Raw genomic sequence first — 48635 nt, forward strand, 5'->3', positions numbered from 1 at the left:
AAATTCGAATGGTTATCACTGGAATCTATCTTGATTTTCGGCAGCACCATTGTCTTCATTGTCCTATTCATCATTTTTGAAAGAAGAGCGGTCGAACCGATCCTTGATTTATCCCTTTTTAAAAATAGAGTTTTTTCCACCACGAATATTTTAGGATTCCTGCTTGGCCTTGGCATGTTTGGGGCAATCATGTTCGTCCCGCTGTTCATGCAAGGCGTTTTGGGAGTTTCACCAACAAAAGCGGGATCGACCATGACTCCGATGATGATTGGTATGATTCTTTCCAGCATCATTGGCGGGCGGTTACTTTTGAAATTCCGTTTTCGTACCGTGCTTACCTTTGGAATGGCCTTTGCGACGCTTGGCTTTTTCCTAATGAGTATGATGGACGGCAGTACGACTATATTCACTGCGTACTCATTCATGGCCATCCTTGGGATAGGTATGGGGCTTGTCATGCCGACATTGATGATTGCCGTTCAAAACGAATTTCCAAAATCGCAGCTAGGGTCGGTTACAGCGGCTTCAACCTTCTTCCGCTCAATAGGTGGAACGATGGGCATCACGATTTTGAATGCTGTCATGAATCACAATCTCCAGCAAAATATGGATGATGCGGTCGTAAGTCAAAAGAACCCTATATTGCATGAGGCACTGAAAGCATTAGCCGATAAAACGGATACGTTATTCAACATCATGCTTTATCCCGAAAACCTAAAAATGCCCGCAGAAGTCAGCAATGTCCTTGTTAAAACGATAGAAAATGCTTGGATCGATGCATTCTCCAGTGTTTTCATCACCGGTATCTTTTTCGTTTCCGCAGGGATATTAGTGGCACTTTCCGTGGGTTCGGGCCGAATCAAAAGAGATCAAGAAACGGAAAAAGAATTAAGCTAAAACAGGCTCGGGACCGGCTGATATAATCAGCCGGCCTTTTTCATCCCTTCAATCCATGTTTCTTTTTCATTTGATAAGGGCATTTTACCTATATGAGACTAAATGGGGTGATACTATGGACAAGATAAACGATTCAATTTTGCCTGCTGATTTTTATCAGCAGCCCACGCTTGAACTGGCGAAATCGCTTCTTGGCTGCCTGATCGTAAAAGAAACAGTGGAAGGAACCGCTTCTGGATTCATTGTTGAAACAGAGGCCTACATGGGACCTGGGGACAGGGCCGCACATAGTTTTGGAAATAGACGGACAAAACGGACGGAAGTGATGTTCGGAAATTCCGGTTTGATCTATACATACGTCATGCACACACATACACTGGTCAATGTCGTAAGCGGCGGACCTGAAAATCCGGAAGCCATATTAATTCGCGCGATTGAACCGTATTCAGGGCTCGAGTTAATGCATGAAAGACGCGGAATTGCCGATATTCGTAAATGGACCGATGGACCAGGGAAGCTAACAAAGGCACTAGGCATCACCATGGATGATTATGGCCGATCTTTTACCGATCCCCCGCTATATCTGGCTGCCGGAGAAAAGCCTGGCCACATATCCAGCGGTCCCCGCGTCGGAATCGACAACTCCGGGGAAGCAAAGGATTACCCTTGGCGTTTCTGGGTTACCGACAATCCATTTATATCCCGTAAGAACTTAATTAATAAAAGGGGACCAAAATAGTCTCCATGATGTTATTCCCCTCTAAGCGAACATTGTAATTCTGTGTATGTTACACAACTTAGAGGGGATTTTGCTTTGTCGGTAAGCATCCCGAAATCCATATCAAGTATCGTATATGAAAGTATTATGAATATAGCTAATGACAGCCCTAGCCTCAAAAGGAACAAGACTTTAATTGAAGTTTAATTTCTGCCAAACTTATACATTAGATTATTCAAGTCCCCTCAATATCCCATAATTCAATTCCCATAATTTCCTTACCCATTCATCTTCCAGCCTATTTCCCCAGTAATAATAAATTGACTTCCTTCTATTACGAACCTAATATAGTTAAGTCAGCAATATGGAAGGTGGTTTATGATGAACGTTCAGGCCCTTTTGCAAATGAATACAATTTTTATTAGTATCCTAATTGAATCCCTTCCCTTCATTTTACTGGGAGTCCTTATATCTGGAATCATCCAAATTTTTGTGTCGGAAGAGATGATTGCAAAAATCATTCCGAAAAATCCGATCTTATCTGTTCTATCCGCAATAGGTGCAGGAGTCTTTTTTCTTGCCTGCGAGTGCGGAATCGTCCCGATCACCCGCCGTTTGATCGCTAAAGGGGTTCCTCTTTCAGCGGCCATTGCCTTTATGCTTTCTGCACCCATTCTCAATCCGATCGTCCTGTTTTCCACCTATATAGCGTTTGGCAATAGCTGGAGCATGGTTTTCTATCGTGGCGGAATTGCATTCGCGGTCGTCCTGATCATTGCATTCATCCTGTCTTTTCAATTTAAGACAAATCAGCTTAAACAGGAACATATCGAACATATACATCACCATAAACTTACATTTAATGACAAAATAACGGGGATGTTCAAACATTCGATTGAAGAGTTCTTTTCTGTTGGAAAATACTTAATCATTGGTGCATTGCTGGCGGCTGCCATTCAAACCTTTTTGAAAACATCCCTATTGCTTGAAATCGGTCAAGGAAAACTATCAGGGAATGCAGTCATGATGGCTTTATCCTATGTCATGTCCTTGTGTTCCCAAGCGGACGCCTTTGTTGCAAGTTCTTTTAGAAGTACCTTCTCTCCCTCTTCACTAGTTGCTTTTCTTGTATTTGGGGCCATGTTTGATATTAAAAATACGATCATGCTTTTAGGTACCTTCAAAACAAAATTCGTTTTATGTTTGATGGCCTATATATTTATTTCCGTCTTAGGCCTAACTTTATTGTTTATTTCTTAAAGAGGGTGTTTTATATGGGAAGATTATTCATATTACTTGGACTTACTTTTTTATTCATGCATTTACACGCCTCAGGGAATATATCGAAATACATTAATATGGAATATTCATATGTTTCACAGATTGCTATCTATATACTGGCAATATTCACTTTAATGGGATCTTACTTATATTTTAAGGAAGGTAATCAAGAAGAAGGTGTTGATTGTCAGTGCGGACATGATCACTCCCGGGAAAATAAGAAATGGAAAAGGAACCTTACTTACTTCCTATACTTCATTCCCATTTTAACCGGTCTCTTTTTGCCTGTTGCCACTATGGACTCCAATATTGTAGAAAAAAAAGGTTTTCATTTCCCTGTATATGAAGACTCGGATGAATATAGCCAGCATCAATTCCTGCAGCCGGATACGAGTCTTTATTATGGCAAGGATGACTATTTAACTTTAATGGATAACTCTCTCAAAGGACTGGTCGATCGTGATAGTCTCCAATTAACAGATGAAAACTATCTAAACGATTTAGAAGCCATCTATTACTCTCCTGGAAAGTTCACTGGCAAACAAATAACGTTAACCGGATTTTCGTACAATTCAGATGAGCTAGCCAAAAACCAGGTATTCCTGTTTCGTTTTGGGGTCATTCACTGTGTCGCTGACTCTGGGGTATTCGGTATGTTAATCGAATTTCCTGAAGGAATGCATCCTAAAAATGATGAGTGGTATTCCGTGACAGGTGAATTGGAATCCATTTATTATCAGCCATTCAAGAAAACCATTCCCCTGCTCAAAGTATCATCACATAGTAAAATCGCTGAACCGGATGATCCCTACGTTTATAGACAATATTAAAAAAATGAATCATGGAAAGGTAAGGATATGCCATCCTTACCTTTCTTTTTAATCACCTAAAACCTCCATTTTTATGAAATGCCCTTTTTATCCAGTTATGCGAAATTACAGTATGGCCCTCTTACACTCCACCTAAATCCCATAAATGCCCATTTACCTGTAGCAAGATTACCCGAAAAATGACGAAAAAGTTGAATTTTATTTATATGGGTCATGTTTTTTATATTCCATACCTTTATAATATAAATGCTAGATATTTTTTTACCACTTCAGGAGGAACTTTCCTAAATGAACAATTCTAAAAACTCTTTCATTCTTGCGGGGACCATTATAGGTACCCTAATCGCCGGCACTTCTGCTTATGCTGGTTCTTATCAAGTTAAATCAGGGGACACCCTGGATAAAATCTCTAAAGCCAATAATACAACTGTCCAGCACTTAAAATCTCAAAACCATTTGACTAGTAACCTTATTTTTCCCGGCCAAGTCTTGAAATTTAATACCCTTAACAACCATACAGATAAAAGTAAAGATAAAACCGAAAAATATGTGGTTAAACTTGGGGATTCTTTATCTAAAATTGCCAATAAATATAATGTATCCGTTAGTGCCCTGCTTAAATTAAACCCTAATATTTCTAGTTCGGACCGGATATATATTGGCCAAACCATCCGGGTTTCCGGACAAACGTCCGGATCCAGCTCTACGGCTAAAAATAGTTCAAATGCTACATATAAAGTCAAATCCGGGGATACCCTGGGCAAAATTGCCAGAGTCAATAATATGACTGTCCAACAATTAAAGTCTATGAATCATTTGACTAGCACTCTCATTTTTCCAGGTCAGGTCTTGAAGGTTAATGCCATTACCAGCAATCCGGATAAAGGTAAAAATACAACAGGCGTTTATGTCGTTAAATTAGGGGATTCCTTATCAACAATCGCTAAAAGATATAACCTTTCCCTTAGTGCCTTACTTAAAATAAACCCTAACATTTCCAATTCAGATCGTATTCGTATCGGCCAAACCATCCGGGTTTCAGGGAAGGCCTCGGTATCTGCAATTAATAAACCGTCCAAATCCAACAAGGCAGATCAAGTTTTGGCAGCTGGCGCTAAATACTTGGGAGCCAAGTATGTTTACGGTGCGAGCACTTCACGCACTGATGTATTTGATTGCTCTTCATTCACATTAAGAGCATTCCAAAGTGCAGGTATTTCCTTGCCTCGAAATTCAGTGGCCCAATCACACGTTGGTAAAGCTGTATCCTCAAAGGCCCTGCAAAAAGGGGATTTAGTATTTTTCGATACCAATAACGATGGAGTAATCAATCATGTAGGAATTTATGCCGGTAACGGTCAAATGCTGAATGCTTCGACATCTAAAGGTGTATCCTACGCTAACATTAACAATTCCTACTGGGGACCAAGCTTTGTGAAGGCAGTCCGAGTCCTAAACTAAATGATGGTGGCAGTATACGATAAAAAGCAAAAAAGCGTGTTTCGATAAATGATCATACACGCTTTTTTGCTTATGATAATGTTAACTAGCCGCCAACTGGTGTTATGGCTTATACCCCTTCTTTTTGAAGCCATCCTAACTCTCGCATTAAAATATGCTTATAATTCGTTAAAGTATTAAGTCTTTTTTTATAATTGATTTTACGATTAAAAATACTCAAAACACATTAAAATATACAAAATAAACTAAACCTTCACTAGTAAACCCAAATGTATAATAGATACTCGCAGCAATGATAAACACACCCGTTAAAAATATTTTATAATACCAATACTTACTCTTTATCAATAGGTAGAATAAAATATAAAGTTAAGCTAACCTTTTTTATCCTCTCTTTCCTCATACCTGGCGCATTAACCTTGCATTTCCACAATCGCCTAATTCAGTTGATTACTGATACGGAATCCTTCAAAGCTTGATAATTCCTTTCGTTGGCCTATTTCATCCTTCCTTGTCTTTCCTGCATTTCAACCTGCTTTCTATGGACTTTTTCTTCTATAAGCTCTATGAACATCTGATTATTGTTGAGATTTTCTTTATTAGACTCTATTAACCGCGCTAATGATACATTTTTACGCATTTTTTGGACCTCCTTCTCTACAGAAATTGCTAGCAGGAAAAAGAATGGTTTTCTCTGCTAAGGAAGAATACTTTTCCTATTACTTCATGATATTTTCATAATACTCTTAGTTTAAAAATTCTTGGTTTCAATTTTGAAATGACCGTTACCAATATTGGTATTGTCATTCTGGGTATATCCTGTTCACTTTTTCAACTTGCATTCTTGTCCATGATCGGGCCGTGCAGATATAAGTAAGTACATTATCTACATTTCCAACAAAAAAAGGCCTTCATCACAGAAGACCTTTTCAGAAAGTATACTAATAAGAAGAGTAAGTTTGCCTGAGCTTTTTTATTTCAAAAAAGTTCCAGTCGATTCCAGAAATCCGCTCCCTTTCCGCCGACTGTCTGCCAAGCCTCCTCGACGTAAACGTCTCCGGGGTCTCGGCTAGCCAGTTATTCGGCAGGAGTGTCGCAAATTTCTTCCATCCTTTAAGGATTAATGTAAAAAAAACTCAAGGATCACCTCGTCTTAAACTTGGTTCGGAATGAGCCTAGACTACGGTTTTTTCTTAAATTTGATTCCAGTCGATTCCAGAAATCCGCTCCCTTTCCGCCGACTGTCTGCCAAGCCTCCTCGACGTAAACGTCTCCGGGGTCTCGGCTAGCCAGTTACTCGGCAGGAGTGTCGCAAATTTCTTCCATCCTTTAAGGATTAATGTAAAAAAACTCAAGAATCACCGCGTCTTAAACTTTGTTCGGGATGAGCCTAGACTACGGTTTTTCTTAAATTTGATTTCAGTCGATTCCAGAAATCCGCTCCCTTTCCGCCGGCTTTCTGCCAAGCCTCCTCGACGTAAACGTCTCCGGGGTCTCGGCTAGCCAGTTATTCGGCAGGAGTGTCGCAAATTTCTTCCATCCTTTAAGGATTAATGTAAAAAAAACTCAAGGATCACCTCGTCTTAAACTTGGTTCGGGATGAGCCTAGACTACTACGGTTTTTCTTAAATTTGATTTCAGTCGATTCCAGAAATCCGCTCCCTTTCCGCCGGCTTTCTGCCAAGCCACCTCAAAGCAAGCGCCTGTGGCGTCTCGGCAAGCCAGTTATTCGGCATGAGTGTCGCAAATTTCTTCCATCCTTTAAGGATTAATGTAAAAAATCTCAAGGATTAATTACTTTAGTTTCTCTTGCTCTTCAAGGTACTGCCTTATTTTTTTCAAATAATCCGGTGCATCCATCTGATCTTTCACGACCAGTTCTATAAGGCAAAGTTTATCGGCGTTCATATCTTGGGCATTTGTAATGGCTTCATCCAGTTCACCATTCGTCTCGACTCTTGCTGTGAATGCCTCTTGACCAAATGCTTCAGCCAGTTTTGTATAATTCCACTCTGGTATCTCGTTGTATTTCTGTTTTTCTATATCGACTTTTACGTTTAAGAATTTTTCTATCGTATAGCCGTTATTGTTGAGGATAAACACGATGGGCTTACAGCCGTTCTCTAGCATCGAGCTTATTTCCTGTGCTGTCAGCTGTATCGATCCGTCCCCGGTAAACAAAAGGACACGCCGGTTTCTATCCGCTATACAAGCACCGAAAGCTGCAGGCGTCGCATAACCAATGCTTTGCCAGCCTCCCTGGGCTATGTAGGTCGCCCCTTTCGGCAATCTGACCTGTGACATGCCATAAGAGAAGGTTCCTGTTTCCGTGACCACAATGTCATTTTCCTTCAACATTCGCTGAATTCGAGGATAATAGGAAGTCGCTTTCAGTGGTGCAGATGGGTCTTCCACCATTGTGTCAAACGGAAACGAGATGTTTCCGACAGATTCGTTCTGACGGTAGCCAATGTCCTGGAGCGCTTTTAGTATTTCCTCCGCCTTGACATTCATATAGCTGGCTTCCCCCACTTTTAATGTGTCAGGTTGAATTTCCACCATTTTCAACGGGTTTAGCTTTGCTGTACCTTTGGAAGTATTGACGTCTGACCAAACAGTACCAACGGCTATGATCAAATCCGCTTCTTCAACAGTCTCAGTTACATCCTTACTTCCGAAAGCTCCGCCGTATACACCAATATACTGGGGATGACTCTCATCAAACCCGCTTTTCCCCTGCATCAATGAAGCAACTGGAACATTTAACCTCTCAGCGAGCTGCAGTACAGGTTTCTGCAAGTTATAACGAAGTGTTTTCACGTCGACAAGCAGAACGGCTTTATTTACATGTTCTAACATGCCTTTTATATGCTTCACTGCTGACTGCAAAGCATCGACATTCGTTTTTGTCATGTTTTCTGATGTCTTACCGAGAGAAAGCAATGGTTTTTCAACGAGATCGATAGCCACTACCAAATAAACGGGCTTTTTCTTTTCTTTCGCGATTTTGATTGCAGCCGGTATCTCCCTAGCCGCGTTTTCTGGTGTAAGTATTGCTGTATAACCGGTAATATGTTCATAAACCTTACGGAAAACATCAAAATCTCCATCCATTAACGTATGGTGGGCAAGCTCCTTTTCCTGCTGCATCATGGTCTTTGGCGAGCCGACAATATGGATGAGCGGCACATTTTCACTGTACGCTCCAGCGATTGCATTACATGCGCTCATTTCACCGACACCAAAGGTGGTTATCAGTGCCGACATGCCCTTCACCCGGGCATATGCGTCCGCTGCGTAACCAGCATTGAGTTCATTTCGTCCATTAATAAACTCAATCCCATCGTAATCTTCCAAAGTATCTAGCAATGAGAAATTATAGTCTCCAGGCACACCAAAAATCTCTGTAATGCCTTCTGCTTTTAAGCAGTCGTATAAATATTGTCCCAAGGTTGTGTTTTCAGCCAAGTCAATCACTCCTTCAATCGATTACTCTCTACTTTATTTATACCCAAACATAAGTAGGTTAACCGTATAAGTATCCATTTGCTTTAATGTGGGTGGCGTCTCTATTACTCTAGTTTTAGCTTGATGAATGAAGTGAGTGAGACTATCTCAGGCATGATTCTTATAAAAAATGATTCAATTCCAAATCGAAATATCTGAAAATTCTTGATTTCGCTTCTGTTTTTGATTTATATTTGAATCACCGGCACAGTGATAAGGGGGAAAATGATGAGTGATAACAACGTCAAAAGAGTTTTGGAATGCATTATCAACACATCCAATAATAATATTACCGTGACCGATGAAAAAGGATTCATTTTATTCACGAATCCTAACCATTGGTGGATATATGGAATCGAACCAGAACATTACCTTGGAAAATCCGTTTACCAGCTCGAAACGGAAGGAATCCTTTCACCTTCGATTTCCGCCATGGTATTGAAAGAGAAAACGCCTATCCAGATCATGCAGCAAACGAAGACGGGAAAAATCGTCATGTCGACTGCCTATCCCATCTTTGATGATGATGGTGAATTGATTCGTGTCGTCAGCTATGCCCAAGATCAAACTGAAATCAGGAACCTCCAGGATCAGTACGGTCAATTGGAGAAAAAGATTCAAGAATACCAATCGGAGGTCGAGGAACTAAGGGAACAGGAGGAGTTGATCTATCGCAGCAAGGAAATGCGGCAAATCGCCAAAACGATACACCGTGTTTCCAAAACGGATGCGACAGTCATGCTACTTGGGGAATCCGGTGTGGGAAAGAGCGTATTCGCCCGCCGGCTGCACAATCAGAGTTACCGCAGCAAAGAGCCATTCATCGAAGTCAACTGCAGTACCATCCCAGAAAGTCTCTTTGAATCCGAAATGTTTGGATATGAAGCGGGATCCTTCACCGGAGCGCAGAAGCAGGGGAAGCAAGGGCTGATCGAACAAGCAGATAACGGAACCTTATTTCTGGATGAAATCGGGGAGCTTCCCCTCGATATGCAAGTGAAGTTATTAAATGTCCTGCAAGAGAAGACCTTTAAAAGAGTGGGAGGAAAAAAAGAGCATAAAATTGATTTCCGGCTTGTGACGGCAACCAATCAAAACCTTGAGGAAATGGTGGAGAAGGGAACATTCAGGCTCGATTTGTATTATCGCTTAAATGTGATTCCCATCCAAATACCGCCGTTACGAGAAAGAAAAGAAGACATTGCCATCTTAATCAATCATAATCTCGAAATCATCAATAAGAAATACAAGTCGGATAAGAAATTGCACCCTTCCACTTACGAAATACTGATTCAGCATAAATGGTCAGGAAACGTGCGTGAATTGGAAAACCTGATTGAACGGCTCATTTTGACCTCGGAAGACTCCATCATTTTCCCAGGCTTTCTCCCCTCCCATTTCCATGGACAAGAATCTTTGGAGAAAATAGATGATACCCTAATGATCGACAATATGATGGTTGATGATAGTGATCTCAATACTGCTCTCGAACAAGTCGAAAAATGGATGTTGATGAAAGCGAGTAAACAATGCAAGTCCACATATGAAATGGCTAAATTCTTAGGTATCAGCCAGCCTTCCGTCGTCAGGAAAATGAAGAAATATAAAGATCATCTGCCTATTAAATAACAGCGGAATAGAAGAATGTTTCAATGCAGTATCCAATTTTTCACCTGTATAAAAAGGAGACCAGCGTTATCGAGGTCTCCTTTTTCTTACTTATTTGACACGCCCGCAGATTCAAATGTTGCCATTTCTTTAATGACCAATGTCGCCGCCTTGAGAATGGGGTATGATAGGGCAGCCCCTGTTCCTTCCCCGATTCTCATTCCCAGGTCGAGGATCGGTTCCTTGCCAAGCAGTTCTATGGCCGCTCTATGACCAGGTTCTGCAGATCGATGTCCAACAAACATATAATCGGCTGCACGTCCGGAAATCAGGTTTGCCAAAACAGCAGCCGTTGTTGTAATGAAACCATCAACAAGAATGGGTATACGGTTATTCGCTGCAGCAAGCATGGCCCCTGCCATACCTGCAATTTCGAATCCACCGATATTCATCAAAATGTTGATTGGATCATCAGGATTAGGATTTCTTAATGAAATCGCTTCTTCAATTATTCTTCGCTTATGTAAAATGCCTTCTGACTTCAATCCTGTTCCCTGCCCCACTAGTGATTCGACGCTTTTCCCGCTTATGATGGAGATGATTGCGGTACTGGATGTCGTATTTCCGATTCCCATTTCACCAAGAATCAGGCAGTTCACCCCACGGGCAATCATTTTCTCTGCACGGTCATACCCAATGTCAAGCGCTTGATTTACTTCTTCCTTTGTCATAGCCTCTTCCTTATAAAAGTTTCTAGTTCCATTACGGACTTTTCTGGAAGTTAACCCCGGTGCTTCGATATCTGCATCGATCCCTATATCGACAATGTCCAAGTAAGCATCTATCGCACGGCTTAATACATTGATGGCAGCACCGTCATTCAGGAAATTAAGTGCCATTTGTTCCGTCACTTCTTTTGGATACGCGGAAATGCCTTCTTCCGTAATTCCATGGTCGGCTGCAAACACGATCACCCCCGGTTTCGAAATGTCCGGAAATGCCTCCCCTGTCATCTTGGCCAGTTCAATTATCCATTCTTCCAGCCGTCCTAAGCTTCCCTGAGGAACCGTCAGCGAATCGACATGTCCTTTAACCTGACGTCCCATTTCTTCATCCAGCATCGGGATGGAAATGGCAGATAAACCATTCTTCATATTAATCCCCCACAATCCAAAATAAAAACCTTAACCATAGGAAAAGGTTCTTATCCATCATCTGCTATAAATACAACTTAGTCCATATCATTATCATCCAAACTTTCACTTATATTCACTGTGGTCGTTTCACTTCGGCACTCCCATTTCATTTAAAGGGTAGATGCGAAATTTCACCTTGCCCACAAGTGATTTTTCAGAAATAAAACCAAATCTTCTTCCATCCCAACTATTCCTTCGATTATCCCCCATGACAAACAAATGACCGACAGGTACCTTGGATTTCCCGAGTAAATCACTTAGGGTGAAATTCTCCGTCAGATTCTCTTCAGGTGGAATTTCTCCTTTTTTTGTATTCAAATATGGTTCTGTATACTTTTTCCCATTGATATATAAGACATCATCTTTCATTTCGACGCTGTCCCCTGGTAAACCGATCACCCTTTTTATATAATTCTCTTCCGCGTCCGGAGCATAAAATACGACCATATCGAAACGCTCCGGCTTTCCGATTTTAGCTACCACGATCCGGTCATCATTTTCATAAGTCGGCTCCATTGATTCACCTTTTACCGTGACTGGCGTAAATAAAAACTGTTGGCAAATGAACACGATCATTAAAGCGAATAAGATAGCTTTCAACCACGAAAACACTTCACTTTTCATATTCTTCACACGGACTCCCTCCCATCCATTGTCAACGGCTAAACCCACGATAATTGCTGTATTTTGGCTAGCAGCGCCAAAAAGAATTCATTAGCTTAATTTGCCGGTCGGTGATTTTTAGAGGAAACATTCCAAAGAAATATCTGGAAAAATTGTAACACATTCATTTATTGCTCGCGAGAATAAATGATTTTTCAGAGTCAATCTCAAACCATGAGAAAAAGGATAGCGATTTTAGCTATCCTTTTTCTTAGTTTGTTCCTCAGAATTTATTCCAAGTCAATATATCATCGAGTGGCAAACGGACTTTTTCAAAGCCTGCTTTAGTTCCTTTTCCAAGGGAAATCAACATGACAGGTTTGAAGTTTTCCGGTACATTGAACGCATCCACAAATTTGGCTTCATCGAACCCTCCCATTGGGACTGTATCGTATCCTTTTGCTTTTGCAGCCAACATGATCTGCATGGAAACCAAGCCACCGTCAATCATGGCTACGCTTAAAGCCTTCTCAGCGGAAAAGTTTCCGTAATTATGCAGAATAGAGGCTACATATGGCTCTTTGATTTCATTCTTCATGATCCCTTTATTGACTAATTCACCATAAATCCGTTCTGCACTTTTGTAACCTTCTATATCAGCTAAAACGGCAATGACAGCAGATGCATCGACGATTTGTTGTTGGTTATTTGCGATGGGTAGCAATTCTTGTTGGGTTTGCTTATCTTGAATCACAAGGAATCTCCATGGCTGTAAGTTGGAAGAAGACGGCGCTTGAATCGCAATCTCCAAGATTTCACGAATTTCCTCTTCAGTCATCACGTATTCAGCATCGTACTGACGAACAGATCTCCGTTCTTTTGCTACCGTAATGAAATCCGTATCATTAAGGACTTTCGGCTTTTCAAGCGGTACATTCAATTCTTTAGCTTTATTCAGGTACTCTTCTTTACTCATTATATTTTTTGTCATTGATAATGACCTCCATTTAACTGTAATTATTACAGGAACAGTATATAACGCATACTGTTCTTTTGTCAAATACAGTTTAAGAAAAACGAAACCCTGGCAGTTTCGTTTTTCAAATCAAGATTTTGAAAGTAAATCAGCAATCGTCTTTTGTTCCAAGCCTTGTATAATCCAGCTCTCCATCTCGTTTTTCAAGCCGCATAAAGCTTCGCGGGAAGATGGTTGAAAGCATTTTTTAGCATTCACATCAAGAAAGCCTTTTGAAAAAGGTTCGGATTTAATTGCAGAGTATATATCTGCAAGAATGATTTGTTCGGGATTTTTGGCAAGTGAATATCCCCCATCTCTTCCTTCCTTCGCTTGAATCAGCCCTGCCTTCACTAAATTACTTAATATTTTTCTAAGAAAACCTGACTCCGAATCAAGCTTAACGGCCAATTTATTACTATTGCATAATCCATCATGATCAGCAAGAACAAGCAGGGCTTGTACTGCAAGACTAAACCACATTATACTGGAAACCTTTTCTGCCATTTCTTTCACCTCTCTCCTCTACTTTAAACTATTTTTCATTGAATATACAACGTTACATCGAACAATCCTGCCTAAAAACCTCCTTATAAAACCATCCATCAGGGAAAGCTTGCAGCCCTTTTTGTTTCATAGCAGCGAAAGTAATGGAGAACACAAAAAGAATGGATATATTAGCATCCCACTTGGCCTATTTTATATAGTCTTACATTAAATGCATTTCACCATCTTCAAAAATAAATTGACAAAATTCTTGTCTTACAAATTATATGTTTTGGAATATGGTAAACTTACTTAATAGAATGGATGAGGAAGTGGATGAATGATGCTTAAAACAATAAATGAACAACTCGATAAAGTCATGCCTCTCATCACGCCGATAAGCGTGATTATTGGGGTATTATTGTCCGAACATCTAATGGATTACACCTTTCTTGTTCCATGGATATTTGCCTTCATTACATTTTCCGGGAGTTTAGGCTCTAACTTTAAATCTGTGCAACAGGCAGTCACCCACCCTTTACCCGTTTTCATCGTATTGATCATCCTTCATATGCTTATGCCAATTTGGGCTTTTGGCCTCGGTCATTTAGTGTTTCATGGTGATGCTTTCACAATTACCGGCCTAGTCCTCGCAGTAGTGATTCCAACCGGTGTCACCAGTATGATCTGGGTATCCATTTATAAGGGTAATGCCATACTTGCCCTAACCATCATCTTAATCGACACCCTACTCTCGCCATTCATCGTCCCTTACAGCATTTCCTTTTTAGGAGGCGGTTCGATCGAAATGGATTTGGGGTCGATAGTGAAAGGATTAATCGGAATGGTCGTTCTGCCCTCCATGCTTGCCATGTTCTTGAATCAGGCTACAAAAGGAAAGATACAATATTCACTATCTCCCCGATTAGCTCCATTCTCCAAGATAAGCGTTGGAATCGTAGTCATATTGAACAGTTCAAAAATAGCGCCTTTCTTAACCCATTTCGATAAGAAAATAATGATCATGGCCTTATTGGTTTTGTTCATAGCCGCTTCAGGTTATGCCCTTTCTTGGATGGTCGGTGCATGTTTAAGATGGGAAAAGGCGGATATCATCACCTTGACATTTACAGGCGGTATGCGAAACATCAGTGCTGGAGCCGTTCTTGCAACCACCTATTTCCCTGCTGCCGTTGCGGTACCCGTTGTACTTGGCATGCTGTTTCAACAAATGCTTGCCTCCTTTTTTGGGTATGTCATGGAAAGACATTTTCATCGTGATGTGATTGAAGAGCCATCCGCCGAATGATTATTTCCCAAGCATCCTTTTTCCCTTTCAATTACATTCCAATTATAATAGGGAAGTGGAACATATTTACATGATTATCCATTATAAAATCATTGGGGGTATTGGAGATGAAAGTTGTTGCCATAGTGGGAAGTATCCGTAAAGAGTCATACAACCTTAAGCTAGCCAAATATATTCAAACTAAATATCAAGATCGTTTTGATCTCGAAATCTTGAACATTCGGGATTTACCTTTTTATGATCAAGATATTGAAAATGATCCTCCATTGGTTGTAAAAGAATTTAAAAGCAAAGTGGCCGAAGCAGATGCAGTCTTGTGGGTAACACCTGAATACAACGGGACGATTCCAGGTGTATTGGGCAATGCAATTGATTGGTTATCACGTGTCGATAAAGTCTTGATCGGCAAACCATCATGGATCATGGGTGCGTCAATGGGGCAATTAGGGACGGTAAAAGCTCAATTGCATTTGCGTGAAATCTTATTCGCAATAGGCATCTCCTCCCCACTCCTTCCTGGGAATGAAGTATATGTTGGTGCAGTGCATGACAAAATCGATAACGAAGGCAGGCTTACACATGAGTCAACTGTCCAGTTTATCGATACGGTCGTCGATAATTTCATTAGCTGGTATAATCATCATACTCGTTAATGCTTTACACAAGTATCCCAGCAGGAATGATCCTGCTGGGATTCTTGTTGCATCATAAAAGAGGAATTAAACTCATTTCATCCTCTTCCCGCTTGGAATGCAGGGTATTTTGTCATTCCTCCGTCAGCGAATAGAGTGATGCCCGTTACATAACTGGATTCTGAAGATGCCAGCCATGCAGCAACCGCGGCAATTTCTTCAGGCTTTCCGATATAACCCATCGGAATCATGCTTTCAAGGTCCTTTTTCTTTTCGGGGTCTTCAAGCTTGTCGACATTTATTGGCGTGGCAATGGCTCCGGGACCAATGCTGTTCACGCGGATCCCTTTTGGTGCATATTCAAGAGCCAGGGTTTCCGTAAGCAGCTTCACCCCGCCCTTGCTAGCTGCATAGTGAACGAATAAAGGCCAGGGAATCATCTCATGTACACTGGACATGTTAATAACATTCCCTTTAATATCGTTCTCGACAAAATACTTGATAGCTTCGCGGCATCCTAAGAAATTCCCGGTTAAGTTAGTATTGATTACCCTATTCCAGTCGCTTAACGGCATCTCGTGAGATGGAACCGGATTTTCAATCCCTGCATTATTGATGAATATGTCGAGTTTCCCGAAGTTCTTTATCGCTGATTGAACAAGGTTAATAACATCTTCTTCAACGGTGACATCGCCTTTTACTGCAATGGCTTCCCCGCCATTTGTTTTGATTTCTTCCATTACACTATCCGCTTCCTCTGATTTAGTGCGATAATTAACCACGACCTTTGCCTTTTCCTTAGCAAAGCGAATGGCCATCGCTTTTCCTAAACCAGTGGATGATCCGGTAATAACAACTACCTTACCTTCTAAATCTGTATACATGTAATCACCCTCCAATTAACTTTTTGCCAATCCCAGCATAATCCCAGCTATGATGATCAAGATAATCCCAATTACAATTCCAATTAGTTGGCGCTTCGTTTTCTTTTCACGTAAAATGAAGATCCCGCCAAGGGTTGAGATGACTATGCCCATCTGCGAAAGTGAAAAACTAGTGGCCACTCCCACACGTGGCTGGGAAATGAATAAAAACATGTTCCCTGCAGCCCATATCAATCCCGGAATGATATTACGAATCGTATATTTGTTAAACGGTTTATGCTTAAAAGTCAATAACAGACCGCCTATTACCATCCCAATCGCTTGAGGGAACAACGCTGACCACCCGTCAACATCAAAAAGACGGGCCACGACCACATAAACCAAATAACCGAATGTCGAGATGAGGAGAATAACAATTCCTTTCTTCAAGTTTCCCGACTTGCCCTCTTTCGATTCTTTATCTTCCAAGGAGGTCAAGATGATTCCTATAATAATGAAGATCAATGCCAATACGCCTAAAATAATCGCCTTCATTGTAGACCATTCGTTAAAAACTATGACCCCGAATAAAGTGGTTGAAATGAGCTGCAATCCTGTTGAAATCGGCATTGTTTTAGAAACTCCCATTAAATCAATGCTCTTAAGCTGATTAGCTTGTCCAACGGCCCAAAACAATCCAGATACGACTCCGACACCAAACACCAAAAGTGACAGCTTAATATCGGCAAAAATATAAACACCAATTGAAAAAATCAAGGCTCCAATCGTTGTACCTAGTGTTTGACTATAGGGTCCACCCCCGAGTTTCACATTAAATAAAACGATGCTTCCCCAGAATAATGCCGGCAAGAGAGCTAATAGTATATCCATTTTCAACCCCCATATATGTAAGTACAAAACTAAGCAGGAAATTTCATTTTGTCTTCTTAATATGTTCGCATTATTTGAATTGACCCTTGGTAATTTTATGAAGTGTTTCCCTAAAAGAATTGTTCAACACAAAAAGAGCTGCAGAAGCAGCCCTTTTTAATGATACTGATTGATGCTATCCACCGTTGATGATGTCGCATGTCCATTTCCGAATCATCAGCGACTTTGAAATAATAACTTTCCCAAACAGCAGTCAATCGGATAATGATGATGGAGAAGGTTTTATATTAACATTAATTAAAGCTTTAAAAGAGGAAGTATCCCCACATCTTACTGCAAATCCTTTTTATTGTACGGGCTTCATAGTTACTGTGAGTAATGAATGTTCATACTCACATATCGGAAGCGTAAGTTATTGCTGAATTTTTTATAAAGATAAGAAAAAAAGCAAACCTTATGTAGGTCTGCTTCTTTTCTTAGTTAATGGAACTTACTTCTTCAAATGATAGGGCACTGTCGTAACAACCACATTTCTTCTATAAAGCAAGTAGGCCTTAATCAGTAAACTTGATTGGTTATGAAGTATATTGTGCCAGCCCTTCTTCGGAATGAATTGGGGGATGATCACCGTAACTTTATAGTTGGATTCACTAGCCTTATGTTCTACTGTGTCCACAAATTTAGTTAGTGGCTGTATGATACTCCTGTAATAAGAGTTTAGAGTCACAAGTCTAACATCTGGTTGCCACTTCTTCCATTTTTCTTCGAATTTCTTTTCATCTTCTCTTTCAAAAGCGACATAAACGGCAATGACCTGATGTGCAGATAGAGATTTTGCATAATTTAAAGAGTTCTCAACCACATGAGTTATACCCGCAACAGGTACAATGATGATATTTCCTTCGATTGGTAAGATCGGCTCACATGTTGTAATCCTTAGTTGGTCTCCAACTGCTTCATAATGCTTTCTGATTCGATGAAAAATTAAAATGATGATAGGTAAAAAAATCAAAACAGGCCAAACCTGAATAAATTTGGTTAAAAAGAATATCATCGTGACGATAAAGCTAATTATGGCACCAATTGAATTAATGGTTAATTTCATCATCCAGCCTTTTGGCTTTTCGCGAATCCATTTAACAATCATCCCGGTCTGGGATAACGTAAATGGGATGAATACACCAACCGCATAAAGCGGAATGAGATTTTCCGTATGTCCTTCAACTGCGACTATCAAGATGATGGATGCAAGTCCAAGTATGATAATTCCATTGGAATACCCTAAACGGTCCCCTCTGATCGTAAACGCCCTTGGTATGAATTTATCCTTCGCCAGATTTACCGCAAGCAAAGGGAAAGCCGAATATCCAGTATTTGCCGCAAGTATCAAGATCAATGCAGTTGTACCTTGAATGAAGAAATACATGAAATTCCGTCCAAAGATCTCTTCAGCAATCTGGGAGACGACCGTTACCTCTGCGCTAGGAACAATGCTTAAATAATAGGCTAAATATACGATTCCCGAAAACAAAACAGCTAGTAAGGAACCCATCGCTATTAATGTTTTCGCAGCATTATTCGGTGCTGGATCTTTAAAGTTCGGGATTGCATTGGAAATCGCTTCGACTCCTGTCAATGCGGAGCTTCCTGATGCAAATGCTCTTAGCAGTATAAATAAACTGATGCCGGCTACCGGAGTCCCGATTGACGCATGCAATTCCGGTGAGACTCCTCCCGTCAGAATTTTGTAAATTCCAACCCCAATCAAGATGAACAAGGCTAAAACGAATAGGTACACCGGATAGGCCAAGACAGATGCCGATTCCGTAACCCCCCTAAGGTTCAAGATAGTAAGTAGGATGACGAAAATAATGGCTATGAGGACATTATAATCATGCAGGCCGGGAAAAGCGGACGTGATGGCATCCGTACCAGCGGAAACACTTACCGCGACAGTTAATATATAATCGACCAATAAGGATCCTCCAGCTATCAACCCTGGATTGACACCTAAATTGTTTTTTGAAACCACATAGGCTCCCCCGCCATGTGGATAAGCGAAAATGATTTGTCTGTAGGACAAAATCAAAGCGGTTAACAGGATCAATACTCCAATCGCGATAGGGATTGAATACCAGAATGCCGCAGCACCGACCGTGATCAGGACAATCAATATTTGCTCCGGCCCATATGCAACCGAAGACAATGCATCTGAAGATAATATCGCCAACGCCTTTGTTTTATTAAGCTTTTGTTCACCAAGTGCATTTGATTTTAAAGGTCTCCCGATCAAGAACCTCTTTATAGAAGATAACATCAAGAATTCACCACCATGTAATTTATAAGTTTATATTTCCCAGCTGTCGCAAAAAAACGAGACGAAACACAAAAATGCCTACAAGTCATAGCTAAATAGACCTGTAGACATCAATTTTTTTGTCTAACAAGCTCCACCTTCCTTCTCATATAACGCTTACGAGGTTAGCTGACGGATTCGGACCTAAGAGTAGCCCTACCTTTTAAAGGATTCACCCCTTGGATTGTTAAAGACAATCCCAATAACGGGTCCCCCGCACCATAAGGCTTAAGCGATTTAGAAATATGAAACTGTTGATTATCATACTCCCGTGAAATGGAAAAGTAAATGAAAATTTTGCACAGAAATAGAATTATTATTTATAAGCGAGGTTTTATTCTTGACTTATATAACAAAAGTCATGCAAACACATGATTCGATGGTAGGAAAGAAGGAAAGTAAACGTCTGAAAGGAGGATATTCAAGAAGACAATGAACAAAAGATAGATTCCCCAAAAGGAAAAATGAAGTAACGTGGTGGATTAAGTAAAACAGATCTGCCCCAGCTTGGATAGTCATAAAATCAGAATTTCGCTTTCCGATTCCATTTTTAATTCCCGTCCATTCGGGGGCATTATTCCACTGATCTACGCCAATTAGTTCCTTCCTTCTTGAATTGGCCTCAAATTGCTTTTTTTAAAGACAAAGTATTTCTGGCCAAGATAGTTAAGCACTGTATAAAAGATTGTTCCTATCAGAACAGCCAAATTTTGTTGTATGGATAAATGAACGGTTCCTTCCAGTGATTCTGCAATGGCTTGGCCTATAGAATAAGCGGCGGAATAACAAATCAGGATGACGCAAAAGAAACGGGCAACTCCTCGCCGCCATTCTATATCGCTTTTAAAGGTAAAAGTCCTGTTCAAAAGAAAACTCGTTACAGCTCCCGTACCATTGCCGATAAAGGTGGAGATCCAGTAAGATAATTCAAGAGCATTCATGAGAAAAAGCATGATGGAAAGTCCAACCGCTGTATTGACTATTCCAACCAATAAAAAGCGGATAAAGGAGTTAGTTTGTTTTAGATAGTTTTTCAATACTGTTCCGTTCATTGTCTAGTTGCTCCCGTTTTTTTAAATCGAGCGGATTAAATAGATCAAGATCAACAATATATTTAGGCCGGCGTTTGGATTCATTATAGATTTTTCCGATATACTCCCCAATCAACCCTACAGCAATCAACTGTAGTCCACCGATCAACCATATGGAGGTGATCAATGAGGTCCAGCCAGTTTCGGTCTGCCCATAAAATTTCAACCATAAAAAGTAAGACCCAAAGAGTAAGCTAATGAAAAAGGAAAGACATCCTAGCCATAATACAAGCCGGATCGGTGTAACTGAAAAGGAAGTAATGCCATCAAGTGCAAAAGCAACCATCTTCTTAAATGGATATTTCGTTTCCCCGGCCAATCTTTCTTTACGGTCATAATAAACAGAGTCCGTCTTAAACCCAATGAGCGGGACAATCCCCCGTAAAAAAAGATTCGTTTCATCAAAGCGTTCCAACTCCATGATCGCCCTCTTGCTCATTAGCCGGAAATCGGCATGATTATAGACAAGGTTAACCCCCATCTTGTTCATCAATTTATAAAAACCTGTTGCAGATGTTCGTTTAAAGAATGAATCAAGGTCTCTTTTCTGGCGGACACCATATACGATTTCACATCCTTCATTGAATTTACGAATGAATTCCGGGATGACTTGAATATCATCCTGTAAATCTGCATCAATGGAAATCACACAATCTGAGGCTTCCTTGGCTGTAAACAACCCAGCCAGAAGTGCATTTTGATGTCCAGCATTCCGGGAAAGCTTTAGCCCGCGAACATATTCATTATTAATCGTTTCTTTGTAAATGATCTTCCAAGTTTGATCCTTGCTCCCATCATCGACAAACAAAATTTTACTTTGACCGGAAACAACGTTTTCATCGACCAACCCCCTCATCAATCCACAAAGCTGGGAAATGGTTTCCTGCAAAACGCTTTCTTCGTTATAACAAGGTACAACAATCGTTACAATCGGTGAATTCATTCTATTCCCCCCTTTTCACATGACTCTGTATAAATGAATTTTCCATACGCTTCCTTTTTTAGTGAAAACCCTATCCAGCACCAATCCGTTTTCCTTCGCGTTGTTGATTGGGATGGCAGAAAATATATACGTTCCGCCTAATCCTTTAAACGCATCCATGTTGAGGTCCAAATTTTTCAGCTCTTTCTTCGAGCCTTTCTTGAACATATAATGCTTCCCAAGCTCATCGGTAAATAGGTAACAACGTCCTCCCCATTCATCAAAATAGATTCTGATGTTTTTATTCTTAGCCAATTCGTTTTCAATTATTTGACGAAATTGATGTTTGTAAGAAAGCGGATAAAAATTGTTATAGCTATCGAGCGTGTAAAATCCATTATATTGAGCGATTGCGGGATGCAGCCCAATGCTGGCAACACGATATTCTTCTTGTGGACGGTCAATATGATCTTTTATTTCCTGAAAAAGGCTTTCTGAATAGAACTCTTTAAAAGTTGGCTTTTCATTGTGAGTGATTTCCTCATTGAAACCGATTAAAATCAGTATTTGAACGGCGATGAAAATAGAAAGGGTTTTCTTAGCATAGTCGCTGTATTCCCAAATGATTTTTATCGCAAGGGCAAACCCCAAGTAAATGATCATCGGCCTTAAAAAGTGAAATCTGGCAAAGTTAAAAGTATCCAGTGTGTGGAACCTTTCCGTTAAAGGAAGCCAGCCTTTATAAAACCAAAATGCGTACCACGCTGAGAGCATGAAATTCAAGCCGAATAAAAAAACATATACCTTTTCCTGTCTCCACAATTTTTTTGTCAGAATAATATAAAGAGCAAAGACTGTAATCGGCAGGATGATAAGCGCATGTACAGTCATGACATGCGTATGTCCAAGAACGAAATTTTTGAAAGTAAGCTTAATGACCCAATCGAGCGGCAGCCTTGCGTGAAAATATTCATCTCTGCTGTTTGGCTCCGAATCAAAAATGAATGAAGCGACCAAACGATACTCCACCAAACCAAAAATGACGGTCATATAAACGATTGAAAGAAGAAACGTTATATTCCATCCTTTTCCCCTGATTACATCCGTTAGCCAAAGAAAGCCCATTGCAACAAGGAAAAAGAAAAAGCCAAGCACGATGCTTGAATAAAGCGGTAAAAGTGTAAGGACCAAATAATTCTTCCAAGAATGATCCTTGCTGCGGATATTCAAAAAAGCCCAAAGGGCTAAAGGCATCCCAAGTGTACTGAGCATTCCCGATGGCCAAAATGGGGTAAGGGCAAAGGCTAAGGATGTTCCAACCCTAATCCAACCTAATTGTCTTCCTGTAACCAAATGTTCCTTCAATAAGATATACATACCAAAGAATGCAATAAACCTTGTTAATGCCTGGCTTATTGCATATGCGACCATTGTCGGAAAAAGAGCATGAAGCCACACGATAATACTGAACTCACTGCCAAAAGCATTACGGGGCAGCCCATTCATAATCTGAGGAATTCTGGCGTCAATTGCACCGTATAACTCACCGCTTTCTGAAAGGACTTTATACCAGGCAAGGTTAGAATCCAAATTATCATGTACGCGAATATGCGCATTTTCTCCAAGGATGATTAAGGGCGAAAGATATAAAACAATGACGAGTAAGGCAAAAAGGATTTGTTTTCTCTCTTTATTTTCAATTGGCAAAATATCCACCTCTTGATTAAATTCATCTATCCATAATATTTGGCTTCGGAGGTAAATCTATTCTTTTTAAGGGATTTATTTTAACCTATTTTGATATAGGTCAACCAATGACCACATAAAATGCAATAAGCATATAAAAGAACCTTAAAAAGGGGCTGGGCTATGATAAGGAAAGCGGTGATTCCAGCAGCCGGTTTAGGAACACGATTTTTGCCTGCTACGAAAGCTCAACCAAAGGAAATGCTGCCGATTGTCGATAAGCCGACCATTCAATATATTATCGAAGAAGCGGTACAATCAGGGATTACGGATATTATCATCGTTACGGGTAAAAACAAACGTGCCATCGAAGATCATTTCGATAAATCGATTGAGCTTGAAATGCTTCTGCAAATGAAAGGTCAAAATGATCTGCTTAAGATCGTGGAGAACATTTCCAACATGGTCGATATCCACTATGTAAGGCAAAAGGAACCTTTAGGTCTGGGTCATGCAGTTTTATGTGCCAAAACTTTTATCGGAGACGAACCTTTTGCCGTCCTGTTAGGGGATGATATCGTGGATAGCCAGGTTCCAGCCTTGAAGCAGTTAATGGAACGGTATAACAAGGTTCGAGCGAGCATTATCGGATGTAAGGAAGTATCACCAGCCGATGTCTCCAAGTATGGGATCGTAAACTTCCAAGAACGATATGAGGATTTATTTCTGGTAAGAAACTTGGTGGAAAAGCCAAAAGTGGAGGATGCACCATCAACACAGGCGATAATTGGCCGATATATTTTATCACCTACGATTTTTGAAATCCTTGAAAACGTACAGCCTGATCGTAAGGGGGAGATCCAGCTTACCGAAGCTTTAGACCTTTTGTTAGAAAAGGAACCATTATATTCGTATATCATCGAGGGAAACCGTTATGACGTCGGCGATAAATTCGGCTTCCTTCAAGCTTCAATAGATTTCGCCATGAAACGACCTGAACTTCGTGATCAGCTAATAAAATATTTAAGGCAGTTGTTTCCTTAATGAAGTTAATATAGACCATGCCCAATTACCAAAAAGAGGTGATTGGGCCATTTCCACATCGGATTGACCCCTTTGGTTGTAAAATGATCCACTTACCATAATCCTCTAAGTAAAATATAACTGTTTATGCTTCCGTAAAATGTTACAGCAGAAAAAGTTGAACAGAGAAAGAATAGTTTTCTATAAGTGAGGTTATGTTGATAACATATCCTTCATGATTGTTCCAAACACACGATATCCAGAAAGGATTGTAGAGAAACACATGCACAATAAAGCAAATAATCCAATAATATCTGATGAATTTTTAGAAAAAGTGGTTAAGGAGATCAATGCACAATTTGGCGGGCCCATCAATGAAAAAAATGATCGTTTCCAACATAGGGGCGATGATGAAAGAAGTTGAATTGAATCCCCCTTCATTAATCTAAAGCTCTCATGAAAAACTCTGGCTATATTCATCCAGGGTTTTTTCGCTGTAACTTTATTTCTTCAATAGAATTATCAGCCCTTACTTTAACGACTTGTCCAAACCAATTTAGCTTATCCTCATACAATGATTACATGTAAGTATTTTAAAGAAAGGGGAAAAACTTCATTGAGCCACGCTGATGATGTCTTCCGCACTTCTCAAATGGTTCCAAAAGGAAGGCTGGTTTCCGGACATACAAAAGAGTTCCAAACAGATCCGATTGGGTTCCTGACCCGATTGTCCAAGGAATATGGGGAAGTCGCTAAATTCCGTTTAGGACCATTCCAAACTGTTTATCACGTTTTAAACCCTGATCTAATCAAACAAATACTTGTAACAAAACAACAATCTTTCGTCAAATCCAAGGACTTCAATCTTTTAAAACCGCTTATCGGTGAAGGTCTGCTTACAAGCGAAAAAGACTTTCATATGCGACAGAGAAGGCTTATCCAACCCTCTTTCAAAAAGACTCATATTAGCCAATATGCCAAGGATATGATTGATATCACAATGGATTATATATCAATTTGGCAACATGATGATGAACGGATTATAACGAAGGATATGATGGACATCACTCTCGGGATAATCAGCAAGACCATGTTCAGCATGGAATTCAAGGATGGATATGAAATCGTTGGGAAACCTCTGGAAACTGCATTGAGAATAACAGTCAAAAGGATGAGAAAGATTTTCCGTATGCAATTATGGGTACCGACTAAAATCAACCGTGAATATAAAAAGGCGATACAAAGGCTTGATAAAGTGATTTACGGCATTATTGAAAAACGGAAGAACGACACAGTAAAACATGAAGACATGCTAGGGATCTTATTGGACGCCCGTGATGCCGACGACGGGTTAGGCATGACAAGCCATCAGGTCCGTGATGAATTAATGACTATTTTTCTTGCCGGTCATGAAACGACAACAAATGCTCTTTCCTGGGCACTGTATGCAATTTCGAAGCATCCGGAAATTCAAGACAAGCTTTTTAATGAAGTCAATAGCATAATCGGTCAACGGACACCCAAGCCTGAAGATTTCATGAAATTACAATACACTCAAAATATCATTCATGAAACACTTCGTTTTTACCCGCCACTGTATATCTTATCCCGTGATGTGACGGAGGATGTCACAATAGGAGGATATCGCTTTAAAAAAGGCGATATGATACTAATAAGCTCTTATGTGATGCAGCATAATCCAGAGTATTTTGATCAACCGGAATCATTTATCCCTGATCGATTTGAAAATAACTTTATGAAAAGCCTGCCTGCGTTCGCTTACATTCCATTTGGCGTAGGGCCGCGGGTTTGTATTGGCAATCACTTTGCCATGATGGAAGCGGTGTTTGTCCTGGCCTGCATTGCAAAGCGATATAGGATAAAGCTTGCACCTGACCATCATGAAGTAACTCCCCTTCCCTCCCTTACACTCAGACCCAAGAATGGACTGCGCATGGTGTTAGAAGAAAGAGCTGCAGAAGCCTTTGAACCTGGTGCATCCAATTTTTAGTAAAAGGGGATTTTTCCTAATAAATATCATTGTACTAACTGGCCTACCCTTTTAGAAAGGAGGGATGAAAAAATGTATTTGCTCCATTCACCACGAAAGGGAATCATCCACACTGAATTGCACTATTTAGGAATGGCCTCACAGGTATATACCGGTTATCTGCAATTTTTAAGCGAAATTGAACCGAAACAAGAAACCGAGTACCTACAGGCGCCGCTCCCCTTTTCAAATGGGAACGGATAGTTTCCCGCTTCGTACCTATTATTAAAGAAAAACCGACCTTGAAAGGTCGGTTTTTTGTAATTCTGCAGTATGTTCCATAACCCTGGCCCCCGCAGCCCCCAAATGCTGGCTGCGACAAACCTGATAGGAAAACTAAGCGACTTCGACTATTAAGGACAGAAACTGGTTCCATCAACTTATTTACTACGAAACAAATGACAGTAATAATGCAATTAAACAGGATTATATTTCTCTCTTTTCAATATGTATTTTAAAGAATGAAGAATTGTTAATTCATCCCTAAAAAATCACCTAGCAGTTTTTTGCTTTGATTCATTTCATAAAATCCAATATTTTCAGATAACCTTTTTCGCCGGTTGGAAATCCATTCCCCTTCACCGGCCTAAATTGACTTTTTTCCCATTCATGATATATTAATATAGTACTTTAGTACGTGAAAGCGTTCAATTGTAGAAGAAACTTTCAAGTTTTACTGATAGGCTATTTTATTAAAATTGTGAAAGAAAGGCATGAATATAATGGAGAAGACTCATCAAGATCTAAAAAAGGGCCTATTGCCGAGGCATGTCCAGTTCATTGCTTTAGCCGGAATGATAGGAACGGGGATTTTTAAGGGGAGTTCCGATACATTAAATATGGCAGGCCCAAGTGTTGTAATAGCCTATTTAATAGGGGGGCTATTGTTATTCATTGTAATGGCCGCACTAGGGGAGATGGCAACCGCTTTTCCTAATATGAACGTCCAACATCTCATTAATATAGCTTTTGGGTTTCAACTATCCTTCATTGTCGGATGGCTCTATTGGTTCAATTGGATTATCGTAATCATTGTAGAAATAGTTGCAGCCGGCAGTTTTCTACAATATTGGTTTCCTACAGTACCATTATGGCTGTTAAGCATACTTTGCGCTTCAGTAATAATAGGAATTAATTTGTTTCAAGTAAAATACTATGGAGAACTCGAATTTTGGTTCGCAGGAATTAAAATAATAACCTTAATTGCTTTTATCATTTTAGGAGCTTTGATCATGCTAGGACTCTTTCCTAGTTCGGCTTCATTTTCAAATTACACGGAACATGGCGGTTTTTTTCCCAAAGGAATTGACGGAATGTTAAGTGCACTTTTAGTGGTCATGTTTTCATATGGGGGTGCAGAATTAATTGGTGTAGCCGTCACGGAAACAAAAGATAGTCAGCGAGTCATACCAAAAATCATAAAAGGAACAGTATGGCGGGTGATTCTTTTCTATGTCTTGCCGATACTTATCATTTGCGGAGTAATACCTTGGAATCAAGTAAGCACCGAAGTAAGTCCTTTCGTTCAGGTTTTCGGCTTATCTGGTCTTCCCGGAGCCGCCGATATCATGAATTTCGTTCTGTTAACCGCTGTCTTATCAGCTGCAAATTCAGGTATATACGCTACCTCAAGAACACTGTTCACTCTTTCCCAGAACGGGGAAGCGCCCAAGGCATTTTTAAAAACAACGAAAAAGGGTATTCCGCTTAATGGTATATTTTTAACTACATTATGCATATTGGCTGGTGTGTTTTTATCCTATTTGTATCCCGACCTGATTTTAAGCTACCTTATGGCCATTCCTGGATTCACGGTTTTATTATTGTGGATCAGTATTTGTTCCGCGCAATTGAAACTGCGTAAGCAATACACTGGCAAACCAGGATTCCGGGTAAAATGGTATCCATATACAACTATATTAGCCATCACGGCTTTAAGCATTATCTTTTTGGCATTTCTCTTTAATAAGCAAAACATCATCGGGACTACAGTATGTCTTGTCACGTTAGTGATATTCATCCTTCTCTCATTTATTGTCAAACAAAAAAAATAGAAATATTATCCCCCTGAATTTTATTAGGGATTTCAGACTGAAGGCAAACTCGATGAAAATCGGGTTTGCCTTCAGTCTTTTTAGTGTCAGTACAAATTGGACGTCGATTTCCACTCAAGAAACTCGCTCCGCAGGCGGTCCGCCCTCGGCGCTTTTGCGCCTGTGGGGTCTCCATGGACTCGCTTTTACCGCAGGAGTCTCGAACACCCGCTCCAATCAACTTTGTTTTAAAAGAAATAACATCTTTTGTCTACAAACTAATAATAAAGGAGAATCGGAATACTCTAACACCGACGATGGAAAGGAAACGGATTTCTGAAATCAACTGCAATTTTTTCAAAGAAAAACTGAGGTTGGTCTCATCCCGAAGCATGTTTAAGATGAGTTTATCCTTCATGCTTTTTCCTGTAATCCTTATTGGATTGAAGAAATTTGCGACACTCCTGCCGAACTGGCTGGCCGAGACCCCGCAGGCGCTTGCTTGGATGCGGCTTGGCAGACAGTCGGCGGAAATGGAGCGCATTTCTGAAATCAACTGCAATTTTTTCAAAGAAAAACTGAGAGTTAGTCTCATCCCGAAGCATGTTTAAGATTAATTTATCCTTCATGCTTTTTCCTGTAATCCTTATTGGAGAAATTTGCGACACTCCTGCCGAATAACTGGCTAGCCGAGACCCCGCAGGCGCTTGCTTGGATGCGGCTTGGCAGACAGTCGGCGGAAATGGAGCGCATTTCTGAAATCAACTGCAATTTTTTCAAGAATATACCCATTTTCAACATACATATGTTAAAATAACCAATGAACCAATCATCCTACAAATTTGAGGTGTGTATCTTGACCATATCTAAAACAAATCGCTTATCACTTGTAGAGCAGGTGGTTTCCCAAATCGAATCGTTAATCGAATCAGGTGAATGGAAAATAGGAAATCAAATTCCCCCTGAAATGGATTTGATCCAACAGTTCGATGTAAGCAGAAATACATTAAGGGAAGCTGTACGATCACTTGTTTATGCAGGGCTTTTAGTAACGAAACAAGGAAAGGGGACATTCGTAAGGTCATCAAGTGCCTTGGGGGCAGCATTTGAAAGAAGGATCCAGCAGTCAAGTATATTAGAAACGTTAGAGGTCCGTCATGCCCTTGAAAGAGAAGGAGCCCAGTTGGCGGCATTAAGACGTAATCAAGAAGATATAGAACAATTGCAGTTTCATATATCAGCCTGCAGTAGAGCTGCCGAAGCAAAGGATATCAAGGCCTACGAAGAAGCGGATATACAGTTACATAAATCGATTATGGTTTCATCACATAATGATTTATTGATTGATTTGTACGAACATATGGAACACTCCCTGCATGAATCCATCCATCAGATAGTGGTGATGAGTTCTGATGTGAACTTTCATTTGAACATTCATTGCAAACTTGTGGATGCCATCATCGAACAAGATGTGAACCGGGCAATCGAAACAGTGAATGAATACATTGCACAATTCAAAAAATCTTTAGAGTAAGTAAGGAGGAGATTATGGGCATTCATCAAGCGGCAAATCAACTAGAACAAAGAAAAGTGGATATTAAACCCAGATTAGGACTGCTCATCATCGGAATTATTCTTCTAGGGGCAAATCTGAGGGCTCCCTTAACATCGGTTGGACCCCTTGTCACTTCGATCCGTGATAACTTGGGGATTTCCAATACATTATCAGGTTCATTAACGACATTGCCTTTGCTTTCCTTCGCTTTATTATCACCGTTTGCACCTAGGATAGCACGGCGTTTTGGAATGGAGCTCACACTTTTCCTTTCCTTGGTATTATTAACGATCGGAATTGGGATACGCTCAGTTGGCGGAGTGCCGACATTGTTCATAGGGACCATTTTAATCGGGTTAGCCATTGCAATAGGCAATGTTTTGTTACCCAGTCTGATTAAACATAACTTTGCCAGGAACATCGGTTTGATGACAGGAACTTATGCTGTTTCCATGAATTTATGCGGCGCAATAGGTTCTGGGATCAGCATTCCCCTTGCTTCTTCATCCGGATTGGGATGGGCTGGTGCCCTTGGATGTTGGGGGATTTTATCACTTATTACAGTTTTCTTATGGATGCCGCAATTAAGACGGCCATTCAACTCAGGTAAGGATGTACAAACGGCGCAAAAGGATAAAAAGATTAACTTATGGCGTTCTGGTTTAGCCTGGCAAATTACATTTTTCATGGGTTTGCAATCGTTTATTTTCTATACAGTAATTACCTGGATGCCTGAAATCCTGGAGCAAAAAGGCCTGAATGCTGATGAAGCTGGCTGGATGCTTTCCATCATGCAGCTTGCAGTCATTCCCATAACATTCCTTGTGCCAATTTTAGCAGGGCGCTTACAAAGTCAGCGTCTGTTAGTGGTCCCGCCTGTCATCTTCCTTATATCAGGGATATTCGGAATATTATCCGGAAGCACTCTCTTCATCCCAGTATGCATGATATTGATTGGGATTGGAGTCGGAACCATATTCAGTTTATCGATGATGTTCTTTAGTCTTCGAACACAAAGCACCCATGAAGCGACGGAATTATCAGGAATGGCACAATCATTCGGGTACCTTTTAGCTGCCATTGGACCGGTATTATTCGGATTGCTTCATGACATTACACACAGCTGGACTCTTCCCTTACTGATGTTGGCCGCTATATCGGCACTTATTTTCATTGTTGGAATGCGTGCAGGAAATAATGAATATGTAACGACTCAATAAAGCCAGTAAAGGTATAAAAGGTTCTAAACGGCAATGGCCCCGGTATTGTACCGGGACCATTTACATACCAGCCACTGATAGCGGTACGACAGGTTCCTATTCCGTGATTTTAATTTCGAATAAGTAGAGAGTGGTCTTTGGTTTAAATAGAGAAGGAATATATGGCGTTCTCGCTTCTCATTTCGGTCATTTCGCGGCTCCCTTATCTTTAGTAAAAATTATCAACCTCAAACTCTGTCAGATAAGAAAGTTTCACCTTCTCCATTTGGAGAAAAAGAAATGACCTAGGCTTAGAGGAGGTTTCTGCATATTATGGTTCATTATCATTGGTTAAAGTACAAAGTGATTCCGATAACTCATTTACATTCTTTGGATCCTCGCTCAATATCCGAATGATGTGCATGCGAAAAAGCCATTGCTTAATGTTGAGCAATGGCCTTTGTGTATTTCCTTAACGCGAAATAAAACCGAATATTCCGAAAAGGGCGTCCGATGTGAACCGCACGCCTTTTTACCTTCAACTATATTGAATTGAAAAAAAATTACTCTCCACTCTTCCTATTTTAAGCATACTTCTTACTTTCCTCATCTTTAAAAAAGCTCTTCATTGCATGGAAAACATCAGCCTTTTGCTTAAGGATATAGTACCTGAATTTTTCATTATCGATGTTCTTATAAGCTGTCATCAATGTCGAATGGCGATTGTATTGATTGACTTCCCCGTATCCGAACATATTGGAAACCTTCATGAGTTCTTCAACAAGCTTAACGCATCGGACGTTATCGGATGTTAGGTTATCACCATCGGAAAAGTGAAACGGATAGATATTAAACTTCGCAGGGTCATATTTATGATCAATAAGTTCTAATGCTTTTCGGTATACGGACGAACAAATCGTACCGCCGCTTTCCCCTTTTGAAAAGAAATCCTCTTCCGGAACGACTTTCGCTTCTGTATGATGGGCAATGAACTCGATTTCCACGGTTTCATATTTTGTCCGCAAGAAACGGTTCATCCAAAAGAAAAAGCTTCGAGCCATATATTTTTCCCATAACCCCATACTTCCGGAAGTATCCATCATTGCCAGTACAACTGCTTTGGAATCAGGTTTCTGAACCTCATTCCAGGTTTTGAATTTAAAGTCTTCCTTATAAATAGGGTGAAAACCGGGGTGCCCCCTTAAGGCGTTCCGTTTGAAAGCGGATATCATCGTTTTCTTTTTATCGATATTTCCCATCAGGCCTGTCTTGCGGATGTCGTTGAATTCAATATGTTCGAGAGTGTGCTCCGCATGTTCTTTCTTCTGAAGATTAGGGAGTTCCAGTTGACTGAACAGGGCCTCCTCCAATTCCATCATCGACACTTCGGCTTCATAATAATCCTCGCCGGCCTTGTCACCTGCACCTTGACCCTTACCGGCTCCGGCATCGGACGGTGAGCCATCCCTTGCGACTACATCCCCCACTTTACTGTCTCCATCGCCTTGCCCTACATGTTTGTTCTTATCATAGTTATAACGAATTTTGTATTCATCCAAGGAGCGAATGGGGATCTTGATGACATCCCGGCCATTGGACATTACGATGCTTTCTTCTGAAATTAGATCAGGCAAATTATTCTTGATCGCTTCCTGCACCTTTTCCTGATGACGTTGTTGATCATCATAGCCTTTCCGATGGAGGGTCCAATTTTCCTGTGAGATTACATACTGTTGATTATTCTCTTCCGACATTCTCTTCCCCCCTTAAAAATGTTTGCACGCTTTTCATCATTCCTTCATATAATAAGTTAGTGTGGGAATGCCCACATCATTCCGGTTTTCCATTGAAAAATACAGTGCGAAAAAACGGATGAAAAGAAAAGTATTACTCTATCTTATGCAGCGACGCAGGATAATTTACAACAAAATTAATAATGGATGTTTGCCCATGAACTAGACAAGTCCTGACAGGGGCGTTAAAGCCCTTTAAGGTTATTTCTAAATAAGGAATATAACAAAACGAACAGACCTGATGATTTTCAGGTCTGTTCGTTTTTTCATTCATTCGTAATAGGATCGCTTTAAGCCAGAAGTAATGGAGCAGCAAAAGACTTCCAAGGACATTTAAAAAAAGCAATGGAACACAACAAAAAGGGTGTCCCAGCAGTTTTTCTGGACACCCCTTTTACACAGATAGAATGATTCTGGTTGTGGTATTCGTCAATCCTTCTCTTCCTCTATTTCATGTTGAACTGTACCGGGGCGTTTATCCCACTCTTTCAATTCTTCATTCGTCCTTTGATTTTCCATCTGCTTTCCAAGTTCTTTCATCTCTTCATAATCCTTAGCCATGGAGCTATTTTCCGGTACATGTTCTTTTTTCAGTTCCTCTTTGCTCATTTGCCATCACCTCTACTTATTGATACCCAATATTACCAAATCCGAAACGTAACATATCTAATGGAAATATGGGGTATAGATAAAACATTATGAGCAAATGTAAGGAGGTGCAAGAACTATGCAAACAACAACCCTTTATGTAAAGGAAGCAACGTCAGAAGGCCCTATTTTAAATCTGGAGTCCATACTTTTGAAAACGGAAGGTGTGGAACGTGCGATCATCGATGTTGATGATGGGGAAATTAAAATCGACCATAGCGAAGAAAAACTCTCACCGAATCAACTTATTACACTTATTGAACAGTATGGCTTGAATGTAACTAAATAGAAATCAATAGCACCGGGTTTCCTTCATTCAGAAGGGCCCGATGCTTTGTTGAGTTATAATCTCCCATGCCTACTATAATCACCGTTTTCAAAAGATTCATGATTTCAATAGAAATTCTGGATTTCCTCTAATCCACCTTTCATCCATCCAACCTACCGTAAACGGTAATAAACCCCTGCCCGATGAGGGGGCAGGAGCAAAAAAACTATGGATTACCGATTTAACAAGCTGCCCACATAGCGCAGCAAATCATTGGCTGAAGTCGAATTATATCCGTGCTCATCTATAAGTCTCGTGATGACCTCGTTCACTTTCTTCAGTTGCCTTTCGTCTGGTGTCTTCGTTGAAGTGGTGATCTTAACGACATCCTTCAAATCAGCGAATAGTTTTTTCTGGATCGCTTCCCGTAAACGATCGTGGGAATTATAATCAAATCGCTTCCCTTTACGGGCATATGCTGAAATTCGAATCAATATTTCTTCGCGGAATGCTTTTTTTGCATTCTCGGAAATTCCAATTTGCTCTTCTATCGAGCGCATCAATTTTTCATCTGGGTTGATTTCTTCTCCAGTCAATGGATCGCGCAGCCTTGATTTATTGCAGTATGCTTCGACATTATCCAGATAATTATCCATGAGGATTTTCGCCGACTCTTCATATGAATATACAAAAGCTTTTTGCACTTCATTTTTTGCAATGGCATCGTATTCTTTACGTGCCAGTGAAATGAAATTTAAATACCGCTCCCGGAGTTCGTTCGTAATGGACGGATGCTGGTCAAGACCTGCTTTTAATGACATAAGTACATCCAATGCATTAATGGACGGATTCTCCTTACGTATGATCGTAGAGGAAATCCGGTTAATTACGTAACGCGGGTCGATTCCGCTCATGCCTTCGTCCTGATATTCTTTTTTCAATTCATTGATGTCTGCGGAATTAAATCCTTCAACATTTTCCCCATCATAAAGCCTCATCTTTTTCACTAAATCGATATCGCCCTTTTTGGGATCTTTCAGGCGGGTCATGATGCTGAAGATTGCCGCCACCCTCAATGTATGCGGGGCTATATGAACATCCGAGACATCACTTTCACGAATCATTTTTTCATAAATCTTCTCTTCCTCGGTAACCTTCAAGTTATATGGAATAGGCATGACAATGATACGGGAATGCAATGCTTCATTTTTCTTGTTGGAAATGAACGCTTTATACTCCGTTTCATTCGTATGAGCCACAATGAGTTCATCTGCACTGATCAATGCAAAACGGCCAGCTTTAAAATTCCCCTCTTGTGTTAATGATAGCAAATGCCATAAGAATTTCTCATCACATTTCAGCATCTCCTGGAACTCCATCATCCCGCGGTTCGCCTTGTTCAGCTCGCCATCAAAGCGATAGGCACGCGGATCTGATTCAGAACCGTATTCGGCAATGGTCGAAAAATCGATGCTGCCCGTCAAATCAGCAATATCCTGTGACTTAGGATCAGAAGGACTGAATGTTCCAATTCCAACACGCTTATCCTCCGAAAGGAAAATACGTTCGACCATAACATCTTCAATCCTGCTTCCATACTCCTGTTCTAATCTCATTACATTCAGCGGCGAAAGATTTCCTTCAATCCTGATGCCATATTCTTCAAAGAAATCATCCCGTAAATACTGCGGGATGAGATGCAGTGGATCTTCATGCATCGGGCATCCTTTTATTGCATAAATCGCACCAGAGTCTTTTAACGAATAATTTTCAAGTCCACGCTTCAGTAAAGAAACGAGTGTGGACTTCCCACCTGACACCGGACCCATGAGAAGCAATATCCGCTTACGGACATCCAGCCGTTTTGCTGCCGGATGGAAATATTCCTCGATGAGCCTTTCCAGTGAATCTTCAAGGCCAAATAACTGACCGCTGAAAAAATTGTATTTCTTTGTCCCATTTACTTCTTCTATCCCTGCATCTCTGATCATGTTGTATACACGTGAATGAGCAGATTGAGCAACTAAAGGCGTTTCTTTCAATATTTCTAAGTACTCTGCGAAGGTGCCTTCCCACTTCAGCTTCTGTTCATCTTCTCTAAATTTTTCGATTTTCTTTAAAATATCCATTAAGGAACCTCCCCCTGTCACTTTCAGAGAATACTTAAATCTATGCTCCAAGTCTGACAAACATGTCAGACTTTAAAAAGTGGACGGGCATTGTTTCGAATCCCCCTTGACTCTCCATGTATCGAAAAGGGCTTAATCATTGAGAATTGATGACAAATATGCTGGCAAGAAAATTTGTGTGCACTCCTGCTAAAAATTAGGGTATACTAAGCCTATACTTAAGTGGGACAATATGGGTAAAGGGAGGTCACAACATGGGCACAGTTATTATCGTTGGAGTTGCTTTAACATTTTTAGCCGCTATCTTCACTGCCGGGTATGACGATAAACCAGGTGTGAAATAAAAAATAACAGCCTTTTCTAAAACTCCAAAAAAAGGGACAGCAAATTAAATTTGCCGTCCCTTTTTTTATTCCTCATCTATATAAATATAGAAGCACTTTCGCTGTCATTCACGAATGGCTTATTGAGCATGCCAAACGAATAAGCTTCATCATTTATACAGCGTTCTTTTTATCAGTTTGAGCTGAAATGTTGTTCTCCATCGATCTCAAGTCTTCATTTACTTTTTGTCCTTGTTCTAAATATTCCGTTTGGAAACCACTCTTTAATGCCCAACTATAAAACATTAGTGATAAACATGTAATGATGACCATATCCAAACCAAATGGGATTATATTTAGTCCACCAAACTTTTCACTGCCTAAGTATGAAATGGTCATCATACAGAGTAAGTAAACAACCATCCAAAGCCCTGCTGAAAAGTTTTGGCGGAATCCCTTCCATTTTATTTTTGATTGATAATAGAAATAAACGGGAAGACCAGCCATAATGATAAATAATACTTGACCTGTAAGCGGCCATCTTGCCCAATATAGAACCAAAGAAGCAAAAACAAAGCCCAGTGGTGCAATGATGCTTAATCCTTTTAAACGTAATGGTCTGTACAAGTTCTGACCTGTGCGTCTTAATGTCATTACAGTAACTGGACCTGTAATATAAGAGACTAAAGTCGCAACTGAAATAACCTCTGCCAATACGCCCCAGCCTCTAAACATGAATAAAAATAAGAAAGATACGCCTAGATTAAAAAACATGGCTTGACGCGGGATACCATAAAGAGGATGCAGTTTTCCAAACACGCTTGGTAAATATTTATTCTTTTCCATTCCATAAAGCATTCGTGACGTTGTCGCCGTGTATGTTATTCCTGTCCCCGAAGGAGAAATAAAAGCATCTACGTATAGTAAAATAACCAACCAGTTTATGCCTAAAACAATTGCTAAGTCAGCAAACGGTGAATTGAAATTCAAATGTTGCCATCCATTCACAATCATGGACGGGTCAACGGCTCCAATAAATGCAACCTGTAATAGAACGTAGATGACCGTTGCAATTAAAATGGAGCCAATTACTGCAATTGGGATCGAACGTCCAGGATTCTTTGCCTCACCTGCCATGTTAATTGGACTTTGAAAACCGTTAAATGCAAAGATGATACCAGAAGTTGCTACAGCAGTAAGTACACTTGCCCATCCATTAGGAGCGATACTTCCTGCAGATGTAAAATTGGATGCATGAAACCCGGCAAATAAAAGTGAGCCAATCGTAAGTCCAGGAATAATAACCTTAAAGACTGTAATGAATGAATTAGCTTTCGAAAACAAACTGACTGTCCAGTAATTTAATAAAAAGTAGACGATCAGCAATACAGAGGCAATTGCCAAGCCTCCCCCAGTAAGACTTCCATTTTCTACTAAACCATGTGTCCACCGTGCCCATTCCCATGGCCATGAGCTCATATATTGAACAGAAGCAATCGCTTCAACTGGAATTACGGAAACGATTGCAATCCAGTTTGCCCAGCCTGCAATAAACCCTAAAAAAGAACCATGTGAATACTGCGTGTATTTTACCATTCCCCCAGCTTCAGGAAACATAGACCCTAATTCACTGTAAGATAGTGCGATAAATAAAATAACAACCATCCCGATAATCCAAGAGATAATGGCAGCGGGTCCTGCAATCTGTGCCGCTCTCCAAGCTCCGAATAACCAACCTGAGCCAATAATTGACCCGAGTCCCACCATCATTAACGAAAACGTTCCCATCTTTCGCTGCATATTATTCATACATTTTTCACCATGCTTTCTAAAATTATTCTTTACGTTTAAAAGTAACTGGATTAATGATTCGTGTAGTGCGCCCAATTACATCTTAAAGTAATTGCTGCATTTACATCACCTCTTGTAAAAGTTTGAAAATTGATGAGGAAACCTTAAGGGTCTCCCCTTATTGCTTCTATTAATTACACCGGAACCAAATTTTTCTGCATTTCAGAAAATGCTTAAATCCCATTCTTGTGCCATTTGTTTCAATAACAGACTACCTGCTACGCTATTCCCATATTCATCGATGGCTGGTCCATAAATACCAATGCCACATCCATCTTGAAAAGGCATTCCGCTTCTGGCACTTGGAGGAACTAGTGCCATAATCCCGCCAGATACTCCGCTTTTGGCCGGCACCCCAATAAAAGCAGCAAATTTCCCCGAAGCATTGTACATACCGCAAGTAAGCATTAATGCTTTGGCAAGCTTAGCCAATTTTTTAGGGATTACTTGTTCTTTACGAACGGGATGGTAACCATCTTGAGCAAGAATCAGTCCAAGGAGGGCTATGTCTTCTGTGGTCACTTCTATGGAACATTGCATGAGGTAAACCTCTAAAGCTTCCTCTACTTCCGATTCCAAATAATTCGTCTCTTTCAAATAGTGAGCCAAAGCTCTATTTCTATGAGAGGTTAACCACTCAGATTGATACACTTCCTCATTGATTGTCGGGCGCTTCCCTAACAAATTTTCAAATAGTTCATAGAGAAATTCCAATTTATTTTGTGAAGAATCACCTGGGAGAAGCGAAGCTACTGTAATCGCCCCGGCATTTATCATAGGATTGAACGGCTTTCCCGGCTTATGCATTTCTAAACGGATAATTGAATTGAAAGCATCCCCAGTCGGTTCCACATCGACCCTCTCTAACACATAAGAAATGCCGCGACCCAAACATGCGGCTATAAAGCTAAGCACTTTTGAAATACTTTGCAGCGTGAAAGGAACTTCCCAATCCCCTGACTTGATCATTGTTCCACCCGGCTCCAGTATGGTAATGCCCAATTGCGATAAATGTGCATTTCTCAATGCCGGTATATAATTAGCGGTTTGTCCTTCAATAGCAAAGGATCTGTAATATGCTACCCATTCATCTAAGTCGGATTTTCTTTGACTATTAACGTGAATGTCATACTCTTTTGACAATTCTTCAATCACATTCTTCCACCTCTTCAGTTGTTGTATCATTATATTTTCAATATGAGCGTTTTACCGAATGCCATTACTAGATTCGATGAAAAAATAATGAATATTCTAAAAATTGTTAAGCGCTTTCAAAAATTTCTTTCTGCTTAATTTTAAATTGGGAACTACATAATCATACAAAAACCTACAAAATCTAAAAAATAAAAATCCACTAAAAAAACGTGATCATCTCACATGTCCCGTTACCATTTTTTGTGGATAGAAAAACAATTTGGTTTTGCCATAATTGATTATAAGCCGTTCTATTCAGGAAAAAGTAAGCGTTGTATTGAAGCCGATGAAACTGTATACTGATTTTTTAAACAAATTAGGAGGTGACGACTTGTATCTCAGTACGTTAATGAAAAAAGAGGTCTATGTCCTTGCTTTGATGTTGTTAACTGTGCCATTAGCAGGCGAATTGAGTTTTTATCCTTTCAATGAAACGTTTCGGGTAAGTTTTGGTGTGCCTGCATTTTTCTTCTTTTTACTATTATTACAAAAAACGCCTGCCATATTTTCGGGCATCTTGACAGGAACAATGGTTGTGATATTTCGCATTCTAATCGACTTTTTCATGCAGGATAATTTCTCCTGGATTTCCGCATTTCACGCTCATTATCCTAGTTTTTTCTTTTATTTTACCTATTCCGTTCTATTCTATTTTGCGAAAATCAACCGCTTTCAAAGCCGAACTTTGATTATTGGATTTATTGGTCTCATTATCGAAATATTGTCCGACTCCGTAGAATTAATCTTTCAATATATTGTGTTGGAAACAACGATTACGTTTGGTTCACTAAATGAGATGATCGTGATCGCATTCGGCCACAGTTTTATCGTTTTGAGCTTTTTTAATATGATGAAACTTTATGAAGCACAATCAAGGGAGAGGCAAATCAGAAAACAAAATGAACATATGCTGATGCTCATTTCCAATTTATACGAGGAAACGATTCATTTAAAAAAAACATTAAAAAATGCTGAGAATATTACAAAGAAATCATATGATTTGTATCGCGAATTAAAAGCATTGGAAAAACGGGAAAAGCAACTTCATGATCTTACAGAGCCATATAGTCAAAAAGCATTACGCATCGCGGGTGAAATGCATGAAGTCAAGAAAGATAATCAGCGGATTTTTGCTGGTCTCTCCAAATTGATCTCCAATGAGAGTTTTAAAGATTATATGAATGCTGCTGAACTTTTTTATTTAATTATCCGAATTAATGAAAAATATGCCTTATCATTAGGAAAGGACATTCAATTTGAATACTCCTTGGAAGGAAAAAACGATTCACCTTATCATGTATATACCGTGTTATCTCTTTTCAATAATTTAGTCGCCAATGCAGTGGAAGCAATTAAAGAAAAGGGAACCGTCCGTTTAAGTTTGTTTGAAATTAGTGACAATGTAGAATTTAAAGTTGCTGATACCGGACCTGGAATTCCTCAAAAATACCAGACTGTCATATTCAAACCTGGTTTTACATCAAAGTATGATCAGTTCGGGACACCTTCAACAGGGATTGGACTCTCATATGTTAAAGAAGTCGTGAAAGAACTGGGAGGGGAAATCCTATTTGAGAATAGTTTTAATGGCGCTGTTTTTTCAATAAAGTTACCAATCCAGAAGTTGATTCAGAAAGGGTGATTCCATGCGTTTTTTTATAACAGATGATGATTGTGCCATACGTTCAAACTTAAGCCAAATTATAGAAAACGAAGATTTAGGTGAAGTGGTGGAGGAAGCGGAAGATGGCAGTCTATTAGAAGGGCATATTTTGAATTTAAAACAAATTGATATATTATTTATTGATTTATTAATGCCCATCCGGGATGGTATTGAGACACTTCGTCATATAAAAAGTACATTTAACGGGAAAATAATAATGATTTCGCAGGTTGAATCCAAGGAGTTGATTGGCGAGGCTTACTCGCTCGGAATTGATTATTATATTACTAAACCAATCAATCGGATTGAGATATTGACAGTCATTCGAAAAGTCATGGAACGCATCCATTTAGAAAGATCGATCACTAATATCCAAGCCTCTTTAAATAGTGTATTGAACTTTGAACAGCCAAAAGTTGATAATTCCAATAGTTTTAATGAAAAAAGTATACGGGAGGTGGGTGAATTCCTTTTATCGGAATTAGGGGTCGTTGGAGAAAATGGCGCAAAAGATTTAATGGAAATGCTTCAGTATTTATTTATGTATGAACGGACTTTTACTTTTGGAAAGCAATTCCCCACCCTTAAAGAAATCTTTGTAGAAATCACCAAAAAAAAGCTCGGAACAGCAGCTTTGCCGGTTGATATCAATCGGGAAATAAAAGCTGCCGAACAGAGAATACGCAGAACGATTAACCATTCGTTAAATCATTTCGCTTCGCTAGGTTTAACGGATTTTTCGAATCCGAAGTTTGAAAATTATGCTTCCAAATTTTTTGATTTCACAGTCGTTCGCCAAAAGATGAAAGAACTGCAAAATGATTCAAAAATCGTTCTTACACCTACCCGGGTAAATACAAAAAAGTTTATTCAAGTATTTTATTTCGAAGCGAAACGATTGAATCCTGATGAAATAAATAGATATAGATAATACATGATTAAATACGAAAAATTACGGAAGAACCAAAAAACATAAAATCCCCTGAATGATTTCAAGGGATTTTAACAATATCTTATTTTTTCAACAATAAATACATGAAATAAGGTGCACCGATCAATGCAACCATGATACCTGCGGGAATCCCCTCGGGTTCAATTATATTTCGGCCTATCGTATCGGCAAGCAGCAATAGCCATCCACCGATTAAAATGGCAACCGGAATGAATAGTTGATTTCGAGGTCCTACCAAGGATTTTGCTATATGCGGGGACATAAGTCCAATGAATGCAATTCCGCCTGTAACAGAAACGGCAGCCGCTGCCAGTGCCACAGCCGTGATCAGCAGTACGATCCGCTCCTTTTCAATCGATACACCGACCCCAATTGCGACCGGTTCACTTAAACCAAGCAGATTCAAACGATTTGCTTTATATAAGGTGAATGGAATGAGGATGACTAACCATGGAATGATTGCCCAAATGAAAGGCCAATCCGTGCCCCATATATTTCCTGCCAACCATTTTGCGATGAAATCGACCTTCGCTCGTTCCGCTGACGAAATGAGGACAATCATCAGGCCTGAAAGCGCCATTGAAAAACCTACGCCGATCAACACTAACCGGACTGGTTCAAGTCCACTCTTCCTCTTGTATGAGAGGATATATATTAAACAGGCCGTCAGTAACGCTCCGATAAAACCAACAAGCGGAACCATATAAACAAAAGAACCAGCGTCAAGCGGGAAAAACAGAAAGAATGCGGCAATGGCAACACCTGCTCCTGAGTTGATCCCGATGATTCCGGGATCGGCTAAATCATTACGCGTGATCCCTTGTAGAATGGCTCCCGACAGTGCAAGGGCCATGCCTGCTAAAAGGGTGATGATGATACGCGGTAAGCGGACGGAAAATAATATGAATTCCTCTTTAAACGTCCCTTCCCCGAAAAGCGTTGGAAACAGTCGTCCTATAGAAAGATTGGAATAGCCCGAACACGTCCCTATAATGATCGTAATGATGATGAGTGCACTCAATGCACCTATTATCCAACGCTGTTTTTTGACTAAAGCTGACTGGATCATGAAAATGCTTTACCTCCTTTACGCACGATTAGGAGGAAGAAAGGTAAACCTATCATCGCAACAACCGCTACCACAGGTGTTTCATATGGAGAATTGATCGTACGGCCGATCGTATCGGCAAGCAACATGAAAGTGGCTCCCAAAATCGCAGACATAGGGAGGATGAATCGATAATCCGTACCCACGATAGCCCGAACGATATGTGGGACCATTAACCCGATGAAAACCATATTTCCGACAAGCGCAACGGCAGCCCCTGCCAGGAGGATGATGACCACGAAGAGAACCGCCTTTATTTGTGTTGTCTTTTGCCCTAAGCCTACGGCCACTTCTTCACTTAAGCTAAGTATGGTGAGCTGTCTGGAAAAGATAAGGGAAATCAAGATTCCTATTAGAATGAACGGAACGATTACACGAAGCTGCTCCCATGAAGTTCCGATATTCCCGCCAGCTGTCCACATCGATACATCTTTTGATACCTTGAAATATATGCCGACCCCTTGCGAAACGGCAAATAGGAATGCAGAGACTGCAGCACCAGCCAAAACGATCCTTAATGGTGAAAATCCTCCCTTTTTCATCGCACCGATTCCGAAAACCATGATTGCCCCCACAGCGGAACCTATAAAACACGCAATCATGATCCCTAAATTATTAGCATTTGGAATGAATGCCAAAGTGATGGCGAGACCTGCATTGGCTCCTGCCGTCAATCCAAGCAACCCGGGATCGGCAAGTGGATTTCTTGTCATTCCCTGCATGATGGCCCCAGAAACGGCAAGGGCTGCACCCACAAAGATTGCCCCCACTTCACGAGGGAAGCGGATTTCCCGAATGATTGAAATCTTTTCACCGACAGCATTTGATGTCAGTGCTTGCCAGACGTCTTTAACGGTAACATCAGCCGCACCAAATGCCATTGAAATAATGAACATGCCTATAAAGGCGACGATCGCTATGATCAGTTTACTTATAAATGGGATGAAACGTTGATTTTCATTAGTCATCTGTCTCTCTCATTTCTTTTTTTATAGAATAAAAGGAGAGGAATTGGAATCCCTCTCCCTCGCAGTATTATTTTCCAAGAAAACTTTTGGAAAAGAAGTCTAATTGGTAATCTAATGTGATTGGATCATTGAAGTAGAATTTTTTTGCATCAGCTTCATACAGTTTATTGTTTTTAACGGCAGGTATGTTTTTAAACGTGTCAGTTTGTTGGAATGAATTGTCCTGATCTTTGTTATTGCTCAAAATCACATAATCACCTGCATAGTCTTTAAGGACTTCTAATGATAAGGCAAAGTAACCATCTTTCAGTGCCACTTCTTTTACCTTTTCAGGCATACCCAATTTCATTTCTTGATAAAGGATTTCCGTTCCACGTCCCCAATTATCACCGTATACATAGAACTGTTTGTCAAACTTTTCGAAAACGGAAACGGTAGCATCTTCTCCAATTTTGGCTTTAATTTCATCACCAGTTGTTTTTGCCCGTTTTTTGAAATCATCCACCCATGCTTGAGCTTCTTTTTCTTTATTCAAAAGTTTACCGATTTCTACATGTTGTGTTAAATAGTCAACTTTTCCGTATGTATAAGTTACGGTTGGAGCAATTTCCTTTAATTTATCGACATTTTTAATCGTGGATAAACCAATGATTAAATCCGGATTCAACTCGATGATCTTTTCCAGGTTTTCGTCCGTCACTTCTTCCACATCTTTTAACTCTTTAAAATTCGGGTTCATTTTAGACCAGGAATCAACCCCTACAAGGTTAACATCCAAAGCCATTACGTTACCTGCGAAAGATGATAGTACTAAAACACGCTGAGGATCCGCGGGAACTTCAACAGGACCATTTTCAGATTGATACGTGATGGTACCTGATTTTTCTTTTTTGGAAGCGGAGCTTTTTTCTTTTTCGGCTGACTCGTTACCACAAGCGCTAATAATTAACACTAACAGCAGTATAAACGGAAACATTATCTTTTTCATTTGTTATCAAATCTCCTTTTAGTAAGTTGTATGTGCTGCACATTGGTTTGTTCGTTCGTTGATCTCGTCCGATTACCGCATCAATATGGAATACTTCCTTAAGAACTTCATGAGTGATGACTTCTTCACAATCTCCTGCTTTGACTATTTCCCCGTCCTTTAAGGCAATGATATAGTCGGCAAAGCGAGCAGCTTGGTTTAAATCATGAAGAACCATGACAATTGTACGTCCCTGTTCTACATTCAGCCTCTGTAACAATTCCAGAACCTCCAGCTGATGGGCCATATCCAAATAGGTGGTCGGCTCATCAAGGAAGATGATTTCCGTTTCCTGGGCAAGGGCCATCGCAATCCAAACACGCTGGCGCTGACCTCCTGAAAGAGCATCAACGGGACGGAACTTGAAGTCTTTCGTGCCGGTCACTTCAAGTGCCCAATCAATCACATCATAGTCTTTCTGGGTCAGGCGCCCAAAACCTTTTTGATAGGGAAAGCGCCCATATGATACGAGCTCCCCAACCGTCAAACCGCTTGCACTCTCGGGTGTCTGCGGAAGTATGGCCATTTTTCTTGCAAGGATCTTAGTGCTTTCTTTTGAGATATTAACCCCATCTAAAACAACCGTACCTGATTGATTTGGAATGATTCTGGTGATCGCTTTCAAAAGTGTCGATTTCCCACATCCATTTGAACCGATGATCGTTGTGATTTTTTTATCTGGTATTTCCACACTGAGATCTTTTACAATTAAACGTTCACCATAACCAATATTCAAATTCTCTGTATATAGGCGAACCATTTTTTAACCTCCATTTACTGAAAAAAATAGGTAAGTAAAAACTCAAATGAAAATGATTATCATTATCTACTACTTAATTACTATAATTCTATCTAAATATATTGTCAATGGTAATTTCATGGTCATATAAGAAGAATTTCTGACAGTATTTTTGGGGCCGGTCCGTATTACCGACTGACAATGAAAACAATAAAGATCCCGGAGACGTTCCCGGGATCTGTACTGTTTGCCTCATACTCAGCACTTTGGCAAGAATATTCCTAATAGGCCATTTTCATTAATCAATGTTTCTTAAATCCTTGCTTCTCAACATAATCCTTCATGTACAGCCTGCTTTTCTTTCCAAGCATTCCTGCCATTTGCCCGGTCCAGGTGTCTTTTCGTTTACCTTTAGTCCGAAGCTCATAATAACTGGAAATCGTTTCATTATACTCTTCAAGTTGTCCGATGAACTCTTGCTTATCCTCCTGATATCCATTTTCATGATAAATGTTGGACAACGGCAAACGCGGCTTTTTATCCGAACGGTTTTTCGGATATCCGACCGCTAGAGCGAATAATGGTATAACACGATGCGGTATATTCAAAATCGCTGACACTTCCGGGAGATTATTGCGGATCCCGCCTATATAGCAAATGCCTAAATCCATCGATTCTGCCGCCAATGCTGCATTTTGGGCCGCTAGAGCCGCGTCAATACAGGCAACCATGAATTTCTCGGTACTTTCAATCGATTCGGACAGGTCCGTGTTTTCCATTTCGGAAACCATATCCTGACGATATAAATCGGCGCAAAAGACGAATAGATGTCCATTCTTCTCTACATATGACTGTGGTCCGGCAAGTTCGGCAAGCTTGGCTTTCTTTTCCGGGTCGGTTACCCCTATGATTGAATACGCTTGAATATAACTTGAAGTCGATGCAGCTTGGGCACATTCCACAATCGTATTGATTTGCTCCCCAGACAATAACTTGTCCTCAAAGGAACGAATGGAACGGTGATCTAAAATCTTCTCAATAATGTTATTCAATGCTCCCACCCCTAAAGAATATGTAAAGTATCCATCATCGGGGCTAAAATGCCCCCGATGACAGTATTGATGAAACTTAACCTTTTGTTTTCAAATCCAATTCACGGTAATTTTGCTGTCTAAGTGCTTCATAAACCAAGATGGCTGCCGTATTCGACAGATTAAGGGAACGTACTTTATCCGTCATTGGAATCCGCAGGCACCGATCCATATTTTCTTGGATCAGATCTTTCGGGAGACCCGTCGTTTCACGGCCAAAAATGAAGAATATCTCACTTTCTTGATCACTGTAATCGAAGCTGGAATGCGGCTGCTCCCCAAATTTCGTCAAGTAATAAAATTCGCCGCCGGCGTTTCTTTCAAAAAACTCTTCTAACGAATCATAATAATGGATCTTTACATTCTCCCAGTAATCGAGCCCGGCCCGTTTGAGCTGTTTGTCATCCGTCGAGAAACCGAGCGGGCGAATGAGATGTAAAGACGTATCCGTCCCTGCACATGTTCTTGCGATATTTCCTGTATTTGCTGGAATCTGTGGTTGATATAAAACTACATGTATTGACACTTCATTTTCACCTCTAGTTTGAACTTCACCTTAATTATAGCATTAAACAAAAAAGACTAAAAACCTATCACCCTCCATCCAAAATCACAAAGAATTTATAAACGATGTTCGGTGTATATCTTGTTGAATCCTCATACGTCCAATATCGGTGACGGCTGTTCATCGTATGTGCATTCACAAGCGGCATCCCGTCCTGATCCTTCGCCGTTACAATCAAGTTATGGTCAAACCGTCCGTCCCCTTCGAAATCTATGCAGAGGATATCGCCCAAATTCAATTCCTTGGCCGACTCCACCTGCTTTGTCCTGATGGCATTCCCGGCTTTAAGCAGATGATATAAAGAATGAGCTGTCGTCCATGTATAACTCCAGCTTTTCCCCCTTATCCACCAGCCCTTATTTTTATTTGGCGCCCCCCACATCGGTATTCCCCCTGCATGTAAACATTGTGAAATGTAATTCGTACAATCATCGGTGAATTTATAATAAGCCGGATTGAATTCATTCCACCAACGCTCGGCATATTGAACGGCCTTCATTCGATCATACCTATATGCGAGGCGATCTGCGCCTGGATCACACTTTGGCGGTGCCTCTTCGGTTTCAAAGCTGGGAATCAACTCATTTTCATCCACTATATACCCATTTCGAAACCGTGCCTCCCTTTCTTCCATTTCTTCTTCTATATAAAATGAATCTTCCTGTTTCAATAAATATTGCAGATGGACATGATAGGTCAGGACTGTATCCCTGTCTTCCTTTCTCTTCGAATGTACCTTGCCTGCCGCATTCACCCGAACAATTTCGGCGGCGCGGTTCCTCAACATTTTCTTCTTCAAATGTAACTTCCTTTCACCCCGTTCCAGATCATCTGAAGTATAGAACTCCACTCTTTCTTGTAAAAGGCGTTGCAATTGTTCCCTCAAGTTCATGCCCTCCTTCTTACCATCTATGCTAATGTGTATGTACGAGGGCATGGACAAAAACACAACTTCATAAATGTGGGAGTTTCAATCCTTAACCATAATGAAACTTTTTATAAAGATTTTCCTTGAAGGAACCGGAATATCTTAAGCAAAGGCTGTTTTCACATACTTTGTTGCTATTTACTAGGTAGTGAGTTGTGGTTGATTTCCCCTCCAGA

The 48635-nt window shown here is 40.3% G+C and carries 46 protein-coding genes and 1 riboswitch (1 of these 47 cut by a window edge); of the genes, 19 read left to right on the plus strand and 27 right to left on the minus strand.

The annotated features are described in order from the left end of the window. From AC2YHV_RS13830 to AC2YHV_RS13850, 5 genes are all read left to right on the plus strand, one after another. Nucleotides 1-897: the 3' portion of an MDR family MFS transporter gene (locus AC2YHV_RS13830; RefSeq protein ID WP_487373420.1), read on the plus strand. Its footprint begins 669 nt before the window's first position; 897 of the gene's 1566 nt are visible here — the last part of the coding sequence; its start codon lies off the left edge, out of view; the stop codon is at nucleotides 895-897. Nucleotides 898-1012: 115 nt separating this feature from the next. Then, nucleotides 1013-1636, plus strand: coding sequence for a DNA-3-methyladenine glycosylase (locus AC2YHV_RS13835; RefSeq protein WP_487373421.1), 624 nt, complete (start codon nucleotides 1013-1015; stop codon nucleotides 1634-1636). Between the two features lie 357 nt (nucleotides 1637-1993). Beyond that, nucleotides 1994-2875, plus strand: coding sequence for a permease (locus AC2YHV_RS13840; RefSeq protein ID WP_222620109.1), 882 nt, complete (start codon nucleotides 1994-1996; stop codon nucleotides 2873-2875). A 14-nt stretch (nucleotides 2876-2889) separates the two neighbouring features. Next, on the plus strand, nucleotides 2890-3726 hold the full coding sequence (locus AC2YHV_RS13845; protein ID WP_063577236.1) for a TIGR03943 family putative permease subunit: 837 nt from the start codon (nucleotides 2890-2892) through the stop codon (nucleotides 3724-3726). Between the two features lie 288 nt (nucleotides 3727-4014). Then, the gene (locus tag AC2YHV_RS13850; RefSeq protein WP_268564692.1) at nucleotides 4015-5187 is read left to right on the plus strand and encodes a C40 family peptidase; all 1173 of its coding nucleotides are present in this window, start codon (nucleotides 4015-4017) and stop codon (nucleotides 5185-5187) included. 496 nt (nucleotides 5188-5683) lie between these two features. On the opposite strand, the gene AC2YHV_RS13855 is transcribed toward AC2YHV_RS13850, so the two are convergent. The 4 genes from AC2YHV_RS13855 to AC2YHV_RS13870 form a co-directional block, all read right to left on the minus strand. Next, on the minus strand, nucleotides 5684-5827 hold the full coding sequence (locus AC2YHV_RS13855) for a hypothetical protein (RefSeq protein ID WP_156500379.1): 144 nt from the start codon (nucleotides 5825-5827) through the stop codon (nucleotides 5684-5686). Between the two features lie 553 nt (nucleotides 5828-6380). Then, entirely contained in the window at nucleotides 6381-6542 is a 162-nt protein-coding gene (locus tag AC2YHV_RS13860; protein WP_487373422.1) for a hypothetical protein, read from the minus strand. Nucleotides 6543-6824: 282 nt separating this feature from the next. Next, nucleotides 6825-6974, minus strand: a complete 150-nt coding sequence (locus tag AC2YHV_RS13865) for a hypothetical protein (RefSeq protein WP_487373423.1) — start codon at nucleotides 6972-6974, stop codon at nucleotides 6825-6827. A gap of 7 nt (nucleotides 6975-6981) precedes the next feature. Further along, entirely contained in the window at nucleotides 6982-8655 is a 1674-nt protein-coding gene (locus AC2YHV_RS13870; RefSeq protein WP_487373424.1) for an alpha-keto acid decarboxylase family protein, read from the minus strand. A 264-nt stretch (nucleotides 8656-8919) separates the two neighbouring features. On the opposite strand from AC2YHV_RS13870, the gene AC2YHV_RS13875 reads away from it, so the two are divergent. Then, nucleotides 8920-10323: a sigma-54 interaction domain-containing protein gene (locus AC2YHV_RS13875; RefSeq protein WP_054397515.1), complete on the plus strand. Its 1404-nt coding sequence runs from the start codon at nucleotides 8920-8922 to the stop codon at nucleotides 10321-10323. An 86-nt stretch (nucleotides 10324-10409) separates the two neighbouring features. Here AC2YHV_RS13875 and cobT read toward each other — a convergent pair whose 3' ends face one another. The 4 genes from cobT to AC2YHV_RS13895 form a co-directional block, all read right to left on the minus strand. Next, on the minus strand, nucleotides 10410-11456 hold the full coding sequence (cobT, locus tag AC2YHV_RS13880) for a nicotinate-nucleotide--dimethylbenzimidazole phosphoribosyltransferase (protein ID WP_098864976.1): 1047 nt from the start codon (nucleotides 11454-11456) through the stop codon (nucleotides 10410-10412). A gap of 129 nt (nucleotides 11457-11585) precedes the next feature. Beyond that, entirely contained in the window at nucleotides 11586-12122 is a 537-nt protein-coding gene (gene lepB / locus AC2YHV_RS13885) for a signal peptidase I (protein ID WP_034315582.1), read from the minus strand. Between the two features lie 262 nt (nucleotides 12123-12384). Then, nucleotides 12385-13092, minus strand: coding sequence for a nitroreductase family protein (locus AC2YHV_RS13890; protein ID WP_487373425.1), 708 nt, complete (start codon nucleotides 13090-13092; stop codon nucleotides 12385-12387). 114 nt (nucleotides 13093-13206) lie between these two features. Further along, complete coding sequence (locus AC2YHV_RS13895; protein WP_057275636.1) at nucleotides 13207-13623, minus strand: RrF2 family transcriptional regulator; 417 nt, start codon at nucleotides 13621-13623, stop codon at nucleotides 13207-13209. 319 nt (nucleotides 13624-13942) lie between these two features. Between AC2YHV_RS13895 and AC2YHV_RS13900 the strand changes: the two genes are divergently transcribed. Together AC2YHV_RS13900 and AC2YHV_RS13905 are read left to right on the plus strand one after the other, a co-directional pair. Beyond that, nucleotides 13943-14911, plus strand: a complete 969-nt coding sequence (locus AC2YHV_RS13900; RefSeq protein ID WP_487373426.1) for a bile acid:sodium symporter family protein — start codon at nucleotides 13943-13945, stop codon at nucleotides 14909-14911. Between the two features lie 107 nt (nucleotides 14912-15018). Further along, nucleotides 15019-15564: an NADPH-dependent FMN reductase gene (locus AC2YHV_RS13905; protein ID WP_057275635.1), complete on the plus strand. Its 546-nt coding sequence runs from the start codon at nucleotides 15019-15021 to the stop codon at nucleotides 15562-15564. Between the two features lie 77 nt (nucleotides 15565-15641). Here the strand turns inward: AC2YHV_RS13905 and AC2YHV_RS13910 are convergent, their stop codons facing one another. From AC2YHV_RS13910 to AC2YHV_RS13935, 6 genes are all read right to left on the minus strand, one after another. After that, a complete protein-coding gene (locus AC2YHV_RS13910; RefSeq protein WP_487373427.1) occupies nucleotides 15642-16427 on the minus strand; it encodes a glucose 1-dehydrogenase in 786 nt (261 codons plus the stop codon). Between the two features lie 15 nt (nucleotides 16428-16442). Continuing rightward, nucleotides 16443-17297 carry a RhaT/GlcU family sugar-proton symporter gene (locus AC2YHV_RS13915; RefSeq protein ID WP_034315121.1) on the minus strand — a complete coding sequence of 285 codons (855 nt, stop codon included), beginning with the start codon at nucleotides 17295-17297 and terminating at the stop codon, nucleotides 16443-16445. 490 nt (nucleotides 17298-17787) lie between these two features. Further along, nucleotides 17788-19614, minus strand: coding sequence for an APC family permease (locus AC2YHV_RS13920; RefSeq protein WP_098864973.1), 1827 nt, complete (start codon nucleotides 19612-19614; stop codon nucleotides 17788-17790). Nucleotides 19615-19751: 137 nt separating this feature from the next. Next, nucleotides 19752-19898: riboswitch (cyclic di-AMP (ydaO/yuaA leader) on the minus strand. A gap of 351 nt (nucleotides 19899-20249) precedes the next feature. Next, nucleotides 20250-20705 (minus strand): GtrA family protein, encoded by a 456-nt coding sequence (locus AC2YHV_RS13925; RefSeq protein WP_057275632.1) that lies wholly within the window; start codon nucleotides 20703-20705, stop codon nucleotides 20250-20252. After that, the gene (locus AC2YHV_RS13930) at nucleotides 20665-21687 is read right to left on the minus strand and encodes a glycosyltransferase family 2 protein (RefSeq protein WP_034315136.1); all 1023 of its coding nucleotides are present in this window, start codon (nucleotides 21685-21687) and stop codon (nucleotides 20665-20667) included. The genes AC2YHV_RS13925 and AC2YHV_RS13930 overlap by 41 nt, the downstream gene beginning before the upstream one ends. Nucleotides 21688-21702: 15 nt before the next feature. Continuing rightward, nucleotides 21703-23373: a DUF6044 family protein gene (locus AC2YHV_RS13935; protein WP_487373428.1), complete on the minus strand. Its 1671-nt coding sequence runs from the start codon at nucleotides 23371-23373 to the stop codon at nucleotides 21703-21705. 162 nt (nucleotides 23374-23535) lie between these two features. Between AC2YHV_RS13935 and galU the strand changes: the two genes are divergently transcribed. The 6 genes from galU to AC2YHV_RS13965 all read left to right on the plus strand — a co-directional run bounded on the left by galU (nucleotide 23536) and on the right by AC2YHV_RS13965 (nucleotide 29069). Further along, nucleotides 23536-24396 carry a UTP--glucose-1-phosphate uridylyltransferase GalU gene (gene galU, locus AC2YHV_RS13940; RefSeq protein ID WP_487373429.1) on the plus strand — a complete coding sequence of 287 codons (861 nt, stop codon included), beginning with the start codon at nucleotides 23536-23538 and terminating at the stop codon, nucleotides 24394-24396. 262 nt (nucleotides 24397-24658) lie between these two features. Then, the gene (locus AC2YHV_RS13945; RefSeq protein WP_156404291.1) at nucleotides 24659-24799 is read left to right on the plus strand and encodes a hypothetical protein; all 141 of its coding nucleotides are present in this window, start codon (nucleotides 24659-24661) and stop codon (nucleotides 24797-24799) included. A 192-nt stretch (nucleotides 24800-24991) separates the two neighbouring features. Further along, nucleotides 24992-26386: a cytochrome P450 gene (locus AC2YHV_RS13950; RefSeq protein ID WP_487373430.1), complete on the plus strand. Its 1395-nt coding sequence runs from the start codon at nucleotides 24992-24994 to the stop codon at nucleotides 26384-26386. A 72-nt stretch (nucleotides 26387-26458) separates the two neighbouring features. Beyond that, nucleotides 26459-26629, plus strand: a complete 171-nt coding sequence (locus AC2YHV_RS13955) for a hypothetical protein (protein ID WP_156404290.1) — start codon at nucleotides 26459-26461, stop codon at nucleotides 26627-26629. Nucleotides 26630-27147: 518 nt separating this feature from the next. After that, nucleotides 27148-28479 carry an amino acid permease gene (locus AC2YHV_RS13960; RefSeq protein ID WP_487373431.1) on the plus strand — a complete coding sequence of 444 codons (1332 nt, stop codon included), beginning with the start codon at nucleotides 27148-27150 and terminating at the stop codon, nucleotides 28477-28479. A 173-nt stretch (nucleotides 28480-28652) separates the two neighbouring features. Further along, on the plus strand, nucleotides 28653-29069 hold the full coding sequence (locus AC2YHV_RS13965) for a hypothetical protein (RefSeq protein WP_487373432.1): 417 nt from the start codon (nucleotides 28653-28655) through the stop codon (nucleotides 29067-29069). A gap of 7 nt (nucleotides 29070-29076) precedes the next feature. On the opposite strand, the gene AC2YHV_RS13970 is transcribed toward AC2YHV_RS13965, so the two are convergent. Further along, nucleotides 29077-29238: a hypothetical protein gene (locus AC2YHV_RS13970; RefSeq protein ID WP_487373433.1), complete on the minus strand. Its 162-nt coding sequence runs from the start codon at nucleotides 29236-29238 to the stop codon at nucleotides 29077-29079. A gap of 76 nt (nucleotides 29239-29314) precedes the next feature. Between AC2YHV_RS13970 and AC2YHV_RS13975 the strand changes: the two genes are divergently transcribed. Together AC2YHV_RS13975 and AC2YHV_RS13980 are read left to right on the plus strand one after the other, a co-directional pair. Beyond that, nucleotides 29315-29992: a FadR/GntR family transcriptional regulator gene (locus tag AC2YHV_RS13975; protein WP_328134989.1), complete on the plus strand. Its 678-nt coding sequence runs from the start codon at nucleotides 29315-29317 to the stop codon at nucleotides 29990-29992. A gap of 14 nt (nucleotides 29993-30006) precedes the next feature. Then, the gene (locus tag AC2YHV_RS13980) at nucleotides 30007-31233 is read left to right on the plus strand and encodes a CynX/NimT family MFS transporter (protein ID WP_034315150.1); all 1227 of its coding nucleotides are present in this window, start codon (nucleotides 30007-30009) and stop codon (nucleotides 31231-31233) included. A 563-nt stretch (nucleotides 31234-31796) separates the two neighbouring features. Here the strand turns inward: AC2YHV_RS13980 and yhbH are convergent. Next, nucleotides 31797-32966 (minus strand): sporulation protein YhbH, encoded by a 1170-nt coding sequence (gene yhbH / locus AC2YHV_RS13985; protein ID WP_057275627.1) that lies wholly within the window; start codon nucleotides 32964-32966, stop codon nucleotides 31797-31799. Nucleotides 32967-33434: 468 nt separating this feature from the next. Next, nucleotides 33435-33614 carry a hypothetical protein gene (locus AC2YHV_RS13990; protein ID WP_034315155.1) on the minus strand — a complete coding sequence of 60 codons (180 nt, stop codon included), beginning with the start codon at nucleotides 33612-33614 and terminating at the stop codon, nucleotides 33435-33437. A gap of 118 nt (nucleotides 33615-33732) precedes the next feature. Between AC2YHV_RS13990 and AC2YHV_RS13995 the strand changes: the two genes are divergently transcribed. Beyond that, complete coding sequence (locus tag AC2YHV_RS13995; protein WP_034315156.1) at nucleotides 33733-33942, plus strand: metal ABC transporter ATPase; 210 nt, start codon at nucleotides 33733-33735, stop codon at nucleotides 33940-33942. 212 nt (nucleotides 33943-34154) lie between these two features. Here the strand turns inward: AC2YHV_RS13995 and AC2YHV_RS14000 are convergent, their stop codons facing one another. From AC2YHV_RS14000 to AC2YHV_RS14010, 3 genes are all read right to left on the minus strand, one after another. Then, nucleotides 34155-36050, minus strand: coding sequence for a PrkA family serine protein kinase (locus tag AC2YHV_RS14000; RefSeq protein ID WP_034315159.1), 1896 nt, complete (start codon nucleotides 36048-36050; stop codon nucleotides 34155-34157). Nucleotides 36051-36547: 497 nt separating this feature from the next. After that, nucleotides 36548-38182: a glutamate/serine transporter AimA gene (gene aimA / locus AC2YHV_RS14005; protein WP_187050515.1), complete on the minus strand. Its 1635-nt coding sequence runs from the start codon at nucleotides 38180-38182 to the stop codon at nucleotides 36548-36550. 204 nt (nucleotides 38183-38386) lie between these two features. Continuing rightward, entirely contained in the window at nucleotides 38387-39376 is a 990-nt protein-coding gene (locus AC2YHV_RS14010) for a glutaminase (RefSeq protein ID WP_223255834.1), read from the minus strand. Nucleotides 39377-39797: 421 nt separating this feature from the next. On the opposite strand from AC2YHV_RS14010, the gene AC2YHV_RS14015 reads away from it, so the two are divergent. Both AC2YHV_RS14015 and AC2YHV_RS14020 read left to right on the plus strand, forming a co-directional pair. Further along, on the plus strand, nucleotides 39798-41060 hold the full coding sequence (locus tag AC2YHV_RS14015) for a sensor histidine kinase (RefSeq protein ID WP_098865024.1): 1263 nt from the start codon (nucleotides 39798-39800) through the stop codon (nucleotides 41058-41060). Between the two features lie 4 nt (nucleotides 41061-41064). Beyond that, a complete protein-coding gene (locus AC2YHV_RS14020; protein ID WP_034315164.1) occupies nucleotides 41065-42012 on the plus strand; it encodes a response regulator in 948 nt (315 codons plus the stop codon). Nucleotides 42013-42094: 82 nt separating this feature from the next. Here the strand turns inward: AC2YHV_RS14020 and AC2YHV_RS14025 are convergent, their stop codons facing one another. The 7 genes from AC2YHV_RS14025 to AC2YHV_RS14055 form a co-directional block, all read right to left on the minus strand. Continuing rightward, the gene (locus AC2YHV_RS14025; RefSeq protein ID WP_487373434.1) at nucleotides 42095-43102 is read right to left on the minus strand and encodes a FecCD family ABC transporter permease; all 1008 of its coding nucleotides are present in this window, start codon (nucleotides 43100-43102) and stop codon (nucleotides 42095-42097) included. Then, entirely contained in the window at nucleotides 43099-44109 is a 1011-nt protein-coding gene (locus AC2YHV_RS14030) for a FecCD family ABC transporter permease (protein ID WP_487373435.1), read from the minus strand. The genes AC2YHV_RS14025 and AC2YHV_RS14030 overlap by 4 nt, the downstream gene beginning before the upstream one ends. Nucleotides 44110-44176: 67 nt before the next feature. Continuing rightward, a complete protein-coding gene (locus AC2YHV_RS14035) occupies nucleotides 44177-45097 on the minus strand; it encodes an iron-hydroxamate ABC transporter substrate-binding protein (protein ID WP_145504876.1) in 921 nt (306 codons plus the stop codon). Next, nucleotides 45048-45896, minus strand: a complete 849-nt coding sequence (locus tag AC2YHV_RS14040) for an ABC transporter ATP-binding protein (RefSeq protein ID WP_487373436.1) — start codon at nucleotides 45894-45896, stop codon at nucleotides 45048-45050. Before AC2YHV_RS14040 ends, AC2YHV_RS14035 begins: the two co-directional genes overlap by 50 nt. A gap of 281 nt (nucleotides 45897-46177) precedes the next feature. Continuing rightward, a complete protein-coding gene (nfsA, locus tag AC2YHV_RS14045) occupies nucleotides 46178-46927 on the minus strand; it encodes an oxygen-insensitive NADPH nitroreductase (protein WP_063577254.1) in 750 nt (249 codons plus the stop codon). Nucleotides 46928-47003: 76 nt separating this feature from the next. Beyond that, nucleotides 47004-47492: a tRNA (uridine(34)/cytosine(34)/5-carboxymethylaminomethyluridine(34)-2'-O)-methyltransferase TrmL gene (gene trmL / locus AC2YHV_RS14050; RefSeq protein ID WP_034315177.1), complete on the minus strand. Its 489-nt coding sequence runs from the start codon at nucleotides 47490-47492 to the stop codon at nucleotides 47004-47006. A gap of 67 nt (nucleotides 47493-47559) precedes the next feature. Further along, nucleotides 47560-48417 (minus strand): amidase domain-containing protein, encoded by an 858-nt coding sequence (locus AC2YHV_RS14055; RefSeq protein ID WP_098864967.1) that lies wholly within the window; start codon nucleotides 48415-48417, stop codon nucleotides 47560-47562. Between the last annotated feature and the right edge of the window lie 218 nt (nucleotides 48418-48635).

Source organism: Peribacillus sp. SRI_006, from assembly GCF_057586375.1.

Coding starts and splice junctions, on each gene's coding strand:
- AC2YHV_RS13835 (WP_487373421.1), top strand. CDS start 1,013: ATGGACAAGATAAACGATTCAATTTTGCCTGCTGATTTTTATCAGCAG.
- AC2YHV_RS13840 (WP_222620109.1), top strand. CDS start 1,994: ATGATGAACGTTCAGGCCCTTTTGCAAATGAATACAATTTTTATTAGT.
- AC2YHV_RS13845 (WP_063577236.1), top strand. CDS start 2,890: ATGGGAAGATTATTCATATTACTTGGACTTACTTTTTTATTCATGCAT.
- AC2YHV_RS13850 (WP_268564692.1), top strand. CDS start 4,015: ATGAACAATTCTAAAAACTCTTTCATTCTTGCGGGGACCATTATAGGT.
- AC2YHV_RS13855 (WP_156500379.1), bottom strand. CDS start 5,827: ATGCGTAAAAATGTATCATTAGCGCGGTTAATAGAGTCTAATAAAGAA.
- AC2YHV_RS13875 (WP_054397515.1), top strand. CDS start 8,920: ATGATGAGTGATAACAACGTCAAAAGAGTTTTGGAATGCATTATCAAC.
- cobT (WP_098864976.1), bottom strand. CDS start 11,456: ATGAAGAATGGTTTATCTGCCATTTCCATCCCGATGCTGGATGAAGAA.
- lepB (WP_034315582.1), bottom strand. CDS start 12,122: ATGAAAAGTGAAGTGTTTTCGTGGTTGAAAGCTATCTTATTCGCTTTA.
- AC2YHV_RS13890 (WP_487373425.1), bottom strand. CDS start 13,092: ATGACAAAAAATATAATGAGTAAAGAAGAGTACCTGAATAAAGCTAAA.
- AC2YHV_RS13895 (WP_057275636.1), bottom strand. CDS start 13,623: ATGGCAGAAAAGGTTTCCAGTATAATGTGGTTTAGTCTTGCAGTACAA.
- AC2YHV_RS13900 (WP_487373426.1), top strand. CDS start 13,943: ATGATGCTTAAAACAATAAATGAACAACTCGATAAAGTCATGCCTCTC.
- AC2YHV_RS13905 (WP_057275635.1), top strand. CDS start 15,019: ATGAAAGTTGTTGCCATAGTGGGAAGTATCCGTAAAGAGTCATACAAC.
- AC2YHV_RS13910 (WP_487373427.1), bottom strand. CDS start 16,427: ATGTATACAGATTTAGAAGGTAAGGTAGTTGTTATTACCGGATCATCC.
- AC2YHV_RS13915 (WP_034315121.1), bottom strand. CDS start 17,297: ATGGATATACTATTAGCTCTCTTGCCGGCATTATTCTGGGGAAGCATC.
- AC2YHV_RS13920 (WP_098864973.1), bottom strand. CDS start 19,614: ATGTTATCTTCTATAAAGAGGTTCTTGATCGGGAGACCTTTAAAATCA.
- AC2YHV_RS13925 (WP_057275632.1), bottom strand. CDS start 20,705: ATGAACGGAACAGTATTGAAAAACTATCTAAAACAAACTAACTCCTTT.
- AC2YHV_RS13930 (WP_034315136.1), bottom strand. CDS start 21,687: ATGAATTCACCGATTGTAACGATTGTTGTACCTTGTTATAACGAAGAA.
- galU (WP_487373429.1), top strand. CDS start 23,536: ATGATAAGGAAAGCGGTGATTCCAGCAGCCGGTTTAGGAACACGATTT.
- AC2YHV_RS13945 (WP_156404291.1), top strand. CDS start 24,659: ATGCACAATAAAGCAAATAATCCAATAATATCTGATGAATTTTTAGAA.
- AC2YHV_RS13955 (WP_156404290.1), top strand. CDS start 26,459: ATGTATTTGCTCCATTCACCACGAAAGGGAATCATCCACACTGAATTG.
- AC2YHV_RS13960 (WP_487373431.1), top strand. CDS start 27,148: ATGGAGAAGACTCATCAAGATCTAAAAAAGGGCCTATTGCCGAGGCAT.
- AC2YHV_RS13965 (WP_487373432.1), top strand. CDS start 28,653: ATGGACTCGCTTTTACCGCAGGAGTCTCGAACACCCGCTCCAATCAAC.
- AC2YHV_RS13980 (WP_034315150.1), top strand. CDS start 30,007: ATGGGCATTCATCAAGCGGCAAATCAACTAGAACAAAGAAAAGTGGAT.
- yhbH (WP_057275627.1), bottom strand. CDS start 32,966: ATGTCGGAAGAGAATAATCAACAGTATGTAATCTCACAGGAAAATTGG.
- AC2YHV_RS13990 (WP_034315155.1), bottom strand. CDS start 33,614: ATGAGCAAAGAGGAACTGAAAAAAGAACATGTACCGGAAAATAGCTCC.
- AC2YHV_RS13995 (WP_034315156.1), top strand. CDS start 33,733: ATGCAAACAACAACCCTTTATGTAAAGGAAGCAACGTCAGAAGGCCCT.
- AC2YHV_RS14000 (WP_034315159.1), bottom strand. CDS start 36,050: ATGGATATTTTAAAGAAAATCGAAAAATTTAGAGAAGATGAACAGAAG.
- aimA (WP_187050515.1), bottom strand. CDS start 38,182: ATGAATAATATGCAGCGAAAGATGGGAACGTTTTCGTTAATGATGGTG.
- AC2YHV_RS14015 (WP_098865024.1), top strand. CDS start 39,798: ATGTTGTTAACTGTGCCATTAGCAGGCGAATTGAGTTTTTATCCTTTC.
- AC2YHV_RS14020 (WP_034315164.1), top strand. CDS start 41,065: ATGCGTTTTTTTATAACAGATGATGATTGTGCCATACGTTCAAACTTA.
- AC2YHV_RS14025 (WP_487373434.1), bottom strand. CDS start 43,102: ATGATCCAGTCAGCTTTAGTCAAAAAACAGCGTTGGATAATAGGTGCA.
- AC2YHV_RS14030 (WP_487373435.1), bottom strand. CDS start 44,109: ATGACTAATGAAAATCAACGTTTCATCCCATTTATAAGTAAACTGATC.
- AC2YHV_RS14035 (WP_145504876.1), bottom strand. CDS start 45,097: ATGAAAAAGATAATGTTTCCGTTTATACTGCTGTTAGTGTTAATTATT.
- AC2YHV_RS14040 (WP_487373436.1), bottom strand. CDS start 45,896: ATGGTTCGCCTATATACAGAGAATTTGAATATTGGTTATGGTGAACGT.